Origin of the sequence: Parabacteroides faecis (assembly GCF_014647375.1) — a bacterium.
Classification (GTDB): Bacteria; Bacteroidota; Bacteroidia; order Bacteroidales; family Tannerellaceae; genus Parabacteroides; species Parabacteroides faecis.
The window spans coordinates 346,029-398,732 of sequence record NZ_BMPB01000008.1 but is presented as its reverse complement, the minus strand read 5'-3'; the positions used below and the strand labels follow the sequence as shown (position 1 = coordinate 398,732).

50 protein-coding genes and 2 tRNA genes are annotated in these 52,704 nt (G+C 41.8%); 31 read left to right on the top strand and 21 right to left on the bottom strand.

From position 1 onward, the window contains the following. The 7 genes from traN to IEY67_RS14035 all read left to right on the top strand — a co-directional run. The coding region (gene traN, locus IEY67_RS14065) for a conjugative transposon protein TraN (RefSeq protein WP_189086826.1) at positions 1 to 646 on the top strand (646 nt) is incomplete at its 5' end. Between the two features lies 1 nt (position 647). Continuing rightward, positions 648 to 1,232 (top strand): conjugal transfer protein TraO, encoded by a 585-nt coding sequence (locus IEY67_RS14060; protein ID WP_129734921.1) that lies wholly within the window; start codon positions 648 to 650, stop codon positions 1,230 to 1,232. An 11-nt stretch (positions 1,233 to 1,243) separates the two neighbouring features. Next, entirely contained in the window at positions 1,244 to 1,696 is a 453-nt protein-coding gene (locus tag IEY67_RS14055) for a DUF3872 domain-containing protein (protein WP_129734923.1), read from the top strand. Positions 1,697 to 1,755: 59 nt separating this feature from the next. Then, positions 1,756 to 2,592, top strand: a complete 837-nt coding sequence (locus IEY67_RS14050) for a M23 family metallopeptidase (protein WP_229801068.1) — start codon at positions 1,756 to 1,758, stop codon at positions 2,590 to 2,592. Further along, a complete protein-coding gene (locus tag IEY67_RS25190) occupies positions 2,546 to 2,806 on the top strand; it encodes a PH domain-containing protein (RefSeq protein WP_229801067.1) in 261 nt (86 codons plus the stop codon). Before IEY67_RS14050 ends, IEY67_RS25190 begins: the two co-directional genes overlap by 47 nt. 98 nt (positions 2,807 to 2,904) lie before the next feature. Then, positions 2,905 to 3,810 (top strand): hypothetical protein, encoded by a 906-nt coding sequence (locus tag IEY67_RS14040; protein ID WP_129734927.1) that lies wholly within the window; start codon positions 2,905 to 2,907, stop codon positions 3,808 to 3,810. Beyond that, positions 3,807 to 4,733 carry a DUF1848 domain-containing protein gene (locus IEY67_RS14035; RefSeq protein ID WP_129734929.1) on the top strand — a complete coding sequence of 309 codons (927 nt, stop codon included), beginning with the start codon at positions 3,807 to 3,809 and terminating at the stop codon, positions 4,731 to 4,733. Before IEY67_RS14040 ends, IEY67_RS14035 begins: the two co-directional genes overlap by 4 nt. 94 nt (positions 4,734 to 4,827) lie before the next feature. On the opposite strand, the gene IEY67_RS14030 is transcribed toward IEY67_RS14035, so the two are convergent. The 7 genes from IEY67_RS14030 to IEY67_RS25330 form a co-directional block, all read right to left on the bottom strand. Continuing rightward, positions 4,828 to 4,980 carry a hypothetical protein gene (locus tag IEY67_RS14030; protein ID WP_165359939.1) on the bottom strand — a complete coding sequence of 51 codons (153 nt, stop codon included), beginning with the start codon at positions 4,978 to 4,980 and terminating at the stop codon, positions 4,828 to 4,830. After that, the gene (locus tag IEY67_RS14025; RefSeq protein ID WP_129734931.1) at positions 4,973 to 5,461 is read right to left on the bottom strand and encodes a DUF7258 domain-containing protein; all 489 of its coding nucleotides are present in this window, start codon (positions 5,459 to 5,461) and stop codon (positions 4,973 to 4,975) included. The genes IEY67_RS14030 and IEY67_RS14025 overlap by 8 nt, the downstream gene beginning before the upstream one ends. Before the next feature lie 13 nt (positions 5,462 to 5,474). Next, a complete protein-coding gene (locus IEY67_RS14020) occupies positions 5,475 to 5,792 on the bottom strand; it encodes a hypothetical protein (RefSeq protein ID WP_129734934.1) in 318 nt (105 codons plus the stop codon). Between the two features lie 38 nt (positions 5,793 to 5,830). Next, positions 5,831 to 7,120: a PcfJ domain-containing protein gene (locus IEY67_RS14015; protein WP_129734936.1), complete on the bottom strand. Its 1,290-nt coding sequence runs from the start codon at positions 7,118 to 7,120 to the stop codon at positions 5,831 to 5,833. Positions 7,121 to 7,124: 4 nt separating this feature from the next. Beyond that, on the bottom strand, positions 7,125 to 7,544 hold the full coding sequence (locus tag IEY67_RS14010) for a PcfK-like family protein (RefSeq protein ID WP_129734938.1): 420 nt from the start codon (positions 7,542 to 7,544) through the stop codon (positions 7,125 to 7,127). Between the two features lie 12 nt (positions 7,545 to 7,556). Continuing rightward, positions 7,557 to 7,796 carry a hypothetical protein gene (locus tag IEY67_RS14005; RefSeq protein ID WP_129734940.1) on the bottom strand — a complete coding sequence of 80 codons (240 nt, stop codon included), beginning with the start codon at positions 7,794 to 7,796 and terminating at the stop codon, positions 7,557 to 7,559. A 317-nt stretch (positions 7,797 to 8,113) separates the two neighbouring features. Continuing rightward, positions 8,114 to 8,245: a hypothetical protein gene (locus IEY67_RS25330; protein ID WP_262889882.1), complete on the bottom strand. Its 132-nt coding sequence runs from the start codon at positions 8,243 to 8,245 to the stop codon at positions 8,114 to 8,116. 31 nt (positions 8,246 to 8,276) lie between these two features. Between IEY67_RS25330 and IEY67_RS14000 the strand changes: the two genes are divergently transcribed. Both IEY67_RS14000 and IEY67_RS13995 read left to right on the top strand, forming a co-directional pair. After that, entirely contained in the window at positions 8,277 to 8,570 is a 294-nt protein-coding gene (locus IEY67_RS14000; RefSeq protein ID WP_183671727.1) for a helix-turn-helix domain-containing protein, read from the top strand. Further along, positions 8,567 to 8,878, top strand: a complete 312-nt coding sequence (locus tag IEY67_RS13995; protein WP_129734942.1) for a helix-turn-helix domain-containing protein — start codon at positions 8,567 to 8,569, stop codon at positions 8,876 to 8,878. Before IEY67_RS14000 ends, IEY67_RS13995 begins: the two co-directional genes overlap by 4 nt. Before the next feature lie 49 nt (positions 8,879 to 8,927). On the opposite strand, the gene IEY67_RS13990 is transcribed toward IEY67_RS13995, so the two are convergent. The 3 genes from IEY67_RS13990 to IEY67_RS13980 are packed head-to-tail and all read right to left on the bottom strand — an operon-like array spanning position 8,928 to position 11,865. Beyond that, positions 8,928 to 9,281 (bottom strand): virulence RhuM family protein, encoded by a 354-nt coding sequence (locus IEY67_RS13990; RefSeq protein WP_129734944.1) that lies wholly within the window; start codon positions 9,279 to 9,281, stop codon positions 8,928 to 8,930. Positions 9,282 to 9,301: 20 nt separating this feature from the next. Then, positions 9,302 to 10,624: a site-specific integrase gene (locus IEY67_RS13985; RefSeq protein WP_129734946.1), complete on the bottom strand. Its 1,323-nt coding sequence runs from the start codon at positions 10,622 to 10,624 to the stop codon at positions 9,302 to 9,304. 20 nt (positions 10,625 to 10,644) lie between these two features. Further along, positions 10,645 to 11,865 (bottom strand): site-specific integrase, encoded by a 1,221-nt coding sequence (locus IEY67_RS13980; RefSeq protein WP_129734948.1) that lies wholly within the window; start codon positions 11,863 to 11,865, stop codon positions 10,645 to 10,647. 793 nt (positions 11,866 to 12,658) lie between these two features. Between IEY67_RS13980 and IEY67_RS13975 the strand changes: the two genes are divergently transcribed. The 4 genes from IEY67_RS13975 to IEY67_RS13960 all read left to right on the top strand — a co-directional run bounded on the left by IEY67_RS13975 (position 12,659) and on the right by IEY67_RS13960 (position 15,233). After that, the gene (locus IEY67_RS13975; RefSeq protein ID WP_122351368.1) at positions 12,659 to 13,624 is read left to right on the top strand and encodes a helix-turn-helix domain-containing protein; all 966 of its coding nucleotides are present in this window, start codon (positions 12,659 to 12,661) and stop codon (positions 13,622 to 13,624) included. Positions 13,625 to 13,825: 201 nt separating this feature from the next. After that, positions 13,826 to 14,791, top strand: a complete 966-nt coding sequence (locus tag IEY67_RS13970; RefSeq protein ID WP_122351367.1) for a helix-turn-helix domain-containing protein — start codon at positions 13,826 to 13,828, stop codon at positions 14,789 to 14,791. A 202-nt stretch (positions 14,792 to 14,993) separates the two neighbouring features. Continuing rightward, positions 14,994 to 15,078, top strand: a tRNA-Ser gene (locus tag IEY67_RS13965). Positions 15,079 to 15,145: 67 nt separating this feature from the next. Continuing rightward, positions 15,146 to 15,233, top strand: a tRNA-Ser gene (locus tag IEY67_RS13960). 545 nt (positions 15,234 to 15,778) lie between these two features. Here the strand turns inward: IEY67_RS13960 and IEY67_RS13955 are convergent. Further along, positions 15,779 to 17,113 carry an MATE family efflux transporter gene (locus IEY67_RS13955; protein WP_122351366.1) on the bottom strand — a complete coding sequence of 445 codons (1,335 nt, stop codon included), beginning with the start codon at positions 17,111 to 17,113 and terminating at the stop codon, positions 15,779 to 15,781. 131 nt (positions 17,114 to 17,244) lie between these two features. On the opposite strand from IEY67_RS13955, the gene IEY67_RS13950 reads away from it, so the two are divergent. The 3 genes from IEY67_RS13950 (at position 17,245) to IEY67_RS13940 (ending at position 21,038) form a co-directional block, all read left to right on the top strand. Continuing rightward, positions 17,245 to 18,345 carry a cytochrome-c peroxidase gene (locus tag IEY67_RS13950; RefSeq protein WP_370860511.1) on the top strand — a complete coding sequence of 367 codons (1,101 nt, stop codon included), beginning with the start codon at positions 17,245 to 17,247 and terminating at the stop codon, positions 18,343 to 18,345. A gap of 89 nt (positions 18,346 to 18,434) precedes the next feature. Next, entirely contained in the window at positions 18,435 to 20,174 is a 1,740-nt protein-coding gene (locus IEY67_RS13945) for a thiamine pyrophosphate-dependent enzyme (protein ID WP_183671726.1), read from the top strand. Between the two features lie 48 nt (positions 20,175 to 20,222). Continuing rightward, positions 20,223 to 21,038 carry an alpha/beta hydrolase gene (locus tag IEY67_RS13940; RefSeq protein ID WP_183671725.1) on the top strand — a complete coding sequence of 272 codons (816 nt, stop codon included), beginning with the start codon at positions 20,223 to 20,225 and terminating at the stop codon, positions 21,036 to 21,038. 71 nt (positions 21,039 to 21,109) lie between these two features. Here the strand turns inward: IEY67_RS13940 and IEY67_RS13935 are convergent, their stop codons facing one another. Beyond that, positions 21,110 to 23,035 carry a DUF4132 domain-containing protein gene (locus tag IEY67_RS13935; protein WP_183671724.1) on the bottom strand — a complete coding sequence of 642 codons (1,926 nt, stop codon included), beginning with the start codon at positions 23,033 to 23,035 and terminating at the stop codon, positions 21,110 to 21,112. Positions 23,036 to 23,175: 140 nt separating this feature from the next. On the opposite strand from IEY67_RS13935, the gene IEY67_RS13930 reads away from it, so the two are divergent. The 3 genes from IEY67_RS13930 (at position 23,176) to IEY67_RS13920 (ending at position 26,599) form a co-directional block, all read left to right on the top strand. Next, a complete protein-coding gene (locus IEY67_RS13930) occupies positions 23,176 to 23,535 on the top strand; it encodes a DUF8478 family putative metalloprotein (RefSeq protein WP_491687104.1) in 360 nt (119 codons plus the stop codon). 232 nt (positions 23,536 to 23,767) lie between these two features. Further along, positions 23,768 to 26,068, top strand: a complete 2,301-nt coding sequence (locus IEY67_RS13925; RefSeq protein WP_183671723.1) for a TonB-dependent receptor — start codon at positions 23,768 to 23,770, stop codon at positions 26,066 to 26,068. A 99-nt stretch (positions 26,069 to 26,167) separates the two neighbouring features. After that, entirely contained in the window at positions 26,168 to 26,599 is a 432-nt protein-coding gene (locus tag IEY67_RS13920; protein WP_122373298.1) for an HIT family protein, read from the top strand. Positions 26,600 to 26,641: 42 nt separating this feature from the next. Here IEY67_RS13920 and IEY67_RS13915 read toward each other — a convergent pair whose 3' ends face one another. The 6 genes from IEY67_RS13915 to IEY67_RS13890 form a co-directional block, all read right to left on the bottom strand. Next, entirely contained in the window at positions 26,642 to 26,965 is a 324-nt protein-coding gene (locus tag IEY67_RS13915; protein WP_122351359.1) for a type II toxin-antitoxin system RelE/ParE family toxin, read from the bottom strand. Then, on the bottom strand, positions 26,950 to 27,252 hold the full coding sequence (locus IEY67_RS13910) for a hypothetical protein (protein ID WP_229801065.1): 303 nt from the start codon (positions 27,250 to 27,252) through the stop codon (positions 26,950 to 26,952). The genes IEY67_RS13915 and IEY67_RS13910 overlap by 16 nt, the downstream gene beginning before the upstream one ends. Before the next feature lie 205 nt (positions 27,253 to 27,457). Further along, positions 27,458 to 28,060 carry a ribosome biogenesis GTP-binding protein YihA/YsxC gene (yihA, locus tag IEY67_RS13905; RefSeq protein WP_122351358.1) on the bottom strand — a complete coding sequence of 201 codons (603 nt, stop codon included), beginning with the start codon at positions 28,058 to 28,060 and terminating at the stop codon, positions 27,458 to 27,460. 121 nt (positions 28,061 to 28,181) lie between these two features. Beyond that, positions 28,182 to 29,924, bottom strand: coding sequence for an alpha-L-fucosidase (locus IEY67_RS13900; RefSeq protein ID WP_122373296.1), 1,743 nt, complete (start codon positions 29,922 to 29,924; stop codon positions 28,182 to 28,184). Positions 29,925 to 30,124: 200 nt separating this feature from the next. After that, a complete protein-coding gene (locus IEY67_RS13895) occupies positions 30,125 to 30,346 on the bottom strand; it encodes a hypothetical protein (RefSeq protein ID WP_122373295.1) in 222 nt (73 codons plus the stop codon). Positions 30,347 to 30,867: 521 nt separating this feature from the next. Beyond that, positions 30,868 to 32,316, bottom strand: a complete 1,449-nt coding sequence (locus IEY67_RS13890) for a sodium:solute symporter (RefSeq protein WP_183671722.1) — start codon at positions 32,314 to 32,316, stop codon at positions 30,868 to 30,870. A gap of 163 nt (positions 32,317 to 32,479) precedes the next feature. Here IEY67_RS13890 and IEY67_RS13885 point away from each other — a divergent pair, with 163 nt between their 5' ends. The 3 genes from IEY67_RS13885 to IEY67_RS13875 are packed head-to-tail and all read left to right on the top strand — an operon-like array spanning position 32,480 to position 39,168. Continuing rightward, positions 32,480 to 34,453 carry an alkaline phosphatase gene (locus IEY67_RS13885; RefSeq protein WP_183671721.1) on the top strand — a complete coding sequence of 658 codons (1,974 nt, stop codon included), beginning with the start codon at positions 32,480 to 32,482 and terminating at the stop codon, positions 34,451 to 34,453. A gap of 15 nt (positions 34,454 to 34,468) precedes the next feature. After that, entirely contained in the window at positions 34,469 to 37,582 is a 3,114-nt protein-coding gene (locus IEY67_RS13880) for a SusC/RagA family TonB-linked outer membrane protein (protein ID WP_183671720.1), read from the top strand. A gap of 20 nt (positions 37,583 to 37,602) precedes the next feature. Then, entirely contained in the window at positions 37,603 to 39,168 is a 1,566-nt protein-coding gene (locus IEY67_RS13875) for a RagB/SusD family nutrient uptake outer membrane protein (RefSeq protein WP_122373292.1), read from the top strand. Positions 39,169 to 39,406: 238 nt separating this feature from the next. Here the strand turns inward: IEY67_RS13875 and IEY67_RS13870 are convergent, their stop codons facing one another. The 3 genes from IEY67_RS13870 to IEY67_RS13860 form a co-directional block, all read right to left on the bottom strand. Then, positions 39,407 to 40,720, bottom strand: a complete 1,314-nt coding sequence (locus tag IEY67_RS13870) for a SpoIID/LytB domain-containing protein (protein ID WP_183671719.1) — start codon at positions 40,718 to 40,720, stop codon at positions 39,407 to 39,409. An 8-nt stretch (positions 40,721 to 40,728) separates the two neighbouring features. Further along, entirely contained in the window at positions 40,729 to 42,726 is a 1,998-nt protein-coding gene (locus tag IEY67_RS13865; RefSeq protein WP_122351352.1) for an OPT family oligopeptide transporter, read from the bottom strand. A gap of 308 nt (positions 42,727 to 43,034) precedes the next feature. Further along, entirely contained in the window at positions 43,035 to 43,607 is a 573-nt protein-coding gene (locus IEY67_RS13860) for an HdeD family acid-resistance protein (RefSeq protein ID WP_122351351.1), read from the bottom strand. A 211-nt stretch (positions 43,608 to 43,818) separates the two neighbouring features. Here IEY67_RS13860 and rfbA point away from each other — a divergent pair, with 211 nt between their 5' ends. The 9 genes from rfbA to IEY67_RS13815 all read left to right on the top strand — a co-directional run bounded on the left by rfbA (position 43,819) and on the right by IEY67_RS13815 (position 52,651). Then, positions 43,819 to 44,694 carry a glucose-1-phosphate thymidylyltransferase RfbA gene (gene rfbA / locus IEY67_RS13855; protein ID WP_122351350.1) on the top strand — a complete coding sequence of 292 codons (876 nt, stop codon included), beginning with the start codon at positions 43,819 to 43,821 and terminating at the stop codon, positions 44,692 to 44,694. After that, complete coding sequence (locus IEY67_RS13850) at positions 44,691 to 45,764, top strand: GDP-L-fucose synthase family protein (RefSeq protein ID WP_183671718.1); 1,074 nt, start codon at positions 44,691 to 44,693, stop codon at positions 45,762 to 45,764. Before rfbA ends, IEY67_RS13850 begins: the two co-directional genes overlap by 4 nt. 13 nt (positions 45,765 to 45,777) lie before the next feature. Continuing rightward, on the top strand, positions 45,778 to 46,929 hold the full coding sequence (gene gmd / locus IEY67_RS13845) for a GDP-mannose 4,6-dehydratase (RefSeq protein ID WP_122373288.1): 1,152 nt from the start codon (positions 45,778 to 45,780) through the stop codon (positions 46,927 to 46,929). A gap of 112 nt (positions 46,930 to 47,041) precedes the next feature. Continuing rightward, positions 47,042 to 48,178 carry an OmpA family protein gene (locus IEY67_RS13840; protein WP_183671717.1) on the top strand — a complete coding sequence of 379 codons (1,137 nt, stop codon included), beginning with the start codon at positions 47,042 to 47,044 and terminating at the stop codon, positions 48,176 to 48,178. A gap of 100 nt (positions 48,179 to 48,278) precedes the next feature. Further along, a complete protein-coding gene (locus tag IEY67_RS13835) occupies positions 48,279 to 49,676 on the top strand; it encodes an undecaprenyl-phosphate glucose phosphotransferase (protein WP_122373287.1) in 1,398 nt (465 codons plus the stop codon). 69 nt (positions 49,677 to 49,745) lie between these two features. Further along, positions 49,746 to 50,168 carry a Holliday junction resolvase RuvX gene (gene ruvX, locus IEY67_RS13830; RefSeq protein ID WP_122351346.1) on the top strand — a complete coding sequence of 141 codons (423 nt, stop codon included), beginning with the start codon at positions 49,746 to 49,748 and terminating at the stop codon, positions 50,166 to 50,168. A gap of 3 nt (positions 50,169 to 50,171) precedes the next feature. Next, positions 50,172 to 50,729 carry a peptide deformylase gene (gene def, locus IEY67_RS13825; protein WP_122351345.1) on the top strand — a complete coding sequence of 186 codons (558 nt, stop codon included), beginning with the start codon at positions 50,172 to 50,174 and terminating at the stop codon, positions 50,727 to 50,729. A gap of 19 nt (positions 50,730 to 50,748) precedes the next feature. Next, complete coding sequence (locus tag IEY67_RS13820) at positions 50,749 to 52,296, top strand: acyl-CoA carboxylase subunit beta (protein WP_183671716.1); 1,548 nt, start codon at positions 50,749 to 50,751, stop codon at positions 52,294 to 52,296. Positions 52,297 to 52,324: 28 nt separating this feature from the next. Beyond that, entirely contained in the window at positions 52,325 to 52,651 is a 327-nt protein-coding gene (locus IEY67_RS13815) for an acyl-CoA carboxylase biotin carboxyl carrier protein subunit (RefSeq protein WP_122351343.1), read from the top strand. Positions 52,652 to 52,704: the final 53 nt, after the last annotated feature.

Below are 52,704 nucleotides of genomic sequence, written 5' to 3'. Positions count from 1 at the left end.
TGGAGGCGAGTATTTGGAAACCTACTGTAGAAATACAGCAAGGCGCTGGGTGCTTAGCCTACATGTGAAATATGCCGACGAACCGGTAAAGCTCTCTATTGAGATGACCGATTTTATCCACGACGGAGAGGCAACTAACAGACCCAACAACGCAATGGACATCTATATGTACGAACTCGGTCAGGAATCACCCCTGTTGGTCAAATTGATTATGAAGTCCATCTATAAGAACAACGACAGGGAAATAAAGCATATAGGCAGTAAGCGGTTCGGTATCCAACACCTGTTGAAAGGAATTTACTCGCACAACGGGTTATTGTATTTTCATCTGCAACTGAAAAATTCGTCCAATGTACCTTTTGACGTGGACTACATTACCTTCAAAATTGTCGATAAAAAGGTCGCCAAACGTACCGCCATTCAGGAGCAGGTTATCTGGCCGCTCAGGGCGCATAATAATGTAACGCTTATCGGAGGAAAAAAGAATGAACGCACAGTGTTTGCCCTGCCTAAATTTACTATCCCGGACGATAAACACCTGGTTATTGAACTGCATGAGAAAGAAGGCGGACGGCATCAGACCTTTATGGTAGAAAATGCCGATCTGGTACGGGCGAAAGTTATAAACGAATTGAAAACGAAGTAACATGAAAAGGGCTGTGTTTTTTATTGTAGCGGCGTTGTGTCTGATCACGGGTGGTCAGGCACATGCCCAACGCGCCCTGAAAGGGATGCGCGGCTTGGAACTGCGGGGCGGCATGGTGGACGGTTTTCACTCGTCGGATAACCGTAACGAATTGGGATATTACTTCGGTATTGCCATGACGACATACGCTAAAAATGCCAATAAGTGGGTATTCGGGGCGGAGTATCTGAATCGCTATTATCCTTATAAAGACGGACGTATCCCTGTGGCGCAGTTTACAGGAGAGGGCGGCTATTATTATAAGTTTCTCTCCGACGGTTCAAAAACATTTTTCTTCTCTTTGGGTGCTTCGGCATTGGCCGGATATGAAACGGTGAATTGGGGCGACAAACTGCTGTATGATGGTTCGACCATACGAAATAAGGACGCTTTTCTGTACGGTGGTGCGATTACTTTGGAAGTTGAAGCCTATCTGACGGATAGGGTTATCCTTCTTCTGACGGGGCGTGAACGTATTCTCTGGGGAACGTCGAGCGGACACTTTCATACGCAGTTCGGTATAGGACTGAAATTCATGATTAATTAAAAATAAACAAGATGAAAAAGATAACATTCAAAAGGGCGCTTGCGCTCTCGGCATGGCTGGCAGCCATCGTATTGATGTTTGTCGCCTGCGATAACGAATTGGACGTAAAGCAGGTGTATAGCTTCGATTTGGAAACGATGCCCGTTCAAAAACGAATTACCGAGGGGGAAACTGTTGAAATCAGGTGTCGGATAGTCAGGGAAGGCAATTACAGCGAAACGGCGTTCAGCATTCGTTACTTCCAACCCGACGGAAAAGGCGAGTTAAGATTGGACGACGGTACGGTATTCCTGCCGAACGACCTGTATCCATTGGATAAAACAGTATTTCGCCTTTATTACACATCATGCAGTACGGATCAGCAGGTTATTGACGTGTATATCGAAGATTCATTCGGGCAAACAGTTCAAAAAACGTTCAGTTGGCAGAATGACAGCGGGAGCGATGATGAAGGTGAGGAATAAAACAAACAATGCAGGCGTCCGGTTTCTTTCGGATGCCTGCCTTATTTTGGAACCTGATTATGAAATACATCATAATGTTCATCATCGCTTTGATGCACCTGCCCGTATGGGAGCAACCGGGTATTTTTCCGAATAGAAAACAGGTAATCGAACAATGCTTGGAAACTGTTTACACGGTAAAAGAGCTTCGGCAAATAGCAGATTCAATACACCTCACTATTGATGAACTATGCGACTATCCTGTCATCTTCCCGATAAGGAAGCCGTGCCGCGTTTCGTCGGGTTTCGGTATGCGTTATCATCCTGTTTATAAAAGACGAAAATTCCATACGGGAATTGATATTTCCGAATCTAAAGGTACACCTGTATTTGCTACCGGAAACGGAGTAGTAACCCGTAAAGGGTATTGTTCGGGGTATGGAAACTTTATCGAGATTGAGCATGCAGGCGGTTTCCGGTCGTTCTATGCACATTTAAGCAGAACGGTAGTAAACCGGGGGGATACGGTAAGCATTACCCAGCAAATAGCTTGTGTTGGTAATACGGGGGTAACAACAGGTAACCATCTGCATTATGAAATCCGGAAAGGTAAACGGTTCCTGAACCCAGTCGGTTGGTGCAGTTACCTGTCTGAAATATTGAATAACAATAATAAACAGAATCAATATGAATTTTCTAAAATCTCAATTCCAACCCGGAGAGGAAATTATCTACCGGGCACGGATACATTGGTTTCTTTTTGCCGAACCGCTGTGCCTGTTGGTGGTGGGGGGCATTCTCTGGGACGTAAGCGCACCGATAATGAAATGGCTCGGAATTACGGTGCTGTTTCTTGGTTTGGTATCGCTGGTGCAAAGGATATTCGTAAAGGTCGGTTCGCTGTTTGTCGTAACTAATCGCCGGGTGGTGCTGAAAACGGGCATCATCCGGCGACGGGTAGCCGAATTGGTCTTGCCAAAATGCGAGGGCATACAGGCAACCGAAAGCGTCACCGGACGGCTTTTAGGCTACGGCACACTTGTCGTAACGACAGGCGGGGCGACCAACTGCTATTATTTCGTGTGTAAACCGTTCGATTTTAAGAGAGCGACAAATATGCAGATAGGATAAATCCGAATATGTGTAACTCATTGAAAAACATCTGACATTCACTTTGTCAGGTGTTTTTTTATGGGTATTTTTGCAGAGAACAATTAGCATTGATTGATATGTCGATAAACGAATTGGTACAATATTCTCATTCGCTCTATTCTAAAAAGCAAGGGCAATGTTCAGATTGCCCAAATAAAGAACAGGGTTCATGTACTTCTACAAATTGTAGTTCTTGTTTTCAGAATATGTTTTTTGGAAATGGAAGCCGAACATTTAACTGTGTATGTAGTACATATAGCTATGTATGTCGGTATATTTTTCAGTATTCAAGCGAGGTATTACATCTTTTTAGAGTATTAAAAAGATGGTTTAAAGATGAGTCTGGAATAAGAATAAATGATTTGAATGTAATGTCCATAGGCTGCGGCCCCTGTTCCGAATTATTTGCTGTAGATTCAATCTTGAAAGAGATCGGTTACACAGGGAATGTTACATATGATGGATTTGACACAAATGATATTTGGACTGATGTCCAAAATAAAGTCAAAAATATTCTCCCTTATAATGTTAACATCATAAATCAGGATTGCTTTGATTATTTAAAATCAACACCTCATTACACATATCCTAATATATTAATTATAAATTATTTACTATCTGACATATTGAAGCGAGGTGATCTTTCATCCTTCATATCAGAAATGACAGAGCATATTATAGACAAAATGCCACCAAGATCAATGATCATCATCAATGATATAAACCATTATGATGTGCGAAATTATTACAAAGAGATAATAAGTAAATCAAATTCTAATAATATTATTTCCCAGGCAACTTTAGGCTTTATCATTAATTATGAGAAAAACAAAAAAGATATGCGTGCGTATGAGTATTCTTACAATGGTATTTTTTCTCCTTTCAAAGAAGCTGTGATAAGATTTCTTGTTTCAATGTATGCTACAAAAACATCTTGTACAAGTGCTCAGTTGGTTGTCATAAAGAAATCAGATAAACAATGATACTTAGCGTTAGTCGTCGTACAGACATTCCTGCATTTTATTCTGATTGGTTCTATAACAGAATAAAAGAAGGGTACATATATGTGCGAAATCCAATGAATATTCACCAAATAAGTAAAATTGAAATTAATCCAGATGTTGTAGATTGCATAGTTTTTTGGACGAAAAATCCAAAAAAAATGCTGAGTAGGCTCAATGAATTAAGTGATTACAACTATTATTTTCAATTCACAATAAACTCCTATGATAAAGCATTAGAGTTAAATGTTCCAAAGAAAAGCAATGTCATTGATACATTTAAAGAATTATCAGACAAAATTGGCAGCAATAAGGTAATATGGAGATATGATCCCATTCTCTTATCACATAAAATAGATATTAACTATCACATACAGTACTTTGAAGAAATCGCAAAAAGGCTTTCTTCATTTACAAACAAATGCACGATAAGTTTCATTGACAACTACAAAAAAACAGAGCGAAATTTGGATGGGACAGGTTCAAAAGAATTATCTGATAGTGAAATAATCCTTTTGTCAAAGGATTTAGTAAAAATAGCATCTTCCTACGACATTGAAATTCAAACTTGTGCTGAGAAGATTGATTTGAAAGCAATAGGTATAAAACATGGGAGATGTATAGACAATATCGTTATTGAAGGCATTGTTGGGTATCAATTAGAAACTAAAAAAGACAAAAATCAGCGTTCTGAATGTGGCTGTATCGAAAGTATTGATATAGGTGAATACAATACCTGCTGTCACAACTGTTTATATTGTTATGCTAATTTCAATAAGGATCAGGTAATGCAAAAGACAAAAAGACACAATCCCCTTTCTCCTTTATTAATAGGAGATGTTACTGATAAAGACACGATAAAAGAAAGAAGAGTGGCTTCTCTAAGAAAAAAGAGTTTATTTTAAATAACCTTTTGGCCAATAGGCTTTTTGTTACTTTTTCTCCCGAAAAGTTTATGGTAGTCATGGAAAAAGTAACGGGTGGAAAATCCGCCCGTCCTTATCCGATAGAAGAAACATACCAACTATCGCTGTAATTCTCCCCGATGAGGGAGAACAAGTCAGATAGTTTGCTCTCTTGTGCGTACTGTTTGGCTTTCCGTATGCTGGGAAACTCGCCGAGTTTCCGAAAACCGATGAATAGCTTATACATGATAATAAAGGGTTTCGTACACGATTACAGACGTATTTTTCTGTAACAATTCCTGTATGTGTCCCATGTTGTATTCGGATGTGATGATTGCAGTATGCTCGTCAATCTGCGTAAAGCGGGAACTTTCGTAATTATCTATCCACTCTTTCAGATTGACCACGCCCCAATTCTTGTAAGCCTGTGCAAATCTCCCGTCTATCTCCCGAATGCTGTCCGAGAAAACGACACGGATAGTTTGGTATCCGTCGTCGATGATTTCAAGATGCCGGAGAGAGCCAAAATCATCATGTATCCGGGCAAATGACCAACCGTTTTCATACATTTGATTTCCCCATTGGTGTGGTTCGTCGTACCTTACCTTAACCTCCACCGTATATTCTTCTGTTTTGATTTCCTCGATAGTTCCTGCAACCATCAGTCCGGTAAAGATACATTTACACCGCTTCCCAATCATTTCGCTATTTACTTCACTTGCTTTCATAACTTACTGTATTTTATATTAATTCTACTTTTGTCTTGCTGATATTCGCCCAAAATACGCCGTTGCAGTAGTAGGCGTAGCCGTTGTGCCAGTTGGCACGTCTGCGGATTATCGCCATTTGTGGCGGTCGTATCTCTATCGAGGTGGTATAGATATTATGTCCTATCGTGATGATAAGTTCGCATCTGCGCCATATCTCGAAAGGGGTTCTGAACCCCTGCTTACTTTCGACAAGTTCCAATACCTTATTAACCGCATCCCGCACTTCGCTGTCCCATTCTTCTCTGGGCGAAATAGTGCGACTCGAATATCCTTTATATATGATTTTCATTGTTTAATGATGTTGTGGGCGGGATTTCCCGCCCGATTCTATGCTGCTATGCGTTTCTGAATAAGAGGCATATTCTGTCCTACGAGTTCCACGATTTGGCTGTGATACTTGGTTATCTTGTTGCAAGCACCCCTGCATTGGATTACGGAGAGTTTGGATATGGAAACCTCTACGGTTTCGATGCGCTTGCCGTTGAGAGTCGCCGACAGGATAAGAGAATCCTCTTTGGAGTAGTAACTGCCTACGCAATGGTGCATCGCTTTACCCTCTGTTTTAATATCCCTTACGCTCTCAAGCACCCGAACGGTAATAATCCCGTCAGAGAACATAAGTCCGAAGAATCGCCCTTTGGATGCGGTAAACTCGGTTTCTTTCTCTTTCAGTTCTTCTATTTTCTTTTCCTCGTCCGCTTTGGCTTTCTCCGCCATATAGCGGTCGTGGGCGGCTTTGAGGTCGGCAGGGCATACATATTTGGCGTTGTGCAGGTCTTTCCCGAAAAAGCGCAAGAAATCTATATAGTCGCACCAAAGCGTTGCATCGTTGATTTTGTAGCCGTTGCGGATGCAGATACGGATAGCTGACCAATAGTTGTCTATCTTCTTCCAATCGCTGTCCATAAGGCGTTTCAGTAGCTTTTGATAACCTGTTTTCATCAGCGTTTCGGCACGAGGGTCGGTCAGCAGGGTACGGAACAGTTCCAACGGTTTCTGCCCGTAAAAAGCCTTTTTTACGCCTGTACGTTTGATTTCGGGGATGAATTTCATGCGGGGATAGACTGCGCCCGCATAGATTTGGTTATATACGTTGGTGGAGTATTTGCTGTTCGGCTCTTTCCGCAGTTCCAAATCGGAGTGGAATATCCACGAATCATAATAGCACGTACCCATTGTTTGGCGGAGTTTGGCGAATGTGCAGTATTTCCCGTTGGGCGCAATCCAACGTTGCATAACCTCTGAATAGTCGTATTTAGCGGGTTCGCCTACTTTGGCACTACACAATAGCATCACGGTTCTGACTACCTGAAAACCCTCGTGGGCGGTTATAGCGGTCATATACCAACGTGTGTTGAATATGCGTTTCTTGGTGGTTTCGACTTTCAGTTTGGCTTTGCAGTGCGGACACTCATTGCCTAATAGGGAGTTGAGCAGATGCCCACCGCCTTGCCATGAATGACCGCATTTGGCACACGTTATCACGCCTTTTTCGGTTCTTTGTCCGATATGGTCGATAGCGTTATCGTAACCCCATTGTATCTGTTTGTCGGTCAGAGCCGGAAGTGTCCGGCTTGCTTCGACTACTTGCTGTTGGAATTTATTTTGCGGTTTCATAGTGTCAGAAATTAAATAGACTTGGTTCATTATTAACTTGCGGTTGCTTGGCTTTCGGCTTGGTATTACCCTGCTTCATCTTAGCATAGGCTTCGTCCTGTACTTTCTGAACGGCTTTGCGCCTTGCTTCTGCCTTTTCTTCTTCGGTCAGCACAATGGTATGGTTTACTACCACCTGACAGCTAACAGGATTGCCCACATTGATGTCTTCTTCATCGTAGTAATGGAGCGCCATTGAGTAGATTTCATCGTCCGTAAAACCGTTTATGCCGCTTTTCTGCACGGTATTGAGTATGTAGGTGACGCAATCGTCAATATTCTTCTTCGGGTTGGCGAATACAGGTGCAAATAGTTCATCCTCTTTGGCTCGTTGCTCCAAATAGTTCTGAATCGTCATTTTGAAATAATCACTTGGTTGTACCATAGCTGTATAATTTTAGAATATGTGAGTGAATAGGAAATAGAAAAAACCTATCAGAGCGATAAGAGAGAGTAGGCAAGATGCAATGCCTTTCAGTATGTTCCAACAGAAAACCACGCCCAAAACGACCCAAATAAAGTCCACACCCCACACGTAAAACCCGACTGCGACAGCCAAAATCTTTACCACCCATTTTATGCTGAATGGAAGGTTGATAGATTCTTGTTTCTTTTTATTTTTTTCTATTGTTCTCATAACGTCTGACTTTTTTTTTATGCCGTAACGGAGCCGGTATGATGAGTTCTGTTTCAGGAGCATGGAAAATCCGGGGTTAGTTCACGTCCAGTTTTTTGCGGGAAATACGCCACGTCAGAATGATGTCGGAAGATTTTTTGCAAAAAGCCGCCCGGCGGCGTAACTTGCGGGAGCGTGAACACGGAAGTATTTTCGCTGCTGATAACAGAATTCATCTTCCCTTTTACCGGCTCTTAAATGGGCATAGAAAAATGAGGAAGACAGTTATATCCGGAGAACAGTAGAAAAAAACGATGCTTCCGTGATTTCGGCATTAGTCAGAAATCACGGCAATCGTGCATAGCGGATGCGTGATTGACTATTACCTGAGCGCCATTTACTGCCACTTTGAAGCCACTCCGTGCCATAGAAAAACGGAGCGTCTGATAGCTAAATGTATTTCCATACATTTGGTTTCCGGGAATACAATAACGTAATAAGATGGAGTTAATAAGTATGGATATACGGGTTTTCAACGCACTATCCGAACGGGTTGAAAACATGGAACGTACTGCCGAAATATTGTACCGAAAGCAGGACGATTTAGGACTGAAACGCTGGTTGGATAATCAGGACGTATGTGAGATGTTGGGTATTACCAAACGTACCCTTCAAAAGTACCGGGAGAAAAAGCTGATCCCGTATGCTATCTTCCGGCACAAGGTTTTTTACAGACTGGAAGATGTGGAAGCTATGTTGCAGTCGTCGCATCACCTTAATACGCACAAGCCATGAACAACCAATTGTTAAGCAGGCAAGACCCGCGCGTGGCCGACCTTTTTCGACGGTTGGAAAAGGTGATTAAAACGCTCGACAAACTGAAAGTACCTGATCGACGCCCTTTACATGGGGAACGATTTATAACCGATAGTGAGCTGTCCGCCCTTTTGAGGATAAGCCGCCGAACATTGCAGGAATACCGCACTGCCGGGGTATTTCCCTATTATCTGATTTGCGGCAAAATCGTCTATAAGGAATCAGAGTTAGTACAACTGTTGGAGGACTGCCGCAAACAGAGCCTCGATGAGCAGGTATTGATCTAAACAGAAACGACCCCAAAAATTGAGGGTCGTTTCTGTTTAGTGCCGGAGATTAGTTTAGCATAGTGTCCATTCCCGGAATTTTCCAGAGTATAACAGGATTGAAAACCTGTCTGAGCATCCAGCGGCGGTATTGCTGCGCCTGGTTTGATTTGAGCCGGAAAGCCATCGCCGTTATCATTTCCATATTATAAACCGTAATAAAGCCGTTGCCATTATTCCTCTGACGGGATATTTCATTCTCCCGCAATACTTCGCCTTTAAGGATCGAGCGGATATTACTACCGATGGCGGAAACAAATACGCCGAAAAGGTCTGCTATCTGGTGCTGTGTGAGCCATACGTTTTCTGCTCCGGGACGGATTGTTACCTGTCCATTTTCTATGATGATTGATTCTGTATTCATTGTATTGTTGTTTTTAATTGTTAATCTACACGTTTTACTGATTTGGGGTAACGCATTTTTGCCCGCGCCGTTTCATCTTCGTATAAAGATACCTTTTTGCCCGCAGTCCGTTTTTTCAGCCGTTTCATATCCTCAGCGACTTTCTTATCGGTAACTTTGGCGTATATCTGCGTCGTGGTAATGTGCTTATGTCCCATCATTCGGCTGACCGTTTCGATAGGGACACCCTGCGAGAGCGTAATATGCGTTCCGAAATTATGGCGGGCTTTGTGGTATGTAATCGTGTCGATGTCGCAAAGTTTTCCGACCTTTTTAATGAGTTGATAGACGTATTGTCTGCAATATACATTGAAAATCCGGTCGCCTGTACGCTCATGGCGATACTTTTCGATAATCTGCAAAGGTATTTCCAACAGCCGCACGGTGAAATCTGTGCCAGTCTTTTGCCGTTTCATATCTATCCACCAGCTACCATCTTCAGCCTGTTTAAGATGCTCGGTCGAGAGCTTTCTTAAATCAGCGAGAGCCAATCCCGTAAAGGTCGAAAATACGAACCAATCACGCACCCGCTGTAAGTTCTCATGTTCCGGGCGGCACTCCATTAGCCGTTTCAGGTCGTCTTCTTTCAGATGACGACTTTTGAGGGCTGGCAGTTCGGGAAAAATATTCATAAACGGGTCGCGGCGCAGCGTTCCCTGACTGACTGCCCGTTTGGTTATCTTTTTCAGGTTATACAAGTGCTGGTGAATGGTTTTCTGCTGCAACCCCTTGTCTGTATGCAAAAAGAGGTCGAAAGCGTCAAAGAAATCCAGATTGAGGGAACGAAGCGATACGTCATCCACATCATATTTTTTATGTATAAACGCCGACAGGTGCTTACAGGTTACTTTATAAACGTCAAGCGCCGGTTTATCCCGATCCACACCGACACGGCTTTCAAACTCCGCATTGTGTTCCTCAAAAAGTTTTATCAGCGTGAGTGGCTTTTGCGCGATACCTTTCAGGGCGTTTTTAACCAGTTCGGCGGTAACAAACCCCAGCTTTGTCTGTATATCGGTATAGTGGTTCGTTATCCGCTCCGTGAGTTTGTCTATGGCACGGTTCACTTCCAGAGAGTTTTGGCTGCGACCGTCTGCCCGTCCGGTTTCGGGGTTCCAAATCTTCGGATTGACCGAAACCTTTGTACCGACCTGTTCCCAATCGGCATCAATGCTGATTTTGCACAAAAGCTGACACATACCGTTCTTACGAACTTTTGTACGGTTGATATAAAACAGGACGGCAAATGTACTGCGGCGTTTGTTCCGTCTGTCGTTGGCATTATCTTTTTTATTCGTTTCCATAATCGAAATTTTTAGGGTAATTAAATAGCAAATTTGAATTTCCCGCAGATACGGTCGTCGAGGGTTTTCATGTCCTCGGCGATTTTATCGTTGGTGATTTTCGCGTAAATCTGGGTGGTCTTAATCTGCCCGTGTCCGAGCATCCGGCTGACTGTTTCAATCGGAACACCCTGCGAGAGTGTAATTTCCGAAGCATAGGTATGGCGGCCTTGATGGAAGGTAATTCGTCGGTTGATGCCGCAGGTTCGGGCAACAGTTTTCAGTTCCCGGTTCAGTTCGGAATTGCTGTACATTGGCAGCAATCGTCCGCCGTCAGCTATTCCCCGGTAACGTTCGAGGATTTGCAGGGGAATATCCAATAAGGGCAGGTCGTAATCCATGCCCGTCTTGACGCGTGAGGTCTTTATCCATAGTTCGCCGTCGGGCGCAAGTTCCAGTTCTTCCTCTGTGAGCTTGCACATATCGGAGTACGGGATGCCTGTGTAGCACGAAAACAGGAACAAATCACGTATCAGATAGTGATGCGGTTTTTCTAATGGCGTTGTCATTAATGCCTTCAACTCTTTTTGGGTAAGATATTTTTGCACCCGTTCGGGGCGTTCGGGGGCATATCCCATGAAGGGGTTGGATGTGATTATTCCGTCGGCGATGGCTTTTTTGATGATAGTATTGATTCGTGTTGTGACTACCACGATGGTTCCCAGCGCCAGCGAGCAATCCACACGCAGATAGAGGTCGAATTTATCTATAAACGACCTGTCCAGCGCAGTAAACGGAATGTCGGAGAGTTTATACTTCGATTTTACAAATGCTGTAACGTGGTTGAGAGCGTTCCAATAGGATTTCGCTGATCCCTCTTTACGGTTCACGCCCACACGCTTATCGAAATTCTCATTATGCTTGCGAAAGTAGGCTAAGAGGGTTTCCTGCCCGGATGCCATACCGAGCAAATGGTTTTTAACCTGTTCGGCGGTTACGTTTTCCTTTACGGCTGACAGTTCGCGGTAGTGTGAAAGGGCGGAAGCCCTTATCTCGTCCAGCCGCCGATTGAGTTCCATCGCCATACTGCTCTTTCCGGTGGCACGTCCCGATGACCAAATAGACACCGGAACACACATTTTTGTACTAAACACGGTTTCGGAAGATTGTCCGATAGAAAGCCGTGCCATGACGGGACATTGATTGTCCGATTTCGCTTGGTTCTTTTTCAGGTAGAACGACACCTTAACTACTTGTTTCATAACTCTTTTTTCAGATTACAAATTTACCTGATACAGAGTTATTTGAAGGCGTGTATTATATAGCGCCAGCGTGTAACAAATCCCTAATTTCATTCAAAAAACCATCTTTTTTCCGTTGGCTGGAAAAAAAGGAGTATTTTTGAGCAGGAATTGAAGAAAAACAAGCGTTCTTTGATTGTTTCGGCTTAGTTTGGGGTGTTTAGTATTTCATGCTTGCCGAAAGAAAAAGGCAATGGATTAGTAGCAAAACTTTCGCTCAACCTCGCTATATTGTTCATTATAGGTAAAGTGAATTATATAGCGCCAAAAGGCCGAATAATCCTAATTACTAAACACTTACTTTATTCGTCCGCGTTTTGCCATTCTTCCAAAGTCTTTGACTATATTTGTATAAGTAAATATATGTTTTTTTATTTGAGTGCATTTCTCTGATAATAAGTATTACTGTTGTTTTTTTGATGAAATAGATAACGGATCTTCTTTTTTGAGCTATAAATAAGAGTTATTGAGGCGAGTAGGGTAGAATATAACTGTTTATGTAATATTGGTTTTCTCTTTTCTCTTTTTTTACCGGTTTATACATTACTGACGTGGTGATTATCGTAAGTCGATTCCTGTTTCTTGTGTTATCTGATTATGTGGGAATCGGATAAATAGGTTATTCTTGAAAATAGCAGAAAACTGGGTGGCTTTGTTTTTTTTATACTATTGACTCCCGTTTAATCGATTGTTATATTTGTGATTATAAGCATGAAAGCTACTAAGATGTAAGCTGGCATGAAAAGATTAGACTATGAAAAGGGATTTGTTATATGAAAATATACTGGAAGCTATCAGAGATAAAATATCGAACAAGGGAATACTGACAAGTACACTTGTGGATTTATTGGATCTGGAGAAGGAAGCGGTGTACCGTCGGCTGCGTGGAGAGGTTGCGTTTTCATTTTCTGAGCTAGCCATTGTTTCCAGTACTTTGGGTATTTCGTTGGATAATATGGTCGGAGGGCGGTTTACAAATAGCAGGCCTTTCCAATTGAGACTGGTTGACTATGGTGATTTGGACAATATCGATTACAAAATGTTGGAGCATTATATCTATATCCATAATTTAGGTAAATACGATAAAAGATCGCGAGTAATGGACTGTTCCGGCATTTTGCCCCAATCCCTTTATTTAAGTTATAAAAATATCTCTCGTTTTTTTCTTTTCAAATGGATTTATCAGAATAAAGAATTTAATAAAAAACTCCGGTTTCAGGATGTTTATCCAACGGAACGTCTTGAAAAGATACAAGAGAAAAGTGTGGCTGCGGCGAAACGGATTAATCAAACCATCTATGTTTGGGATCCCTTGATTTTTTATTATCTGGCGAATGATATCCGTTATTTTATCAGTATTCATTTATTGAGCGAAGAAGATTTGCTGCTATTAAAAATAGATTTGCTGCAGTTTTTAGATGATATGGAAGTTCTGGCTTTCAAGGGACAGTTTGATGATACGGGAAATAATGTCTATTTTTATATATCAGGAACACATATCGATACAAGTTACCGTTGTGTAGAAGTAAAACACTTGCGCGTCAGCTTGATACGAACATTTACCCTGAATGCTGTCGTTTCGTTGGATCACCAGATTTATGAACGTATTTCGTCCTGGCTTGAGGCCATTGTCAGGTCGTCGACTATGATTTCCGTCAGTGGGGGCAGGCAACGTATTCAATTTTTTGAGAAACAGCGTGAAGTTATCAATGCCTTGTAAATGTTTAAAAATGAGGTTATATATTATTAACGGAACTTTCTGCTTTTATCGGTGACCGAGATTCAATGTCTGTTCGTTTTCTTAGTTTTTTTTGGATATTTAAAAGAGCTATGCCGGTTTATCCGGTAACTTTTTTATGGGTTCCTTGTTTACCTTTGCATGAAAACAGTGTGTTGATATCAAAACTTATAATTCTATGACATGGAAAAAGAACTTTTGTATGATAACCTTCTGAATACGATCAAAGAAGAGTTCCCTCAGAAAACAAACTTAGTAAGCGCGTTAGTCGATTTGTTGTGTATTGAGAAAGAAGCTGTGTATCGACGTTTGCGGGGGGAAGTTGCATTTACATTTGCTGAAATTGTTACTATAGCAAATGCTTTTGGTATATCATTGGATAATTTAGTCGGTACGGTTACAGCTAAAAGCAGGCCGTTTCAACTGAAGTTGGTTGATTTTGTGAATCCGAAAGAGATAGACTATGATATGTTGGAGCAATATGTCGATGTATTGGGTTTGTCCCGCGAGGATGAAAAATCGGAACTGATCGATTGTACGAATATATTGCCGCAACAGCTTTATATGAATTATAAGTATATCTCGCGTTTTTATCTTTTTAAATGGTTGTATCAATGTGGGGTTCCGGGGAAAGCAAAGCGTTTTGATGAAATCGAGGTTACCGACCGTTTTGTTGGAATACAGTTGGCAAGTGTAGAAGAATCGCGATATGTCCGTAATTCTTATTATATACTTGATCCGTTGATATTCCAATATCTGGTGAACGACATTAATTATTTCATGAGTATCCATCTGATTGGGAAGGAAGATGTGGAGCTTCTGAAAGAGGAGTTGATGAAGTTTCTGGATGAGATGGAAATTCTGGCAACACGCGGTTATTTTGAAGAGACAGGGAATAAAGTTTTCATTTATATATCGAGTGTGAATTTTGATACGAGCTACTGGTGCGTACAGATTAAAAACTACCATATAAGCATGATCAAAACGTTTATTCTGAGTTCTGTTGCCTCACTGGATGAAGGGACTTATGAAAAACTACGGAAGTGGCTACGGGCTCTTATCCGTTCTTCCATTATGATTTCTGTTAGTGGAGAGAGGCAAAGAGTTGCTTTTTTTAAGGCACAGCGTGAATTAATTCAATCTTTATGATGGTTGCTGTTTGTGAAGAGTATCAGAAACTTAAACAATAAAAGGACTATTTTGTAGTATTTTTTTGAAATGAATAGTATAAAAATAATTCCTGAATATTTGGAGCGTATTAATCTTTTACCTACTTTTGCACCCGTAAACAAGAGAGGCCAGATGCTTTGAAAAGCAACGTTTAAATACGTTCTGGCAGTTTTGATTTATTGGAGAGATGGCAGAGTGGTCGATTGCGGCGGTCTTGAAAACCGTTGAACTGAAAGGTTCCTGGGGTTCGAATCCCTATCTCTCCGCAAAAGCAGCAAAAAAGGCTGCTTTTTGTTTTATGGAGAGCTTACGTTCTCAAAATTCTTCCTTAAAGGAGAGATGCTCGAGTGGTTGAAGAGGCACGCCTGGAAAGCGTGTAAACCCCTAAAGGGTTTCGCGGGTTCGAATCCCGCTCTCTCCGCGGAAAAAACTTCTTACCCTTAAAAATTCCAGTAGACAGACTTATCGGATATCAACAAAATACATAAGTATTTGATTCGGAAAACATAAGTATTTCTGTATAAAAACATAAGTATTTTTTGTCCCTCTCAGTAGCATTTTATTAATCACCTTTCAGCCTTCAGTTTAGCTGTGCGACCTGTTTCTCAAAGGCGACAGGCTGAAACGTGGGACGTTACTCAAAATAAACAGGTAGTTACTCAAAATAAATGGGTAAGCACTCATCTGTGATTCGGTAGGTACCGGAAAAAGGTCCTATGTTTTGAAATGTAAAGTCAGGACTTTTGAATGCGAAACATAGGTGTTTTGTTTTCAAAACATATATGCTTTGAAAGTGGATTTTTTATTTGTATTGTACCATTTTATTCACCCTTCAGCTGAAATAATTGTTTTTCAATGCGTAAGGGTGGCTGAAGGCTGAAAGGATAGATAGTCTTTCTTGCTGAGATTCGATTACTTTGCGTATTCTGCGCTATCTGCATTCCCTAATAGCATGCCCTGGTTGCCTTATTTCTTGATCTTTCTATATACATATATAAAAGCAGGAATCAGAAACAGATCTGCTGCCATCCATGCCGTGGCATCACCGAAGCAAACAGCGAGAAACCCGAAAGCCGGTACTGCATAAATACTGACGAGTGTTCGGGCGATCATTTCAGATACGCCGGAAAGCATTGCCAGATTGGTAAATCCGGCTCCCTGGATCGTGTAACGAAGAATACAGAGAATACCCAGAATAGGAAAGAAGGAACAAGATATATGCAGGAACTGAATGGCATCTTTAATAATTTCCGTTTCTGCAGGATCGACGAATATAAATATCAGTTCGCGTGAAGCCAACATCAGTATAAGGAATGAAAAAGCGGCATAAACGATCATCATCAACCCGCTGGCTTTGATACCCTGCCAGATACGTTCCGGTTTGCCTGCCCCGTAATTTTGTCCGGTATAGGTAGCCATGGCAATTCCCAAACTTTCGAAAGGGCAGATAAAGAATGACTTGATACGCACAGCCGATGCAAAGGCTGCAATGCAGGCCGACCCTAGTGCATTATTGGCACTTTGTAACATGATACTGCCGATAGCAGTGATAGAGAACTGAAGCCCCATCGGTACGCCTATCCACATCAGGTTTCCTGCCAGTTTCGATTGAAATTTCCTCTCTTCCCGTGTACTTCTCAATATCTCAAAACGGCGATACATGTAAACGAAACAAAGAACAGCCGATATTCCCTGGGAGAGAAGCGTGGCTATGGCAGCACCGGCAACTCCCCATTTAAATACCAGGATACAAACCAGATCGAGGATCACATTCAGAATGGTAGAAAAAAGCAGGAACCAGAATGGGGTCTTGCTATCGCCCAAAGCGCGGATAATACTGGACAACAAATTATAAAAGAAAGTACAGGGTACGCCGATGAAAGTAACCAATAAATAGAAATAAGCATCTTTAAAAATATTCTCCGGAGTTTGCATCATCCTTAGAATATCCTTACAATATATACTTGTAACGACTGCAATGATAACCGACATAACTGCTGCCAGCTGCAAACTGATGGAAACATACTTCCGCATCGTGCTGTAATCTCTTGCACCGAATTTCTGTGCCACCGGAATACCGAAACCGGCACAGCATCCATTACAAAATCCTATGATAAGAAATATAACAGACGTACTCGCCCCGACAGCGGAAAAAGCATCGATTCCCAGAAATTTACCAACAATAGCCGCATCGATCAAAGAATAGGTTTGTTGAAGCAGATTAGCCAGCAATACCGGCATGGCAAAGTTGAAGATCAACGGTAGCGCTGCCCCGGATGTCATTTCTTTTGAAGTTCCCATAACTATTTCCCTAAACAATCGCTGCAAAGGTAACTATTTTGTGACAGAAAGGATAAATATACACTTATAAAATCTATTGCTATGCAACTCAATAAATCATATATTTGTACGGATAAAGAAATTCATCTTATATGCATAGTTTTAGAAAGACGAAACAGATAACCGGAATGATGGTCTGTGTTGCTTTATTGTTTGCATGTCAGCTAGACAAGCATACCGGATTAAGTGAAAAAGAACTACTGGGTAAAAAGATTTTCTTTGATGAAAATCTTTCGGAACCTGTGGGTGAATCCTGTGCAACCTGTCACACTGCAGAAAAGGGTTTTGCAGATATATATTCCCGTATCACTTCTGAAGGTGCTGTCAAAGGGCGCTTCAGTAACCGTAACTCAATGACTTCCGCCTATACCTGCTATATCCCGCCGTTACATTATAACGAAGAGGATGAGACGTATGTCGGGGGACTTTTCTGGGACGGACGTGTCAACACACTGGAAGAACAGGCCGCTCAACCATTTACAAACCCGTTGGAGATGGGTAATCATGACAATGTTATGGTTGCAGGAAAAGTGCGCCGTGCCGGTTACTACCGGGATTTGGTGAGGATATATGGAGAGCCGGCATCCGATGACTCTCTCTTTTCATGCATAACAAATGCCATTGCTGCCTATGAACGTTCGGCAGAGATGAACCCTTTCTCTTCTAAATACGATGCCTGGCAAGCGGGTAAATGTGAACTGACAACACAGGAGCAACAAGGCTTGGAACTATTTAAAGAAAAGGGACTTTGTGCCGAATGCCATATATTGGAACCGGATGAACGGGCAGGAAAGGTCTTGTTTACCGATCATACCTATGATAATTTAGGAATCCCTTCCAATCCGGATAACCCTTTCTTTGCAACGCCGTTCCCTTACAATTCTTGTGGCCGCGACACGGTTGATCTGGGTTTGGGAAGTACTCTGAGAAATAGTACCGAAGCGGGCAAGTTTCGTGTTCCGACCCTTCGTAACATAGCTCTGACTGCTCCTTACGGGCATAATGGTTATTTTGATACATTGGAAGAAATAATCCATTTCTATAATGTTCGCGATGTAGAAGAATACCCTCAACCTGAATTTGCAGCAACTGTCAACAAAGAAGAACTCGGCAACCTCGGTCTGACACAGGACGAAGAGGCTGCTATTATCGCTTTTCTATCGACGTTAACGGATGGATATCAGGCGGACTAGAATATAATCTTTTTCCTGTTTTCAAAACATTTTGCATTCTACCATAGTTCTTTTATAAAACAAAACATAAAAGAAAAAGTAAATATATTATGGCAAAGAATGTTGCAGAACAATTAGTCGACACGCTTGAAAAAGCAGGAGTGAAGCGTATTTATGCTGTCACGGGGGATAGTCTGAACGAGGTGAATGAAGCTGTACGGAAAAACGGAAAGATCAAATGGATACACGTTCGTCATGAAGAAACAGGTGCTTATGCCGCTGCTGCCGAAGCGCAGTTGAACGGTGAGCTGGCTTGCTGTGCAGGAAGCAGCGGCCCGGGGCATGTTCACCTGATCAATGGTTTGTATGACGCACAACGTTCAGGAGCTCCGGTATTGGCTATTGCTTCCACGCTGCCGACCCATGAGTTCGGAACAGAATATTTCCAGGAAACCAATACGATCAAATTATTTGAAGATTGCAGTTATTATAACCAGGTAGCAACTACCCCGGAACAGTTTCCCCGTATGTTGCAGGGAGCTATACAAGCGGCCCTTTCCTTCCGGGGCGTAGGAGTGATCGGGCTACCCGGCGACCTGACATCGCAAACGGCAACTTCGGGAGAATCCTCTCAACAATCATTTCCTACCAAACAGCGTGTTTGCCCTTCTGCCGAAGAGATCAACGAGTTGGCAGACCTGTTGAATAAAGCTGAAAAAGTGACCCTCTTTTGTGGAATAGGAGCGAAAGATGCCCATAAGGAACTGGTCGAATTATCCCAACGCCTGAATGCTCCGGTGGCCTATTCATTTAAAAGTAAAATGGAAATCCAGTACGATAACCCGAATGAAGTAGGAATGACCGGTTTGTTGGGTATGCCTTCCGGTTATTACAGTATGCATGAAGCAGAAGTATTGGTCTTGCTGGGAACAGATTTTCCCTATGAAGCTTTTATGCCGCAGAATAATACGATCGTTCAGGTAGATATTAAAGCGAACCGTTTGGGGCGCCGTGCTAAGATAAAGATGGGACTTTGTGGCGATGTAAAAGATACATTGCAGGAGTTGCTCCCTCTGATCCGTCAAAAAACGAATGATAGTTTCCTGCGAGAACAGTTGGCGCATTATGATAAAGTAAAGAAAAACCTGAGATCGGCTGCCGAAGTAAAAGGAAAAGAAGAAAAGATCCAGCCCGAATATGTTATTTCCGTTATCGACGAACTCGCATCGAACGATGCTGTCTTTACTGTCGATACTGGTATGACCTGTGTCTGGGGTGCTCGTTACTTACAGGCTACCGGGAAGCGGAAAATGTTGGGTTCTTTCAATCATGGCTCGATGGCGAATGCCATGCCACAGGCTATCGGAGCTGCTTTAGCCTATCCGGGACGTCAGGCGGTGGCTCTGTGTGGCGATGGCGGACTTTCGATGATGTTGGGTGATCTGGCGACGATCGTACAATATAAACTGCCTGTTAAACTGATCGTTTTCAATAACCGTTCCCTGGGAATGGTTAAGCTGGAAATGGAAGTTGCCGGATTGCCTGACTGGCAGACAACGATGTTGAATCCGGACTTTGCACGTGTCGCCCTTTCAATGGGAATGGCTGGTTATAATGTCAGCAAGCCGGAGGATGTATTGCCGACGCTTACAAAAGCTTTTGTTTCCGATGGCCCTGTCCTGGTCAATATCATGACCGATCCGAACGCGCTGGCAATGCCACCGAAGATCGAGTTTACACAAATGTTGGGATTTGCACAGACTATGTACAAGTTATTGATGGAAGGACGTTCAAAAGAGGTAATGGATACGATCGATACAAATCTGAAGCATTGGAAAGAAGTCTTCTAACCAAAAAATGAATATCTTTGCTTTCTACTAATAAATTCTATACAGATCATGAAAGCAAAGATATTTTTATTATCGCTTGTAGCATTTTTTATCCTGTCTGCACATGCAGCAGTAGTCGATACTATCCATGTTCGCAGTGATGCGATGAACAAGGATATTCAGACTGTTATAATAACGCCGGGAAATGGGAAGAAGGCAGCTCCGGTCATCTATTTACTGCATGGCTATGGCGGAAATGCTAAAACCTGGATCGGCCTAAAGCCTAATTTACCGGAGATAGCAGATCAATATGGGATCATGTTTGTCTGTCCGGATGGTAAGAACAGTTGGTATTGGGATAGTCCGGTCGATCCTTCCTATCGGTATGAAACATTTGTTTCCAAAGAGCTTGTCAATTATATAGATGCCAATTATCCGACCCTAAAAGATCGTAAAGGACGTGCTATTACCGGTCTTAGCATGGGAGGGCATGGTGCGATGTGGATTTCTTTCCGTCACAAGGATATTTTTGGTGCAGCGGGGAGTACAAGCGGCGGTGTCGATATCCGTCCTTTCCCGAATAACTGGAATATGAGCGATCGGCTGGGGAAGGAAAGCGAGAATCAGGAGGTATGGGATAATCATACGGTTATCAATCAGGTAGACCGCCTGCAGAATGGCGATCTGGCATTGATCTTCGATTGCGGTTACAGCGATTTCTTCTTTGAAGTAAATAACGATTTCCATAAAAAACTGCTGAAATATAAGATCGACCACGACTTTATTGTCCGTCCGGGTGCACATAATGGCGAATACTGGAGTAATTCCATCGATTACCAGATATTGTTTTTCAAGAAATTCTTCGATAAACGAAATACTAAGTGAATATAGTAGACTGCCTGTCCCCGTGCTTGGAGTGGGGACAGGATCGTTTTATTATCTGAACTGGCAACTGTTTATTTCTCCAGTGAAAAAGCATTGATCAGCATATTTAATATGCTGCAGATAATTCGTTCCGGTATGGCTGATAACGGCAGTTTTTCATTTTTAGGCAATCGGATAGTTTCCATATCTTCATCTTCTTCCAATGAAGAGAAATATATCTCTTTCAAAAGAACTTCATTTCCTTCAGTAACAAACGGTAGTTGTATCACAATATTTAGCGACCTATCTATAATATAGAGAATGTCATTTTCAATCCGGGTTGTTATATCCGCCGTTTCAAAGTTGTAAATGTTACTGATATAAACTTGTTTCCCGGAATAACGGGTAATCGTATTTACCTGTTTTTCCTCTTCACTCAGATAATATACCGGAGCAGTTAACTGCGGAAGGAGAGGAGTTATTCCCAGATCATCCAGTTGCTTCTTCCATCCGGATAATATTTCGGAAGTCAGATCGACCGGATGTACCAGAGAAATGATTGCATCGTCAGAAAGGATAAATTCTTTTTCATCGACAGTTATACATTTTCCGTTCTCCATATACCGGAAAGACTTCCTTAGTTGCCCTTCCTTATAGACACCCCAGACAAGTCCGGTCGTAATATACCGCATAACCGGGTTTTCTATAAAGATAGTTTGCCATATCTTCCGGGGCCAGGTTCGTCCGTTCTTTAAAGACTGTTCCAGGCGTTTCCGCTGAATTTTAGTCTGGGTTTTGACTACTTTGTTTAAAGTTGATAACTCCTCCCGGGCCTTTTCTGCTTTTTTACGGTCATCGTGTTTAGTCGGGGCGGGGAGCGATTTGCTTACTTTCTGTTTTTCAAGATCGAATACAGAAAGGGTAAAGTCCGGATTCAGAGTTACACGGAAAGTCCGTGTGCCATAGCTTACCTCTTTCTCTGCCGGGCTATTGAAACCGAAAGTTGGAATGATCTGGTCTGCCAGTTCCTCTACAGTCATGCCTTTGCGGATGGCTGCCTGACGGAATGCGTTCCATGACGTGGTCCTGTACGTTCCGTTGGGAGAGATTTCCATCCATTCATTCAGGATACGGAGGGCATTGGGACTCGATTTTATTCCCAGTAGCTTGAGGACAAATCTGGAAAGTTGTTTGCGGGAGGCTCTCGACCACGATTTGATCAAAGGAGACAGCCGTGCGATCTGCTGCTCGGAGCCGTAAAAACAATAAGGGAGCAGAAGCATCCTTCTGTTTGCCTCAGCACTATCCGATTGCCAGTAGCGGAACAGTTCTTCCATCATCGCCTGCCATTCTTCTTCCTCGATGAAAGGTACGATCGCATCGCAGGCATGTAGCCGGACAACTTGATTAAGAGACATATATTCACTTAATACGTACCGGATTACATGGCGGGGTACAAACTCATCCACATCTGTTTCGTTTGCCCAATGGAGTCTTGTATAAGGTTTTTGCGGTAACCAGGCTATCTGTTGCGTACAATATAGTTCGATATGCTTACTGCAATAGTCGATGACTGCCTGTTTATTCCTGAATTTGATTTTGGCAGCGGAAGCATGTGTATTGTCCCAGTATTTGAATAATTGCCTGGCCCAGTTTTGCGACTCTTCATCCAGTTCCGGATAGAGTTGTTCAAGCAATTTGCGGGTTTTCTTTTCTTTGTCGAGCAGGAGTCTTTCGATATTCCTGCGGATTAATTTAGAGTTTTCTTTCAATAATCCCAGCAACTGTTCATAGTCTGTCAAGCCGCAGTCTGAAAATAGTTTATTCAGCCAGACCAGTCTTTTCTTTAGTGGAATGTCACTATATAGATAATGGTAGGCTGCTTGCTTATTCTTACGGATAAGTTCATCGATTTGTATTTCCCTGAGAGTATCCGGAAGTGGCAGGTCGGAAGCACTATATACTTCACACCAGGCATCGAATAGTACTGCAGCATCCGTTTGTTGCTTTTTCTTCATATATATATTGTTTTCCTTTTATTACTGTTTATTTCCTTATTCCTAAAACAAATACAGAAGTGGTTAGTTGCAGGAAATAGTATTACATATAAAAGCAAATGTATAAAAAATATTTTGTAATTTTGCACCTTCTAAATAATATGGGTGTGAGGCAAACAATGAATAAATATCTGAAATGGCTGTTACCGGTGATCTTTATCGCCTACTATGGCAGCATTACGTTATTTATTCATGTCCATATAGAACATGGTACGACGATTGTCCATTCGCATCCTTTCGGGAAATTGAACGGCGGTGCCTGCCACCATCATGCTTCCTTATCCGAAATACAATTATTCCACATACTGACAACGCTTAGTGTGGAAGACGGAGCAGTACATGCTCTTTATCTGAATTTTAGTGCACAACAAATTGCTGAAATAGTTGAATATCCGGTTTATCCGGACTATGCGCACCCTGACAAAGGGCAGCTTTCCCTTCGTGCGCCTCCTGTTTTCTGATAACAAATAGTAATACTTCAATTGATAAGGATAGGTGTTTCTAATAAAAACATCCCATCCTTCTAATTTTTCGACCCAGGTCGAAAACCTTTTTGACCAAGGTGATAAACGTTTTTGACCTGGGTGGTAAACGTTTTTGACCTGGGTCAAAAATATAAAACATCGGGTATTTCGGATTAGGAAGTACCGTGTTTTGCATTATAACATTACCTATTTATCAGAACAAATCGCAATGAATAAGATTATAACTCTTATACTGTGCCTGTGCTGTGTCTTTACGACGGCATGGGCGGATGATGCTCCGACCCTGAATCCGTCGGATGCCAATATCGTAGGACATATATTGGATAAGAAAACGGGCGAGCATCTTTCTTTTATCAATGTTTTCCTGAAGGGAACGACGATCGGTACGTCGACTGATGCAACCGGTCATTATTACCTGAAGAACCTGCCGGAAGGTAAGTATACACTGGTGATGAAAACATTAGGCTTTAAGACTATAGAGAAGCCGGTAACTTTGAAAAAAGGAAAAACTCTGGAAGTCAATTTTGATGCGGAAGAGGATTTGGTTGCATTGGACGGAGTGGTCGTATCGGCAAACCGTAACGAGACAACCCGCCGTCTGGCTCCTTCGCTTGTGAATGTGCTCGATTCGAAAACTTTTGAGACGACGCATGCTACCTCTTTGGCGGATGGTCTGAACTTCCAGCCGGGTGTACGTGTGGAAAACAACTGTCAGAATTGCGGATTCCAGCAGGTCCGTATCAATGGACTTGAAGGTCCTTATACGCAGATACTGGTGGATAGCCGTCCGATATTCAGTGCACTGACCGGTGTATATGGTTTGGAGCAGATCCCGGCAAATATGATCGAGCGTGTGGAGATCATGCGTGGGGGAGGTTCAGCTTTATTCGGTTCTTCCGCTATTGCAGGTACGATCAACATCATTACAAAAGAGCCTTTGAGGAATTCCGCACAGATCGCCCATTCATTAACGATGATTGGCGGCGACCGTCCGGATAATAATACGACAATCAATGCGTCGCTGGTGACAGATGATCATAAGGCGGGCATCTATATGTTCGGACAGAACCGCTATCGCGGGGCTTACGACCATGATGGCGACGGCTTTACCGAACTGGGAAAACTGAATGCCCGTACGCTTGGTTTCCGTTCTTATCTGAAGACGAGCACTTATTCGAAGTTGACTTTCGAATATCATAATATCAATGAATACCGTCGTGGCGGTAACTTATTGGATCTGCCTCCTCATGAAGCGGATATAGCCGAGCAAACGGAGCATAATATCAATGGGGGCGGGTTGAAGTTCGATCTCTTCTCGAAAGATTATAAGCATCGTTTGAATGTATATACTTCTGCCCAACATACGCAAAGAAGCAGTTATTACGGTGCCGATAAAAATCCGAATGCTTATGGCAGCACGACGGATATGACTTTTGTAGGTGGTGCCCAATATTCGTATGAATGGGATAAATGCCTGTTTATGCCTGCCGAATTTACCGGTGGTGCTGAATATAACTACGATGATTTGCAGGATAAGATGCTGGGTTATCACCGTACGATCGAGCAGACAGTGCATATCGGAAGTGTTTTCCTGCAGAACGAATGGAAGAATGAGAAATGGAGTTTTCTTGTCGGGGCGCGTATGGATAAGCATAACCTGATCGATCATGCTATATTCAGTCCGCGTGCCAATGTGCGTTTTAATCCGATCAGCGATGTGAATCTGCGTATGTCCTATTCAAGCGGTTTCCGTGCTCCGCAGGCGTTCGATGAAGATTTGCATATCACGGCTGTAGGTGGTGATGTGGCTATTATTCAGATATCTCCCGACCTGAAAGAGGAAAACTCGCAGAGTGTGAGTCTTTCTGCTGATTTTTATCGTCGTTTCGGTCCGGTCCAGACTAATTTCCTGGTAGAAGGTTTCTATACGGATTTACGAAATGTATTCATCCTGGAAGAGATAGGACGTGACAATGATAACAACCTGCTGATGGAACGCCGTAACGGGAAAGGGGCTCGTGTAATGGGGATTAACCTGGAAGCAAAGGCGGTATATTCGTGGATGCAGATACAGGCAGGTGCAACTATCCAGCGCAGCCGTTATAAAGAGCCGGAAAGTTGGAGCGAGAATAAGAATCTGGAACCTCAGAAAAAGATGTTCCGTTCGCCGGATGTGTATGGCTACTTCACTTCCTCATTTACTCCGGTGAAAAGATTTACGGCTTCGTTGACCGGTACTTATACCGGGAGCATGCTGGTTCAGCATCTGGCTGGTTATATTCCGGAAGACCGGGAAGAGAAGACAAAAGATTTCTTTGACCTGAATGTGAAGGTAGCATACGATTTCCCTCTTTACCAGTCTGTTACTTTGCAGGTAAATGCAGGTGTTCAGAATATCTTTAATTCCTATCAGGATGATTTTGATAAATACGAGAAACGTGATGCCGGATATATCTATGGTCCGGGTATTCCGCGCAGTTATTTTATCGGATGTAAGATCAGTTATTGATAGGCTGATATAAAAATATTCGGGAAAGCCCGGTAGAAGTTCCTTGCTTTTACCGGGCTTTATGTTTACTTTAGCGTCAATTTAATAAATCTATATAACATGAATTTAAGTGATCCTAAGGATTGTTTGTATTGCACGAACAATCAGACATTACACGATCTGATGATCGAAATAGCTCCTTTATCCGTATCCAGACTGTTTCTTTTCAAGGAACAAACATATTATGGGCGTTGCCTGGTTTCTTATAAGGACCATGTGCATGATCTGAATATGTTGAGCGATGAGGAAAGAAATGCGTTTATGGCAGATGTGGTAAAGGTAACACGTGCCATGCAGAAGGTATTCAATCCGCAAAAAATAAATTACGGTGCTTATTCCGATAAACTTTCACATCTTCATTTCCATCTGGCTCCCAAATATGAGGACGGCCCTGACTTCGGAGGTACGTTCACTATGAATCCGCAGAAGGTTTATTTGTCGGATAAGGAGTATGAAGGTATGATTGCGAAGTTAAAGGAAGCGTTGGGATAAAAATAAAAACAAAAGGAAAGCTGCCGGGCTTTCCTTTGTTGTTTATTTTAGTTGTTTGATAAAGCTTTCTGGATTCTGGCTGTTAGGCCAAATGCTAACAATGTAGATTGTCTTTTTTTCTACATAGTAAAGGATTTTATGGTTTCTATGTTCGACAAAGGAACGATAATTTCTTTTACATGTTTCGGTTTCCGGTTCATAAGATCCCATATTGGGATTTAATGCCAGCAAGTCTACGGTTTCTAAAATCCCATTAATGAATTTATCTGCAGCTCTAAGTCCCATTTCTTTTTTGTACCAGGCATAAATTGTTCGAGCTTGTTTTCTTGCTGTGCGTTTCCATGCAATAACTAAAGATTCCTCCATGAAGTGACAGCTTTTCGCATTTCATCTTGTGTGTAATAGACCGAATCTTCCTCTGCCAACCTAAGACTTTCCATCTTTTCTTCATGGGATAACGGGTGCATGGCACTTTCTATTTCTTCATCGGTAACGAAGTCGATATCGTCAACAGTTACCCTACGGGATATTTTAGATTTGTTGGATGCAATCCGCTTGACATACTTTTTTACTCTCTCGATACTTTCTGTGTCAAGGTTGATAATTTCGTTGAACAGTTCCAGGCGTTCACCCTGTAATTCCATTGCTTTCATATATTTACTCCTTCCGGTTTTGATAAAGTACAAATGTATTTATTTTTTTAATAAAGACAATGAAATAAACTTTTTTCTTTCAGGAGGCTGCGGTCACACGGCAATTATACTTGGTGAAGCGTGACCTTACGGAGCGGAGAGCATTCCGCTCCGGTATAACTGTGGCGATATCCATGTAACCAGAGCCATGTCGCTCCCGGATGATCTAACCTTTCAAACTTTTATTTATTGTATCTATGTAGTTAAGTATTTCGTCCCGTCCTTCTTTTTTCTCGGAAGAAGAGAAAAGCATCGGAGGGAGTTCTTCCCATGTTTCAAGTAACTTTTCCTGATAAGCTTTCAGATTTTCCTGTAAGCGTCCTTTGCTGATCTTGTCGATCTTTGTGAAGATGATAGAGAAAGGGATGCCGTTTTCACCCAGCCATTCCATAAATTCCAGGTCGATCTTTTGTGCTTCATGGCGGCAGTCGATCAAGACAAACAGGTTTGTGAGTTGTTCACGTTCCAGGATATAATCTTCGATGATCCGCTGGATATTCTCCCTGCCTTCTTTTCCGCGCTGGGCAAAACCATAACCTGGCAGGTCGACCAGAAACCAGTTGTTGTTGATTATAAAATGATTGATAAGCAAAGTTTTTCCCGGCTTCTGTGAAGTCATAGCCAATCCTTTCTTGCCTGTCAACATATTGATAAGGGAGGATTTGCCAACATTGCTTCGCCCGATAAAGGCATACTCCGGAAAGTTACCTGCGGGGCATTTCTTTACGTCTGTGTTACTGATAACAAATTCTGCACTTTTGATTTCCATATTCTTACGCTTTTATTGTTTTGTGTTTAATACAAACAATTTATGATGTACAAAGGTATAAAAATATTTAGAATTCAAACTTTGGTGGATTTTGAGGATATCTGTTTTTGCCATCATATGATTATTCGAATTCTATCCCATAAAAATTAGCCCATTTCCCCTCGCTTGGTTTTATTGTCAATTTTATACAATGAGTTCCCTGATTTAAATTGTAATTCTCCATTATTTTTGATTTATGGCGTTGATATCCTCTTTTTATTGTTCTGTCGTATTTTTCTCCATCAATATCCACTGATATTTCATAATCACTCATTTCAGCTGTATAAATGGATATATTATATGATCTGTTTTCTTTTGAATTAACACAATATTCTATGGAATTGGAAAGTTCTCCTTTCCAATTTGTAAGCATAAACTGATTGTTATCCCCTGTCTCTATGCCGAATTCTCCGTTGGCAAAGGCCGATAAAGATGATATTATTTCGTTGCATGGGATATTTATTCCTGCGTCGTAAGAATCAATTTCTCCGGATAGCAGAAGGCATGCCGTATCGAATTCTCCGTTGAAACCGCTTATAATAACGTCATCTCCTTCTTTTTTTGCTGTATGATTGGTTTCCATTGAGATAATGGAATTTTTGATCCCTGTTACTTTTATTTCTGAATTGTTTACATTAGGCATCTTTGTTATATACAACTTTGTATTACTGCTTTTTACAGTATATCTACAGAAACAATTATGTTGTCCATATATTTGGTTTAGACTTTTTGCACCTTGTATTCCTCCTATCTTTTGAATTATGTATCCCGCTTTTTCTAAAGGTTCAGATTGTTGTACAGGTATACTTCCATCGTTTTTGGGACCTATGTTAAGAAGAAAATTGCCTCCGTATTGGATACATCTTAATAGGTCGATGATGATTTCTTCTTTGGTCATATAAGAGTTTTGATTTTTAGACTTACTGTATCCCCAGCTTTTTTCGTTTATTGATGTACATAATTCAAATCGCTTGAATTTTTGAATAGATAAATTTAAAGACATCTCAGGAGTAATATAATCTCCTTCATGTTTTGAATATAACCTATCATTAAATATAATGTCTGGCCTTATACTTTCAGCTGCTTGTAAAAAACGGTTGGCTGAATTGGTATTTGTATTTTCAAGATATCCATCCCACCATATTAAATCGACGGATGGATATCTGGTAACAAATTCACGTATTAAATTTTCAGTATAGTCATCATACTGTTTGTGTTCTTTATACCTGCCTTTTATTTCCGGAACATAACCATACGATTCGTTGGTCATCCAATCAATATTTTGTGAAAAATATACACCGAATTTTAAACCTCTGTTGAGGCATGCTTCCTGCATCTCTTTAATAACATCCAATCCTTTTGCTCCACTATTTGATATGTTCCAGTCTGTTAATTTTGTAGGATACATGACGAATCCATCATGATGTTTTAACGTAATAACCAGATAATTCATTCCACAAGATTTTGCTAAATCGGCTATTTGGTTTGCATTAAAATTATGGCAAGTGAAATCTTTTGCATATAATTTATAAGTTTCTCTTGGAATTTTAGCAGTGTACATAATCCACTCTGCACCTACACCTCCTGACAATTTAGGTGAATCGGTAGGATAGACTACTCCATCAAGATCTGTTCCTGCAAATTCACCGGCAGGAACGGAATATACCCCGAAATGAATAAACATACCGAACTTCGCTTCATCCCACCAGTCCATTTTACTTGTAGGTTCAGGAGGTTCAGGCTTATCTATACTATCTTCTTTTAAACATGAAGTTAGGATTATGAGTAGATTAATTATTATAAAACTGTTGTATAAATATTTCATATGATATAATATTTCAATATAGGAAGAGTAATTATAAACTGTTTGTGTTGTATTATGATAATTTTTTTATGACTGATATTAATTGATAAGTCTCATAAATATCACTGCTTAGGTGATAATTAATTTTAATAAAAGTCGCATTGCTCCCGTTTTCTGGAGTGAATGATCGATTTGCGTTATTTGTCATATATAAATGTTTTTTATGTTACTGATGTTGCATCCGTTCTAATATTGATTAATTCATCTACGTTTATTGAAGATTTTATTTTTGTGATTGGAGAATTTGAGTCATTAACAAAAACTATTTTATTGTTAGAGTAATCAATTATATTATTTGTGATATTGACAGTTGTCATTATGCCATATATTTTCCCCGGTTTGGCATAATTAAAGACATTATATCCTACATTTATTTCGCTCATAACATTATTGTTCCCATATATAAAAAAATTGTTATTGAAGTATTATCAATTTGGATCAGATACATTTATAGTATTATTATAAATACTTACAAATGATTTGTCAATAGAGAAATACATTGCCTGCTTTTATATTGTTAGGCGCATTTAATGAACCAAAGTGCATTTTGTCCAGTCATATTATAGATCATATGTATAATCACTATTTTTTGAAACACTTATGTTTTCAAAAATATTAAATTGATTAGGTAAAAGATAATTTATACCCTTTTCTCCTCCATATAAAATAACCGTCACTACCATCACCTGAATTGTTGTATCCTTTTACATAGACTAGTCTGTTGTGATAGGTGAATTCTTTAAAGTTGCTAGATTTTTATTTGTGTCATAATCTAAATATTTAAAAGTTTAAATCTTTTGTTATATAAAACGTGTGAACAAGATAGCTTATTGTTTTTTACGATTGTTAATTAATATTAAATGAATTTATTTGCGATTATGCGATATAAGCCATTTCGTTTTTCTTATTTGTGTTTGACTGAGGCCGCCCATAATCCGAAGAATGTGATCGCTCCGTTCAGCATCAGCATTTCATAACCGAAGGCATAGCCTGTATGTTGTTTCACCAGATAATCCGTTGCAAAGCAGATCAGCGGTGAAAAGATACATATATAAGGAACATATTTGTCACGCGGATGTTTTTTTGTGAATAATCCAAAGACAAATAATCCCAGTAAAGGACCGTAAGTATAGGAAGCAATCATATAGATGGCATCGATCACACTACGGCTGTTTACGGCCTTAAAGATAAGGATAATTATGGCAAATAAGACAGAGATGAGCAAATGGCTCATCAGGCGGGTGCGCTTAGCCTTGGTTGCTTCTTCCTTTTCCACTCCGAGGATGTCGACACAGAAAGAGGTAGTCAATGCCGTCAATGCTGAATCGGCACTGCTGAAAGCCGCCGCTATGATACCGATCGTAAAGAAGATCAGAATGGAATGTCCCAATATGCCGGAAGTACAAAACATCGGCAGGATATCGTCATTTAATACCGGCAATTCGATATTCTTTTGTGAGGCAAGGCTTAGTAACAATACACCGAGGGCAAGGAACAGGAAGTTCACCGGCGTAAAGGCAAAACCATAAGTGTACATATTTTTTTGTGCATCTTTCAGACTTTTGCAGGACAAGTTCTTTTGCATCATATCCTGATCGAGTCCGGTCATGACGATAGTGATAAAGATTCCGCTGAAAAACTGTTTCACGAAATGTTGCGTACTGTGCCAATCATCGAATTCAAAAATACGGAAATGGGGATTCTCTGTCAATGTCCGCACCATGCCTCCCATATCTAGCTCCATGGCATCTTTTACTTTCCATATAATAACGACCAGCATAGCGACCAGGCAAAGAGCCTGGAGTGTATCTGTCCAGATGATCGTCTTTATGCCGCTTCGGTACGTGTATAGCCATACCAGGAAAATACTGATAATGACGGTTACCCAAAAAGGAATATTCCAGGTGCTGAATACGTAATGCTGCAAGATCAGGACAACCAGATAAAGTCGTGCTGCTGCCCCGACGATCTTTGAAAGCAGAAAGAAGGAAGCCCCTGTTTTGTAACTTCTTCGTCCGATACGGTCTCCGAGGTAGGAGTAGATCGATGTCAGTTGTAGCTTATAATAGAGAGGCAACAATACTTTAGCTATTAATATATATCCGAAGAAAAAGCCGAAAACCGTTTGCATATAAGTCATATCTATGCTCCGTACCATTCCCGGGACCGAGACGAAAGTCACGCCTGAAAGCGATGTCCCGATCATCCCGATGGAAACGATATACCACGGTGATTTACGGTTGCCCAGGAAGAACGCGTCATTGCTTGTGCTTTTCCTACCTGTGATCCAGGCAATCAGCAACAATATGCCAAAATAAACGGCAATTATGGAGAGGATGATATAGCTATTCATTAATCGGTATTTAATTAAGTAGAGCAGGGAAGTTTAATCCCTGTCGAACGTTCGGGGACAAAGATAACAACATTTTACAAAAATGTAATATCATGTAAACTTCTTCTTAATATACGCATTGTTCCTTTGCGGTCGTAAAAAAACAAAGAAAAACAAAAAGAAAATGGAAATAAATAAAAGACGCTTTTCTGTTTTTAACTCGCTTTTAATCGCTGGCTTTTTGACTGTTTTTCCACTCGGAAATTTATCAGCACAACAGGCTGTCCTGATTCATTCTCATAATGATTACCGTCAGCGGGTTCCTTTTTATCAGGCCTATTCGCAGCAGTTGTACTCAATCGAAGCGGATGTGTACGCAGTAGAGGAAACCGGAGAACTTCTGGTTGCACATGATCCGGAAGAATTGGGTACGGCATCTACACTGGATGAATTATATATAGAGCCTATACTCTCTTTATATAAACGAAATAACGGACGTCCCTGGAAAAACTCCGATAATAGACTGCAATTACTGATTGAACTCAAAACACCGGAAAAACCGACTCTCGATTGTCTAGTTTCCAAGTTGAATAAATATCCGGAAGTTTTTGATCCGGCTGTTAATCCGGCAGCAGTTCGTATTGTAATTACCGGAAACTGTCCGTCTCCGTCTGATTTTTCCAAATATCCGTCTTATATCTATTTCGATGGACAAATCGGCGTTGACTATACCCCGGAACAATTGGAACGAGTCGGGATAATCAGCGATGCTTTCGGTCGCTATTCTGTATGGAATGGAAAAGGAGCCATGATTGCTCCGGAAAAGAAACTGGTTGCAAACGTGATAGAAAAGGTTCATGCCTTGGGAAAACCGATTCGTTTTTGGGGAGCTCCGGATGGTATCACAGCGTGGAATACATTCCATAATATGGGAGTGGATATCATTAATACGGATAAACCGGAAGCTTGCTCCGATTTCTTTCACAATTTTGAAAGTAAGAATTTCTCGATTATTTCTGATACGCTCAATTTAAGTGAAGAAGTTACCCGAACCGACAGGCTGGATAAAACCACTGCCGGTTTCCGGGGCTTCGGTAAAAAGAACAGGATGCTGACAAAGCCAGTGGAAATTTACACGCCGACTTACCTGAATGACGGTACTGAAAAACCGATTAAAAATGTGATCCTTTTGATTGGTGATGGAATGGGACTGGCTCAGATTTGTGCTGCCCAGACGGTAAATAAAGGTCTTTCTTTTCTGCAATGTAAATATGTAGGGTTACAGCAGACCAATGCGAAAGACCAGTACACCACAGATTCGGCGGGTGCCGGAAGTTCGATTGCTACAGGACAATCTAATTGTAACCGTTATATCAGCATGAGTGAAGATGGTGAGGTATATCCTTCTCTGTCGGAGGTATTGGCTTCTGACGGATTTGCCTGTGGAGTCGTTACATTAGGCAATATTGCAGATGCAACCCCTGCTGCTTTTTACGGTCATGCAACGGAGCGTGACAATACGGATGAAATAACCGATTGGCTTCTGAAAGGTACTCTGACTTTATTGAACGGCAGTGGAATGAATGTACTTACCAAAAGGAAAGATAGCCGTAATTTGGTTGAAGAGTTGAGACCTCAATATAATATAACGACTACTATAGATGATATTAACGAGCTCAAAGGAAAGGTTATCTGTATAGATGAACGGATGGGGCAGGCTACAACCGAGGAGTCGCTATCATTGCTTGCGGATGCAACTCATGCTGCTATTGATAAACTGAAAGAAACGAATGAAAAAGGTTTTTTTCTGATGGTGGAAGGTGCTAAAGTTGATTATGCCGGGCACGCCAATTCTTTACCTGGCTCTGTTATGGAGACACTTAGTTTTGATAAAGCAGTAGCTGAAGCAATGAAATTTGCCGACAGTAATGGAGAAACGTTGGTTATTGTGACAGCCGACCATGAGACCGGTGGGCTGACTTTGGTTGATGGAGATCGTGAGTCTGGACATATTACAGCTCGTTATATGACTGATGATCATACACCGATAATGGTTCCTGTTTTCGCCTATGGTCCCGGAGCTTCACATTTCTGTGGAATTTATCCCAATACTGAAATCTTTCATAAAATATTAAATAGCATAAAACAAATACATTAATTAAAATCATTGAACATGAGATTGTTGGTTACTTATTTTCTTCTCACGTTTTGTTGCGTGAGCGTGTTGTTTGCGCAACAAATCAGCGTGAGAGGAGTGGTTTTTGATGCAAAAACATCGGAACCTATCATTGGAGCAACTGTTGTACAGACTGGAACTGCCAATGGAGCACTCACGAATATCGATGGGGAATATCAGTTGGAAGTCCCTGCGGATGCAGAATTGCAAATCAGTTATCTGGGATATAAACCTTTTACAACTAAAGTGAGCGGTCGTTCGCAAATCAATGTTTCACTGGAAGATGACCTGGTGAATCTGGAAGAGGTGGTTGTTATCGGTTACGGACAGGAATCCCGTAAATCGAATCTTTCTGTTGCCGTATCCAAAAAAGATATCGGAGATGATGTAAAAAGCCGTTCGACAAGTGTGATCGGAGCTTTACAGGGGCAGATAGCCGGTGTGACGATCGCTAATAATAGCGGCGATCCGATGTCGTCACCTTCTGTAACGATTCGCGGAAAAGGTTCGCGTGACGGAGAAGCACCTTTATATGTAGTAGATGGTGTATCCGGCGCTCCTTTCAATATGGAAGATGTGGAATCCATCACGATCCTGAAGGATGCGGCTTCTGCTGCTATTTATGGAACGAATGTCGGTTCGGGTGGTGTGATCCTTGTAACGACTAAAAAGGCGAAGGAGGGTAAAATTACTGTTTCTGCTCGTGCCAGTTATGGCGTTCAGTCGGCTTGGCGAAAACCGAAAGTGCTGACAGCCGAAGAATATGTGAAAGTTCGTACCGATGCAGCCAATGTGGACGGAGTTTCGATACCGGCCGGCATCGATCCCGATATTTATCCTTATGGGCAGCAAACTCATACGAACTGGATCGATGAAATATTTCGTACTGGTAAGATACAACGATATGCTCTTTCCTTGAATGGAGGTAGTGAATCTTTGAAATCTTATCTTTCCGCTGAATATAACAAGACAGAGGGTACTTTACTTAATACCTATGCGGAAAACCTGGGGGTAAAAGCAAATATCGATTTCAAGATTAATAAATGGGTATCTCTTTCCGAACGTGTCAACTATGTATATACAAACGGACGAGGCGATATAAATACTTCCAGTCATACGGGGGTCACAGCTTCAGCTATGTTTATGCCTCCTTCCGCTACTGTTTATGAAATGGACCAGGAGGGTAATTATGTTTTGGATGATTATGGGAAAAGAAAATTTGGAGGGACAGTCCCTTTGTGGGCAAAAGACCTGGGAGTAGCCGGAACTTTCGGAGAAGTAGTGAATCCTGTGGCAACCCTGATGCGTTTAAACCAGAATCGCCCGAATCAGCAACTGTTTTCAACGACAAGCCTGGTGATAGATCCTATCGAGCATTTGAAGATTCGTTCAGAGTTTTCAGCCGGGACAAAAAATAATTATTATGAAAATTTTAGCGTCCGTGTACTTGAGATCGGTAAAACAAATGATGAGAACTCACGGAATCTGATGTATTCACGTACAAATAATTGGTTGTGGGAAACGGTCGCAACGTATGATCAGATGTTTGGTAAGCATCAGGTGAATGTGATGGGTGGTTATTCAATGAGTTATAACTCTTACAGAGATGCGAATGTAACTGTATATAATTTCCCTGACGAGGATGAGTATTCACAAAATCTGGTAAACGGTACGGATTGGACAAAGACAAAACCAAGTGAAAGCCGTACACAGGAATCGCAGGTATCTGTATATGCCCGTGGCTCTTATTCTTATGATGACCGTTATTTCCTGACTGCGAGTATCCGCCGTGATGCTTCATCAAAATTGTATTACAAGAATAATTCCGGTATTTTTCCCGCAGTGTCCGGTGCCTGGAAGATCTCTTCCGAGAAGTTTTTGAAGGATAATCCGGTGATTTCATTGTTGAAGCTACGTGTTAGCTGGGGGCAGATAGGTAATGTAGCCGGTGTGCGTAACTACTCTTATATGTCTAACTTGTCACAGACCGGTGATTATACATATTTGGGAAATAGCCACCAAAACCCGATTCTGGGACTGGGATTGACGACATTTCCTAATCCTGATTTAAAATGGGAGACTTCAGAACAAACAGACTTAGGATTCGATATTGAATTTTTAGAAGGAAAACTGGCTTTCGGGGCTGATTATTTTATTAAGAATACAAAGGACTTAATCGAGGAAGTTCCGCTTGCATCTGTCGGTGGCGTGTCGGTTGCTCCGCTGGGAAATGTAGGTAAAGTGCAGAATAGTGGAGTTGAGTTTACATTAGGTTATGGAGATACATCAAAGGGAGGTTTTTCTTATCATGTGGATGCGAATTTTTCTTTTCTCCGTTCGGAGGTAAAGGATTTGGGAGATCGTGATTTCTTTGCTCATGGATTGACTATCCGTGCTATGCAACCGTTACGTTCCAAAGTCGGACAACCCTGGTATTCTTATTATGTAGTAAAGACAGATGGTATTTTTCAATCACAAGCGGAAATAGATGCCTATACTCATACGGACCAGAATGGAAATATCACGAAGATACAGCCAAATGCAAAACCTGGTGATCAAAAATTCGTAGACCTGAATGGAGATGGAATCATCAATGATAATGACCGCGAATATATGGGTAGTTACACTCCGAAGTTTACATATGGTTTGAATGCATCTTTCGGTTATAAGAATTTCGATCTGAACATAGCCCTGCAAGGTGTTGCCGGAAATAAAATATTCAACGGAGTCAAGGTAATGACCTATGCTGCCGGCCAGGGTTGGAATATGTCTGCCGACGTTTTGGATTCATGGGGGTATAATCATAATTCGGATATCCCTTTGATCAGTATGTCGGATACGAACGGGAATTACAGTACGGTTTCTGACTTTTTCCTGGAAAACGGTAGTTACCTTCGTGTAAAAAATATTACGCTTGGTTATACTTTACCTAAAAGTTTGTTCGGAAATGCACCCGGAGCACCCAATCTGCGTGTGTATGCAAGTGGTGAAAACCTGTTGACTTTCACTAAATATTCAGGAATGGACCCGGAAGTGGGTAATTACGGAGTAGATGGCGGTACATATCCTGTATCCCGTGTAGTTTCTTTTGGATTGAATCTTACATTTTAAGCATATAAACGAATCAAAGTATGAAAACAGTATTGAAAATAGGAATTCTTTGTCTGGCATTGGCCGGATTAACATCTTGTGAGGATTTCCTTACCTATAATAAATATGGAGAACCTTCCAGCGACCGTTTCTGGATGACGGAGAATGATGCGCTTCGTGCAGCTGACGGACTTTATTTCTGGACCGGGGAAGCCGGTGTTGTCGGGCGTGGCTTTATGCATTATTATAATTGTAGTGATGATGTGGTAACAGGACGTACACAAGCCGGTTGTGCTGCCATGAAGAATTTTACGGCGGATTATAGCCGTGATGTCGTGGATAACTGGCCGAAAATGTACCAGTTGATCAAACGTTGTAACGATATTATTTTAAATGTTCCCGATATGAATATCAGTGAAGATACAAAGGATAAAGTCTTGGGACAAGCTTATTTTTTCCGTGCCTGGGCTTACTTTTGGATCGCTCCTTATTACGGGGATAATGGAGAAAACGGAGGTATACCTATTGTAGAGCCGGGTCTGGCAGTAGATGAACTGGATGTACCCCGTGTCAAGAGTGTACGCGATAACTATACTTATTGCATAGAAGATTTTGAAAAGGCAGCCGCATTATTGCCTGACTTTAAAGAATGGGGAGAGGCTGATTACGGCCGTCCGCATAAAACTGCTTGTTGGGCATATATTGCTAAAGTTGCTTTGTTCGATGCTCAGTATGATGCATCTTCTTATGCAACCACTATTGAATATTGTGATAAGGTTATCAACTCAGGAAAGAACCGCCTGTTGGATAATTTCGCCGATGTATTCAAGATCGAGAATAATTACAGTGATGAATATATTTTCTCTTCTCCGTCTTCGGAAGTGGCCGGTTCTTTCCTTCCCGGCGCATTGTTGGAGAATAAAGGTTGGGGGCAATATAACGGTTGGGGGTATTTTACTCCGACAATCGAGTTGGTCGAAGCTTTCGAAGTAGGCGATAAACGTCTGCCTGCCACTATTCTTCAACCAGGTGACAAGTTCTTTTTCCTGGGACAGGAAAAGGTATATTACTCCAATGAAAGTTTGTCCGGTATGCAGTTCAATAAATATATGGATCCGTTCAAGGCGGCAGATGCTATCGGTACGACTGTCAATCCGAACGGCGATAATCCGACAACAAGTCTGAATATACCGTTGATTCGTTATGCCGAAGTGTTGCTAATGAAGGCCGAAGCTTTGATTTGGCAAGGTCAGAACGGAGATGCCTCTTTGAATGAAGTACGTAAACGTGCCGGTTTGTCTCCTAAGCAGAATGCAACGAAGGAAGATTTGATGAATGAACGCCGTTGTGAGTTGGCCGGAGAGTTTTCGAATCGTATGTTGGATCTGATCCGTTGGGGTGTTGCGAAGAATTATGTGGAGAAACCTTTACATGGATATAGTGTTAAAGCTAAAATCCCGGTTCCTCAGTCGAAAGACGATTTGGAGATAACAGAAATAGAAGCCTGGCCGTCCCGTACATTCAATGCATCGGTCAATCATGTATTCCCTATACCAACAAACGAGATATCAAAGAGTAAGAATCTGATACAGAACAAAGGTTATTAATAATTTTATCGGTATTTTTCCCCATTTTGTGGGGAAAATACCCTTATTAATCTATTTTGCTTGGTTACTTGTAGAGTTATTTATTCCTTTGTAATCAGTTAGAGCTCGTGAGAGTAAAGACAACCGGCTACCACTAGGAGCCGGAAAGATAGGTAAACACAAAAAAAGGCCGCTATCGTGAGATTAGCGACCTTTTTAGATTTTAATATGTTTGTATCTGAATGCTTGTGGAAAGGAACTAATATCTTTTCTCAATTTTAGCTCCCCGGAAATAATGTGACAATATCTCCGTATAAGAATAGCCCTGTTCGCCCATAACTGCTGCGCCGATCTGGCAAAGCCCTACACCATGTCCCCAACCGGCACCCGTCAGTACGAAACGCTGCGGGATGTTGAGGCGCATATTTTCCTTATCAACAACGAAAGCAGAACTATACAGATGGGTTTCCGATAAGGTCCGCCGTATTTCCAACTCCTTGCCGATCGTATAAATACGGCGTGTTCCTACGATCTGTAACTTTTCGATACGTCCGGAACTCCCTCTTTCCAATGGGATCAGATCTTGTATCTCGCCGAAGTCGATGCCACTTTTGCGGTGGATCAGTTCGGCAAGTTCCTCCTGTGTATAAGTCACTTTCCAACGATAGAAATTAGTTGTTTCCTGATCATAATTGTTCAGCACCTGGCTCAATATCTTTTGATCTGTCGTATTGCAAAAAGCATCGGGCGAATTGCGTATCCACATTTCTGCTTCGACCGGATCGGTCAGGTCAGGAAAAGCGCTCTCCTTGCTGTCGCGAACGGCTGTCAGATAGGAGTGGGGCACAGGCTCCCAGCAATGTTCGAATTGCTCGGTTACGCCTCCGCAGCATTTGGAAAAGCGGGTATCGCAAATCGATTCGCCATCGGTCAGTATTTCGCCGCGTGTTTCGTGGATCACTTCTTCCACTATCGGAGTGGAGGCGCGGGTGATACCCTGGTAACGTTGGCAATGATCATCGGCACAGACATCGAACATACCATGATCATCGCGGTCATACCAACGGATCAATTGGTCACGGTCGCGTTCACAACTTTTGTATTTCTCCGGTGCTTTTCCCAGGCGGAACGTCTTTTCAATCTGCGCCAGCAACCAACTGCGAGAGATCACGGCGTGTGCCTTCAGCAACTCTTTTGAAGCTGTGGCACTCATTTCCGACGAGATCACACTGGTGAGATATTCTTCAACATCGATGCTGTTGATCACCACAATACCTTCATTCCCCGCTACCAGGTTCAATGCACCTTTGAATCGTTGGTCTTCCTGTCTTTGCCAGTGAAAATCAACTCCGATCGTAACAGCTTTCAGGTCGAATGAAGAATCAGGCGAAGCCGGTTCAAAGAAAAGCTCCTTATACAGCTTGCCGTTGTATACTATATTCCCGTTTACGAACAACGCCCGTTGTTCTCCCGTCAGAAAAGAACTGCTCTCGGTGTGGATATATTCTCCGTTGAATACGAATGAGAGTGCCTTTTCCGTCATAATCCCAACATTAACTAACGGTGCATCCATTGTTTATATTATTCTTTTTTCGCTTTCATCGAGCTTATCGCCAGATAAGCCATTAATGCAATATACATAAGAACAGCTAAAGGCTCGGCAAAGTTTCCTTCCAGCCATTTTTCATTTACCAGGTTAATGCCACCGAAACGCAATGCTGCGCTGACAACACCCATTAAAGCTCCACCGGCAATGAATCCGGAAGCAAGCAATGTACCCTTTTCAAGACGGGCAGTATTCAATGCCTTGTCTTTGCTGCGGCTTCCAACATACCAGCTGATAGCACCACCGATCAACAAGGGGGTATTCAATTCCATCGGAATGAACATACCTAATGCGAAAGCCAATGCCGGGATTTTGCAGAAATTCAGGATGATAGCCAATACGGCTCCGATTCCGTACAGTATCCAGGGGGCTCCCGAACCACTCATCAGAGGTTCGATAACAGCTGCCATTGCATTTGCCTGCGGAGCTGCCAGTTGCCCGGTGGTAAACCCGTATGTCTGGTTCAGGATAAGGATAACACCGCCAACGGTTGCAGCAGAAACCAGTGTACCGAGGAATTTCCAGGTTTGTTGTTTTGCCGGTGTACTCCCGAGCCAGTAACCGATTTTCAGGTCGGTAATGAAGCCTCCCGCCATAGAAAGTGCCGTACATACAACACCTCCGATGATCAGAGCCGAGACCATACCGGCTGTTCCTTTCAGTCCGGCAGCAACCAGAATGATCGACGATAAGATCAGTGTCATCAATGTCATACCAGATACCGGATTGGTTCCGACAATCGCAATCGCATTGGCGGCAACGGTTGTGAACAGAAAAGCGATGATCCCGACGATCAACAGACCGATCAGGGCATAATACCAGTTATCCAGCACACCGAAATGGAAGAACAAATAGGTAACGATCAGTGTCGCAAAGATACCGATCGAGATGATCTTCATGGATAAATCTTTTTGTGTGCGTACCGTTTCTGTGTCGGCTTCCGTATTTTTCCCTTTCAGTTCTTTGGCTGCCAATCCCACGGCTCCGCGGATAATTCCCCAGGAATTGATAATACCGATTACTCCGGCTGTAGCAATACCCCCGATACCGATATGGCGGGCATAAGTGGTAAATATCTGTTCTGCACTCATGCTTCCGACTGTTGCGGTGATCGCGTCGTTGCCTAGTGTCAGTACATCTGCACCGAAAAAGGCGGACATCAACGGAATGATCACCAACCAAACCAGGAATGAACCGGCACAGATAATCATTGAATATTTTAAACCGATAATATAACCTAACCCCAGTACGGCTGCACCTGTATTTACTTTCAGAACGACTTTAGCCTTGTCCGCCAGCATTTCACCGGCACTGACGATCCGTGTACTTATCGTTTCGCTCCACCATCCGAATGTGGCGATGATAAAATCATATAAACCTCCGATCAGTCCGGCCAGGATAAGCGGCTTGGCCTGGCTTCCGCCTTTTTCACCTGAAACGAGCACTTGTGTCGTTGCTGTAGCTTCCGGGAACGGGTATTTACCGTGCATGTCCGAAACAAAATATTTCCGGAAAGGAATCAACAACAGAATGCCGAGGATACCACCCAACAGCGAGCTCATAAATACTTCAAAAAAGTTGATGGTGATTTCCGGATATTTATCCTGCAGGATATATAAAGCAGGAAGGGTAAAGATCGCTCCGGCTACGATCACGCCACTACAAGCTCCGATAGACTGGATAATAACATTTTCCCCTAATGCATTTTTTCGTTTAAAGCCGCTCGACAGTCCGACGGCAATGATAGCGATCGGGATGGCTGCTTCAAAGACCTGTCCGACTTTCAGTCCCAGATAAGCTGCAGCCGCACTGAATATCACGGCCATCACAAGTCCCCAAAACACAGACCAGGGTGTCACTTCTTTGTACTGTTTATTGGGTGACATGATAGGGTTATATACTTCTCCTTCTTTGAGTTCTCTGTAGGCATTTTCCGGTAGCCCGCTTACCTTTTCTTCATCTTCCTTCTTCACGGTGACTATTATTTTTAGTTAGATTTAATCTCAAATGTGTTTTTCTGTATCTATAGCGTTACAAAACTACGTTATTTTTTTTATAGAACAATGATTAGGGTGGTAAGAATGGAGGGCTCGAGGTTTATATGAAAGCAGTGTGTGTGGCGTATTCCTTTTATCGGTTGATTATGAATTTATTACAGTTTCCTCGTAATTCCCGGGTAAGGAAACTGTAATTCCCTGCGGAGGGAATTGCAATTTCCTCCGCAGGGAACCAGAATTTCTTCCGGAGGAAACTACAGTGTCCTCCTGGGGAAATGATGAAATTATTCTTTTTCGTTTTTCTTATGCAGGCTTCTCAGTTCAAAAGAAAGCATTACGCGGAAGATACCGATGATAAGCAGCGCGTAAGCGATCATATAAACGAGTGTAAAGACTCCTAATCCCGGCTGCCAGATAATGGCGATGCTACAGATAATAGCCAGAATTCCGAAAGCCATATACCAACCCCAGTTTCCGGTTCCGAACCGTTTCAGATCCATTGCATAACCTGTAGAAGAGAAACCTCTGAACATTAACCAGAATGCGAGGATAAACGGAAGGACGGTCATGCTCAGCCCAGGGCTTGCCATCAGGTAAATACCCAGTATGAGGTCGATGATACCACCGGCCAGATACCAGCCCCAGCTGGAAATATGTTTCCGGTTGGATACGGCAAAAAGGATTTCAAGTGTTCCGCTCACAAACATGGCAACGCTGAATAAAATACTTAATGCAACGTAACTAGCCATCGGCGTGAACATCAGGCATATTGCAATCAGGATATATAATAATCCCAGTAGAAGTGAAACCCACCAGTTTTTTACGGCGGAACTAATTCTTTCGTCAAATGTGTTCATATCAATTTGTTATTAAAATTATTTCTACTGTAACAAAAGGCAGGAATGAAAGGTTGTAAAAATCTTCTTTTATATACATTATGGTCAGTTCTCTCTTAAATTGTCTTCTTCCCTTTAAACACATCGGAAAGAGGTCTTTGTCGAATAAGGACAAATCGAATATTTTGTATACATTTGTACTCTATTTTAATAATTAAAAAGTCTGAACCTAATGAAAGGAATTGTATTGGCCGGAGGTTCCGGAACCCGTTTGTATCCGATTACAAAAGGTGTATCTAAGCAATTATTGCCGATTTATGACAAACCGATGATCTATTACCCTATCTCTGTCCTGATGTTGGCCGGGATACGGGAGATATTGATTATTTCGACCCCGCAGGATCTGCCGGGATTCCGTCGACTGCTGGGGGACGGTTCGGATTATGGTGTGCATTTCGAGTATGCCGAACAACCCTCACCCGACGGGCTGGCACAAGCTTTTATTATAGGGAATAAATTTATTGGAAATGATTCGGTTTGCCTGGTGTTGGGCGACAATATCTTTTATGGACAAAGTTTTACGGCTATGTTAAAAGAGGCCGTTAACAATGTGGAGAACGAACAAAAAGCAACTGTGTTCGGTTACTACGTCAACGATCCGGAACGCTATGGTGTAGCCGAATTCGATAAAGAAGGGAATGTGCTGAGTATTGAAGAAAAACCTCAGTCTCCTAAGTCGAATTATGCTGTTGTCGGACTCTATTTTTATCCGAATAAAGTGGTTGAGGTGGCAACGCAGATTAAGCCCTCGGCACGCGGAGAATTGGAGATCACGACTGTGAATCAGGAGTTCCTTAAAGACGGGGAACTGAAAGTCCAGTTGTTAGGACGTGGTTTTGCCTGGCTCGACACCGGTACACACGATTCTTTGTCGGAAGCTTCGACCTTTGTGGAAGTGATAGAGAAGCGTCAGGGCTTGAAAGTGGCCTGCCTGGAAGAAATTGCTTACCGGAAAGGTTGGATAGATGACGGAAAACTAAAAGAAGTGGCCACTCCAATGATTAAAAATCAATATGGTCAGTATTTATTGAAATTAGTAAAGGAATGAATAAGGACAGCAAAATATTTGTAGCAGGACATCGGGGGCTGGTTGGATCGGCTATCCTGAAAAACCTGAAGCAGAAAGGATATACAAACTTTATTTTGCGTACCCATGCCGAACTGGATTTGACAGACCAGTGTGCGGTGAATGAGTTCTTTGCAACCGAGAAACCGGAATATGTATTCTTGTCGGCCGCCCATGTGGGAGGAATCATGGCAAATAGCTTGTATCGTGCAGATTTTATTTATATCAATCTGATGATACAGAATAATGTGATCCATGCTTCTTATATTAATAATGTAAAGAAATTGCTGTTTCTGGGAAGTACTTGTATTTATCCTCGCGAAGCTCCGCAGCCGATGCCTGAGGATTGTTTGCTGACCTCTCCGCTGGAATATACCAACGAACCTTATGCCATAGCAAAGATTGCAGGTATAAAGATGTGCGAAAGTTATAATCTGCAATATGGCACGAATTATATTGCCGTGATGCCAACCAACCTGTATGGTCCGAACGATAATTTCAATCTGGAAACTTCTCATGTACTTCCGGCTATGATTCGCAAAATTCATCTAGCCAAATGTCTTCATTCAAATAATTGGGATGCTTTGCGAAAGGATTTGAATGCGCGTCCGGTAGAAGGAATCTCGGGTGATGCTCCGGAGAAGGATATTCTGGCTGTTCTTGGGAAATATGGTATTTTTCAAGGAAAAGTACAACTTTGGGGAACAGGGAAGCCGCTTCGTGAATTCTTGTGGAGCGAAGAAATGGCCGATGCTTCAGTATACATTATGGAACATATTAATTTTTCTGATGTGCGTCCGGAAGGCAATGAAGTGCGCAATACCCATATAAATATAGGTACGGGTAAAGAATTATCCATCAAGGAAGTTGCAAAACTGATTCAGGATAAGATCGGTTTTCAGGGTGAACTCGCTTTTGACGCATCCAAACCCGACGGAACATTGCGAAAATTGACAGATGTAAGTAAACTGCATGCTTTGGGATGGCATCATCAAATAGAGATAGCCGATGGTGTGGAAATTTTATATAATTGGTATTTAAACAAACAATAATAAACTTAGTATAATGAGTAAAGTTGCTTTAATAACAGGCATAACGGGGCAGGATGGAGCTTATTTGGCGGAATATCTTGTCAAAAAAGGATATACAGTACATGGCATCAAACGTCGTTCCTCTATGTTTAATACGGATCGTATCGACCATCTGTATCAGGATCCTCATGTAGAGAACCGGAATCTGATTCTCCATTATGGTGATCTGACCGATAGCCTGAATCTGACTCGTATAATAGGTGAGGTACAACCTGATGAAATATATAATCTGGCGGCTATGAGCCATGTGAAAGTTAGTTTTGATACACCGGAATATACTGCTAATGCCGATGGGCTCGGGGTTTTGCGTATCCTGGAAGCCGTACGGCTCTTGAACCTGATCCCTAAAACCCGTATTTATCAGGCTTCAACATCCGAATTGTACGGATTGGTTCAGGAAGTGCCTCAGAAAGAAACAACTCCTTTTTATCCCAGAAGTCCTTATGCAGTAGCTAAATTGTATGGTTACTGGATTACGGTCAATTACCGGGAAGCCTATAAGATGCATGCGTCCAACGGGATTTTGTTTAACCATGAATCTCCGCTTCGCGGGGAAACTTTTGTTACCCGTAAAGTGACTCGTGCTGTTTCGCGTATCGCTTTGGGTATGCAGGAAAAAGTTTATATGGGAAATTTATCTTCCAAACGAGACTGGGGGCATGCTAAGGATTATGTTCGTGCGATGTATGCCATTCTTCAGCAGGATGAACCGTCTGATTATGTAATAGCTACCGGAATAACGACGACTATTCGTGATTTTATCCGTAAAGCCTTTAATGAAATAGGTGTAGAAATTATTTTCAAAGGAGAAAATGTTAATGAGGTCGCAGTATTAAACTATATTGACGAAAAAATGTTTATAGAGAAAGTAGGTGAGGCTTATCTCGAACGTTTTAAAGAACGGATAGGTGAGGAAGTTGTGGGAATCGATCCTCAATACTTCCGTCCGACCGAGGTGGATTTGCTTATTGGGGATGCTACAAAGGCCCGTACCCGTTTGGGATGGGAACCCAAATACACCCTTGATGCTCTTATTCAGGATATGATGCAGAATGATATAAAACTGATGAAAAAAGAGTCCTACCTGCGAGAAGGAGGATATAAAATTCTGAATTATTTTGAATAAATTAAGAACAAAACATAGATTTAATTTGTTTTAGTTAAAAAAAGAGTTAATTTTGCTCTAAATTTGAGCGTTATTTAAGGTAATTGATTGTTTAATTAAAAAGTTGATGAATATGAAGACTAAAGTATTACTTTTAGCTTTGTTGTCAGGTTTTGTTTTCTCTGTGTCAGCACAGGAATTTAAACCACAAGTTGGTTTTAGTACTGAAAAAGGTTATAAGACAAATTTCAAGAAAAACAAAGCTGGCGACAACTGGTTTATTTCTGTTGCCGGTGGTGCAAGTATGTTGTTGGGTGACCAAAATAATAAAGCAGATTTTGGAAACCGTCTGAATTTTGCTCCGCAGTTCTCATTTGGTAAGTGGTTCAATCCGTATCTGGCTTTCCGTGCTCAGTTGAACGGTGGTATTTTACACGGATTTGAAGGCGACAATGCGGAGTTCATGCAGCATAATAAATATGCAGCAGCTCATGTAGATTTGTTGTGGGATGTTACCAATTTCTGGGGAGTTTATAATGAAAAAAGAGTATTCCGTTTGATTCCTTGGGTAGGTTTCGGTTATGCACAGCGTTTCGAAAATCAAGGCCGTGCAAGAACAGAATCTCCGACGTTGAATGCCGGTATTCTTACTGCTTTCCGTTTGAGCAAACGTGTTGATTTGAACGTGGAAGTTCAGGGTTCTTTGTTGAATGAACAGTTCAACCGTGTTAGCATGTATCACTTGACAGACGGTATCGCACAGTTGAGTGCAGGTTTGACTTTCAAACTGGGTAAAACTGATTTCGAAGTTTTGGAACCGATGGATTACGCTTTGTTGAATGACCTGAACAATCAGATCAACTCTCTGCGTGCAGCTAACGATGAATTGAGCAAACGTCCAGAATCTTGTCCTGAATGCGAAGAAGTTGTAACTAATGTTGTAAATAACTATGTAGACAATGTAGTTTACTTCCGTTTGAACAGTTCTAAGATTGACAAGAACCAGCAGATCAATATTTACAATACTGCTGAATTCATGAAATCTAACAATGCACCTATCAAGGTTATTGGTTTTGCTGATAAGAACACAGGTACATCTAAATATAATATGGGTCTTTCTGAAAAACGTGCTAAAGCCGTTGCTAAAGAATTGATCGAAAAATACGGCGTTAACTCTAATCAGATTTCTATCGAATGGAGAGGTTCTGATGAACAACCGTATAGCGAAAACAACTGGAACCGTGTTGTTATTATGTCTGCTAACGAATAATTTATTTCGATTATATCCTGAAAAAGGCTGCACATTATGTTGTGCAGCCTTTTTTTTGCACAGAATATTGATTACTTTTGTAGAATTTTAGAACACAGTTATGGAATTCGACAAGAAACATGGTTACCTTATCCAGTGGCTGATAGGAATAGGAGATTTGTTAGTATTAAATCTGTTGTTCTTTGCTGTTTTTTATGGATTAGGGGATTTTTATACAAAGGCACTATCTAATAGCTTAAGAGAGGTTGTTCTCTTATTAAATTTTTGTTACTTCTTTGCTTTATATTTTGTCCCCATGCAATTGCATGTGGCTGTAGTCTTTATTGATAAAATTGTTCAGCGTGCTTTTGCTTTAGTTTCTATATTAGTATTTCTGTTTGCAACCTGCCTCATATTTCTGAATATAGGTGACGCTTTGGCTACATTTCTGTTGATTTATTATATAATAACGGTTGTCATTTTTGCTCTTTGGCGTGTTTTTGTTCGTGTCACGTTGAAGATGTATCGTAGAAAAGGCCATAATTTCAAAAGAATTATTATTGTAGGAGCCGGTAAAAATGGGATGGAGTTATATCGGGTCATGAAAAATGATCTTTCCTATGGTTTCAGTATCATGGGATTTTTTGATGATAATTTGTCTTTGCAGAGTGTGTTGCCGAATTATTTGGGTATGACGCATGAAGTGGAGGAGTATGTGGAAGCTAACGATATCGATGAAATATATTGTACATTGCCGGGAACACAGGATGAGAAGATATTGCGGATAATGAATTTTGCTGAAAAGCATATGATCCGTTTCTATATTGTGCCCGAATTCTATCGAAATATCAAGAAGAGTCTCGTTATGGAAATAATGGAGTCAATACCATTATTAGCCGTACGCCGTGAACCGTTGCAAGCAGCCTATAATCGGGCGTTGAAGAGGTCTTTTGATATTGTCTTCTCCTTGGGAATTCTCTTGACAATTTACCCGATACTTTATGTAATTGTCGGGACATTGATAAAAATAACGTCTCCGGGCCCCGTCCTTTTTAAACAAAAACGAACCGGTTTGTATGGACAAGAATTTGAATGTTATAAATTCCGTACTATGAGGGTTAATTCGGATGCAGATAAATTGCAGGCGGTAAAAGACGATCCCCGTAAAACGAGGATCGGAGATTTTCTGCGCCGCACGAATCTGGATGAATTTCCTCAATTTATCAATGTGTTGAAAGGAGACATGTCAGTAGTCGGTCCCCGTCCTCATATGCTGAAACATACCGAGCAATATTCGGCGCTTATCGATAAATATATGGTGCGTCATTTGGTGAAGCCTGGTGTTACAGGCTGGGCGCAAGTAACCGGTTACCGGGGAGAAACAAAGACTCTGGAGCAAATGGAAGGTCGTGTGAAAAGAGATGTGTGGTACATTGAGAATTGGTCCTTTTTCCTGGATCTGAAGATCATTGTGGTGACGGTTTTGAATATGTCGAAAGGTGAAAAGAATGCCTATTAAACTTATAAGCTGCACACTTTTTGCGTATTTGTGTAATATAAATGCATATTTGTGTTATCTTTGCAGCCGATGGGAAGGATACTAGCAATTGATTATGGTCGGAAACGGACCGGATTAGCGGTTACAGACACCTTGCAAATGATTGCAAATGGGTTGACGACAGTGCCGAGCGGTGAGCTTGTCCCCTGGTTGTCTGTTTATGTTTCAAAAGAACCGGTTGATTTGTTTGTGGTCGGCTTGCCGAAACAGATGAATAATGAACCTTCGGAGAATATGAAGTATGTAGAAGCTTTCGTTACACATCTGAAACGGACAATACCGGGCGTTCCGGTTGAGTATTACGACGAACGTTTTACATCTGTCCTGGCACATAAGGCAATGCTGGATGGAGGTCTGAAGAAGAAAAAAAGACAGGATAAAGGTCTTGTTGATGAAATCAGTGCAGTTATTATCCTACAATCATATTTGGAAAATAAAAAATATCAGTTATAGTTTATGATTTTACCAGTATATTTATATGGACAGCCCGTATTAAGAAAAGAGGCTGAAGAAGTACCAAAAGATTATCCGGAATTAAAGCAGTTAGTAACAAATATGTTCGACACGATGTACAATGCCGATGGAGTAGGCTTGGCCGCTCCCCAGGTTGGTCTGTCGATCCGTTTGCTCGTAATCGATGCAGATGTGATGGGAGATGATTTTCCTGAATGTAAAGGTTTCAAGCGTGCAATGATCAATCCGGACATTGTTGAACGCAGTGAAGAAGAAATAGCTATGGAAGAAGGCTGTCTGAGCCTTCCGGGCGTACATGAAAAGGTATCCCGTGCCAGTAAGATCCGTGTGAAATATATGGATGAAAATTGGGTGGAACATGATGAAGTCGTGGATGGTTTTGCTGCACGTGTTGTACAGCATGAATGTGAGCATCTGGAAGGTCATGTGTTCATTGATAATGTGTCGGCTATCCGTCGTCAATTGAATAAAGGAAAACTAAATAGTATTATTAAAGGGACCGCTCGTTGTTCATACAGAGCAAAAGCTGTCGGTAAATAATAAAAATCTATTAAATAATATGACAGATTTAAGTAAAAACATTCAGGCCCTCAGGGAGAAGAAAGCCGTCGTAGAGATGGGGGGAGGCGAGGCTGCTATCGAAAAGCAGATCGCAATGGGTAAACTGACTGCCCGTGATCGTATTCTTTCCTTGCTGGACAAAAACTCTTTTCATGAGTACGATTTGTTTGTAAAGCATGATGGCCGTGATTTCGGAATGGATAAGAAAGACTTTCCGGGTGATGGTGTGGTTACAGGTACGGGTACTATTTTCGGTGCTCCGGTATGTATCTATGCACAGGACTTTACTGTTGCCGGTGGTTCATTAGGTTTGCAACATGCCCGTAAGATCACAAAGATCATGGATCATGCACTGAAGATGAAATGCCCGATAATCGGTATCAATGACTCTGGTGGTGCACGTATTCAGGAAGGTGTTGGCGCTTTGGCCGGATATGGAGAAATATTCTATAGAAATACGATTGCATCAGGTGTTATCCCTCAGATCTCATTGATCCTGGGACCGTGTGCCGGTGGTGCAGTTTATTCTCCGGCTTTGACCGACTTCGTATTCGTGGTAGAAAACATCTCCAAGATGTTTATCACCGGTCCGAATGTGATCAAAACTGTTTTGGGTGAAGATATCTCTATGGAGGATCTGGGTGGTGCCCGTGTTCATGCAGAAACAACAGGTAACGCTCACTTCTATGCATTGAGCGAACAGGAATGTTTCGAACAGGTTAAACGTCTGGTAAGCTTTATCCCCTGGAACAATCAGCAGCGTGCCAAGACTACTGAACCGAAAGAGCCGACAGCTATGTTGAACATCGAAGAAGTTGTTCCAGCTGATCCTAAACAGCCGTATGATGTACGTGATGTCGTTAAATGCATCGTCGACGACTCCGATTTCCTGGAAGTTCAGGAACTGTGGGCCGCCAATATCGTGGTCGGTTTCGGTCGTATGGCTGGTGAAACAGTAGGTTTCGTAGCTAACCAACCGATGGTACTGGCAGGCGTACTGGATTGCGATAGTGCTGATAAAGCCGCACGTTTCATCCGTTTCTGCGATTCATTCAATATTCCTATTATTACATTGGAAGATATGCCGGGTTATCTGCCGGGCGTAGACCAGGAACATGCCGGTGTGATCCGTCACGGAGCAAAAGTTCTGTATGCTTATTCTGAAGCAACTGTACCTAAGATTACTGTGATCCTGCGTAAGGCTTACGGTGGTGGTTATATCGCGATGAACTCACGTCACCTGGGTGCTGACTTTATGTTTGCATGGCCGAGTGCGGAGATTGCCGTGATGGGACCGGAAGGTGCAGCAAACATTATTTTCCGTAAGGAAATTATGGAAGCTGAAGACCAGAATGCAATGCGTCAGGAAAAAGTAAAAGAGTATATCGAGAAGTTCGCTAATCCTTATGTGGCAGCTTCAAAAGGATTTATTGATTCTGTTATCGAGCCGAAAGAAACACGTGCGCTGTTGCTTCACGCTCTGAAACTTTCTGTTTTGAAAGAGGAATGCAGACCGGCCAAAAAGCACGGAATCCCTCCGTTCTAATTAAATCCGTACATATACTTTTTGAAATATGGAAAATAAAGAAAATGAATATGTAGATTTTGTAGTTACCGCCCGTAAGTACAAAACGCTGCTGACAGAGAAATATAAGAACCGTAAGATGTGGCATAAGCCCTTCGTTGGTGATGTGATTTCCAACCTCCCGGGAACCATCGTGAAGATTTATGTGGAGCAGGGTCAGGAAGTTGAAGCCGGCCAGTTGCTTCTCATCCATCAGGCGATGAAGATGTACAACCGGATCGTTGCTCCGGTATCCGGGGTGATTACCGAGTTGGGCGTAAAGGAAGGTGACAAGATCACAAAAGATCATTTGATGGCAAAAATACAGCCGAAGTAAAACCGGCTATATATAAATGTAGAGAAAGGTTGCGTTAGAGGTGTTCTGCACTT

Excerpts from the sequence above, each read along its gene's own strand:
- IEY67_RS14060 (WP_129734921.1), top strand. The coding sequence starts at position 648 with ATGAAAAGGGCTGTGTTTTTTATTGTAGCGGCGTTGTGTCTGATCACG.
- IEY67_RS14055 (WP_129734923.1), top strand. The coding sequence starts at position 1,244 with ATGAAAAAGATAACATTCAAAAGGGCGCTTGCGCTCTCGGCATGGCTG.
- IEY67_RS14050 (WP_229801068.1), top strand. The coding sequence starts at position 1,756 with ATGAAATACATCATAATGTTCATCATCGCTTTGATGCACCTGCCCGTA.
- IEY67_RS14040 (WP_129734927.1), top strand. The coding sequence starts at position 2,905 with ATGTCGATAAACGAATTGGTACAATATTCTCATTCGCTCTATTCTAAA.
- IEY67_RS14035 (WP_129734929.1), top strand. The coding sequence starts at position 3,807 with ATGATACTTAGCGTTAGTCGTCGTACAGACATTCCTGCATTTTATTCT.
- IEY67_RS14030 (WP_165359939.1), bottom strand. The coding sequence starts at position 4,980 with ATGTATAAGCTATTCATCGGTTTTCGGAAACTCGGCGAGTTTCCCAGC.
- IEY67_RS14025 (WP_129734931.1), bottom strand. The coding sequence starts at position 5,461 with ATGAAAGCAAGTGAAGTAAATAGCGAAATGATTGGGAAGCGGTGTAAA.
- IEY67_RS14020 (WP_129734934.1), bottom strand. The coding sequence starts at position 5,792 with ATGAAAATCATATATAAAGGATATTCGAGTCGCACTATTTCGCCCAGA.
- IEY67_RS14015 (WP_129734936.1), bottom strand. The coding sequence starts at position 7,120 with ATGAAACCGCAAAATAAATTCCAACAGCAAGTAGTCGAAGCAAGCCGG.
- IEY67_RS14010 (WP_129734938.1), bottom strand. The coding sequence starts at position 7,544 with ATGGTACAACCAAGTGATTATTTCAAAATGACGATTCAGAACTATTTG.
- IEY67_RS14005 (WP_129734940.1), bottom strand. The coding sequence starts at position 7,796 with ATGAGAACAATAGAAAAAAATAAAAAGAAACAAGAATCTATCAACCTT.
- IEY67_RS25330 (WP_262889882.1), bottom strand. The coding sequence starts at position 8,245 with ATGTATGGAAATACATTTAGCTATCAGACGCTCCGTTTTTCTATGGCA.
- IEY67_RS14000 (WP_183671727.1), top strand. The coding sequence starts at position 8,277 with ATGGAGTTAATAAGTATGGATATACGGGTTTTCAACGCACTATCCGAA.
- IEY67_RS13995 (WP_129734942.1), top strand. The coding sequence starts at position 8,567 with ATGAACAACCAATTGTTAAGCAGGCAAGACCCGCGCGTGGCCGACCTT.
- IEY67_RS13990 (WP_129734944.1), bottom strand. The coding sequence starts at position 9,281 with ATGAATACAGAATCAATCATCATAGAAAATGGACAGGTAACAATCCGT.
- IEY67_RS13985 (WP_129734946.1), bottom strand. The coding sequence starts at position 10,624 with ATGGAAACGAATAAAAAAGATAATGCCAACGACAGACGGAACAAACGC.
- IEY67_RS13980 (WP_129734948.1), bottom strand. The coding sequence starts at position 11,865 with ATGAAACAAGTAGTTAAGGTGTCGTTCTACCTGAAAAAGAACCAAGCG.
- IEY67_RS13975 (WP_122351368.1), top strand. The coding sequence starts at position 12,659 with ATGAAAAGGGATTTGTTATATGAAAATATACTGGAAGCTATCAGAGAT.
- IEY67_RS13970 (WP_122351367.1), top strand. The coding sequence starts at position 13,826 with ATGGAAAAAGAACTTTTGTATGATAACCTTCTGAATACGATCAAAGAA.
- IEY67_RS13955 (WP_122351366.1), bottom strand. The coding sequence starts at position 17,113 with ATGGGAACTTCAAAAGAAATGACATCCGGGGCAGCGCTACCGTTGATC.
- IEY67_RS13950 (WP_370860511.1), top strand. The coding sequence starts at position 17,245 with ATGCATAGTTTTAGAAAGACGAAACAGATAACCGGAATGATGGTCTGT.
- IEY67_RS13945 (WP_183671726.1), top strand. The coding sequence starts at position 18,435 with ATGGCAAAGAATGTTGCAGAACAATTAGTCGACACGCTTGAAAAAGCA.
- IEY67_RS13940 (WP_183671725.1), top strand. The coding sequence starts at position 20,223 with ATGAAAGCAAAGATATTTTTATTATCGCTTGTAGCATTTTTTATCCTG.
- IEY67_RS13935 (WP_183671724.1), bottom strand. The coding sequence starts at position 23,035 with ATGAAGAAAAAGCAACAAACGGATGCTGCAGTACTATTCGATGCCTGG.
- IEY67_RS13930 (WP_491687104.1), top strand. The coding sequence starts at position 23,176 with ATGGGTGTGAGGCAAACAATGAATAAATATCTGAAATGGCTGTTACCG.
- IEY67_RS13925 (WP_183671723.1), top strand. The coding sequence starts at position 23,768 with ATGAATAAGATTATAACTCTTATACTGTGCCTGTGCTGTGTCTTTACG.
- IEY67_RS13920 (WP_122373298.1), top strand. The coding sequence starts at position 26,168 with ATGAATTTAAGTGATCCTAAGGATTGTTTGTATTGCACGAACAATCAG.
- IEY67_RS13915 (WP_122351359.1), bottom strand. The coding sequence starts at position 26,965 with ATGGAGGAATCTTTAGTTATTGCATGGAAACGCACAGCAAGAAAACAA.
- IEY67_RS13910 (WP_229801065.1), bottom strand. The coding sequence starts at position 27,252 with ATGAAAGCAATGGAATTACAGGGTGAACGCCTGGAACTGTTCAACGAA.
- yihA (WP_122351358.1), bottom strand. The coding sequence starts at position 28,060 with ATGGAAATCAAAAGTGCAGAATTTGTTATCAGTAACACAGACGTAAAG.
- IEY67_RS13900 (WP_122373296.1), bottom strand. The coding sequence starts at position 29,924 with ATGAAATATTTATACAACAGTTTTATAATAATTAATCTACTCATAATC.
- IEY67_RS13895 (WP_122373295.1), bottom strand. The coding sequence starts at position 30,346 with ATGAGCGAAATAAATGTAGGATATAATGTCTTTAATTATGCCAAACCG.
- IEY67_RS13890 (WP_183671722.1), bottom strand. The coding sequence starts at position 32,316 with ATGAATAGCTATATCATCCTCTCCATAATTGCCGTTTATTTTGGCATA.
- IEY67_RS13885 (WP_183671721.1), top strand. The coding sequence starts at position 32,480 with ATGGAAATAAATAAAAGACGCTTTTCTGTTTTTAACTCGCTTTTAATC.
- IEY67_RS13880 (WP_183671720.1), top strand. The coding sequence starts at position 34,469 with ATGAGATTGTTGGTTACTTATTTTCTTCTCACGTTTTGTTGCGTGAGC.
- IEY67_RS13875 (WP_122373292.1), top strand. The coding sequence starts at position 37,603 with ATGAAAACAGTATTGAAAATAGGAATTCTTTGTCTGGCATTGGCCGGA.
- IEY67_RS13870 (WP_183671719.1), bottom strand. The coding sequence starts at position 40,720 with ATGGATGCACCGTTAGTTAATGTTGGGATTATGACGGAAAAGGCACTC.
- IEY67_RS13860 (WP_122351351.1), bottom strand. The coding sequence starts at position 43,607 with ATGAACACATTTGACGAAAGAATTAGTTCCGCCGTAAAAAACTGGTGG.
- rfbA (WP_122351350.1), top strand. The coding sequence starts at position 43,819 with ATGAAAGGAATTGTATTGGCCGGAGGTTCCGGAACCCGTTTGTATCCG.
- IEY67_RS13850 (WP_183671718.1), top strand. The coding sequence starts at position 44,691 with ATGAATAAGGACAGCAAAATATTTGTAGCAGGACATCGGGGGCTGGTT.
- gmd (WP_122373288.1), top strand. The coding sequence starts at position 45,778 with ATGAGTAAAGTTGCTTTAATAACAGGCATAACGGGGCAGGATGGAGCT.
- IEY67_RS13840 (WP_183671717.1), top strand. The coding sequence starts at position 47,042 with ATGAAGACTAAAGTATTACTTTTAGCTTTGTTGTCAGGTTTTGTTTTC.
- IEY67_RS13835 (WP_122373287.1), top strand. The coding sequence starts at position 48,279 with ATGGAATTCGACAAGAAACATGGTTACCTTATCCAGTGGCTGATAGGA.
- ruvX (WP_122351346.1), top strand. The coding sequence starts at position 49,746 with ATGGGAAGGATACTAGCAATTGATTATGGTCGGAAACGGACCGGATTA.
- def (WP_122351345.1), top strand. The coding sequence starts at position 50,172 with ATGATTTTACCAGTATATTTATATGGACAGCCCGTATTAAGAAAAGAG.
- IEY67_RS13820 (WP_183671716.1), top strand. The coding sequence starts at position 50,749 with ATGACAGATTTAAGTAAAAACATTCAGGCCCTCAGGGAGAAGAAAGCC.
- IEY67_RS13815 (WP_122351343.1), top strand. The coding sequence starts at position 52,325 with ATGGAAAATAAAGAAAATGAATATGTAGATTTTGTAGTTACCGCCCGT.